This window comes from Barnesiella sp. B2-R-119 (genome assembly GCF_023656675.1).
Classification (GTDB): Bacteria; Bacteroidota; Bacteroidia; order Bacteroidales; family Barnesiellaceae; genus Barnesiella; species Barnesiella intestinihominis.
Genome location: NZ_JAMOKL010000002.1, coordinates 1 through 57671, shown reverse-complemented (window position 1 = coordinate 57671; position 57671 = coordinate 1). Strand labels below are relative to the sequence as shown.

The 57671-nt window shown below is 39.1% G+C and carries 45 protein-coding genes and 1 tRNA gene (1 of these 46 running past the window's edge); 10 read left to right on the top strand and 36 right to left on the bottom strand.

Translation table 11 applies throughout. The features are described from left to right. On the bottom strand, positions 1–741 hold the 5' portion of the coding sequence (locus tag NBH06_RS03415) for a pyridoxal phosphate-dependent aminotransferase (RefSeq protein WP_008862042.1). The gene continues 465 nt to the left of window position 1, outside the view; only the first 741 of its 1206 coding nucleotides appear in the window; the start codon lies at positions 739–741; its stop codon lies beyond the left edge, outside the window. 770 nt (positions 742–1511) lie between these two features. On the opposite strand from NBH06_RS03415, the gene smpB reads away from it, so the two are divergent. Continuing rightward, positions 1512–1964, top strand: coding sequence for an SsrA-binding protein (smpB, locus tag NBH06_RS03410; RefSeq protein WP_250793363.1), 453 nt, complete (start codon positions 1512–1514; stop codon positions 1962–1964). Here smpB and NBH06_RS03405 read toward each other — a convergent pair. The 3 genes from NBH06_RS03405 to gyrA form a co-directional block, all read right to left on the bottom strand. Further along, positions 1954–3159: a THUMP-like domain-containing protein gene (locus NBH06_RS03405; protein WP_250792787.1), complete on the bottom strand. Its 1206-nt coding sequence runs from the start codon at positions 3157–3159 to the stop codon at positions 1954–1956. The genes smpB and NBH06_RS03405 overlap by 11 nt on opposite strands. Before the next feature lie 219 nt (positions 3160–3378). Next, positions 3379–4644 carry a tetratricopeptide repeat protein gene (locus NBH06_RS03400; RefSeq protein ID WP_008862046.1) on the bottom strand — a complete coding sequence of 422 codons (1266 nt, stop codon included), beginning with the start codon at positions 4642–4644 and terminating at the stop codon, positions 3379–3381. Between the two features lie 35 nt (positions 4645–4679). Beyond that, the gene (gene gyrA / locus NBH06_RS03395; RefSeq protein ID WP_195342959.1) at positions 4680–7178 is read right to left on the bottom strand and encodes a DNA gyrase subunit A; all 2499 of its coding nucleotides are present in this window, start codon (positions 7176–7178) and stop codon (positions 4680–4682) included. 216 nt (positions 7179–7394) lie between these two features. Between gyrA and NBH06_RS03390 the strand changes: the two genes are divergently transcribed. Further along, positions 7395–9926 (top strand): ATP-dependent Clp protease ATP-binding subunit, encoded by a 2532-nt coding sequence (locus NBH06_RS03390; RefSeq protein WP_250792785.1) that lies wholly within the window; start codon positions 7395–7397, stop codon positions 9924–9926. A gap of 99 nt (positions 9927–10025) precedes the next feature. After that, positions 10026–12080 (top strand): molecular chaperone HtpG, encoded by a 2055-nt coding sequence (gene htpG / locus NBH06_RS03385; protein ID WP_250792784.1) that lies wholly within the window; start codon positions 10026–10028, stop codon positions 12078–12080. Between the two features lie 135 nt (positions 12081–12215). On the opposite strand, the gene NBH06_RS03380 is transcribed toward htpG, so the two are convergent. The 6 genes from NBH06_RS03380 to NBH06_RS03355 all read right to left on the bottom strand — a co-directional run bounded on the left by NBH06_RS03380 (position 12216) and on the right by NBH06_RS03355 (position 20346). After that, positions 12216–13130 carry a dihydroorotate dehydrogenase gene (locus NBH06_RS03380; protein WP_021892591.1) on the bottom strand — a complete coding sequence of 305 codons (915 nt, stop codon included), beginning with the start codon at positions 13128–13130 and terminating at the stop codon, positions 12216–12218. After that, a complete protein-coding gene (locus NBH06_RS03375) occupies positions 13118–13897 on the bottom strand; it encodes a dihydroorotate dehydrogenase electron transfer subunit (RefSeq protein WP_250792782.1) in 780 nt (259 codons plus the stop codon). The genes NBH06_RS03380 and NBH06_RS03375 overlap by 13 nt, the downstream gene beginning before the upstream one ends. A 103-nt stretch (positions 13898–14000) precedes the next feature. Then, on the bottom strand, positions 14001–14537 hold the full coding sequence (locus NBH06_RS03370) for a helix-turn-helix domain-containing protein (protein WP_250792781.1): 537 nt from the start codon (positions 14535–14537) through the stop codon (positions 14001–14003). 715 nt (positions 14538–15252) lie between these two features. Then, positions 15253–18072 (bottom strand): excinuclease ABC subunit UvrA, encoded by a 2820-nt coding sequence (gene uvrA / locus NBH06_RS03365; protein WP_195331355.1) that lies wholly within the window; start codon positions 18070–18072, stop codon positions 15253–15255. Further along, positions 18069–19016, bottom strand: coding sequence for a lytic transglycosylase domain-containing protein (locus NBH06_RS03360; protein WP_250792780.1), 948 nt, complete (start codon positions 19014–19016; stop codon positions 18069–18071). Before NBH06_RS03360 ends, uvrA begins: the two co-directional genes overlap by 4 nt. 13 nt (positions 19017–19029) lie before the next feature. Then, positions 19030–20346, bottom strand: coding sequence for a T9SS type B sorting domain-containing protein (locus NBH06_RS03355; RefSeq protein ID WP_250792778.1), 1317 nt, complete (start codon positions 20344–20346; stop codon positions 19030–19032). Positions 20347–20559: 213 nt separating this feature from the next. Here NBH06_RS03355 and NBH06_RS03350 point away from each other — a divergent pair, with 213 nt between their 5' ends. Both NBH06_RS03350 and NBH06_RS03345 read left to right on the top strand, forming a co-directional pair. Continuing rightward, positions 20560–22605, top strand: coding sequence for a LysM peptidoglycan-binding domain-containing protein (locus NBH06_RS03350; protein WP_195331352.1), 2046 nt, complete (start codon positions 20560–20562; stop codon positions 22603–22605). A 3-nt stretch (positions 22606–22608) separates the two neighbouring features. Next, positions 22609–23286 (top strand): porin family protein, encoded by a 678-nt coding sequence (locus NBH06_RS03345; protein ID WP_155012465.1) that lies wholly within the window; start codon positions 22609–22611, stop codon positions 23284–23286. A 5-nt stretch (positions 23287–23291) separates the two neighbouring features. Here NBH06_RS03345 and holA read toward each other — a convergent pair whose 3' ends face one another. Both holA and NBH06_RS03335 read right to left on the bottom strand, forming a co-directional pair. Continuing rightward, complete coding sequence (holA, locus tag NBH06_RS03340) at positions 23292–24317, bottom strand: DNA polymerase III subunit delta (RefSeq protein WP_008862059.1); 1026 nt, start codon at positions 24315–24317, stop codon at positions 23292–23294. 2 nt (positions 24318–24319) lie between these two features. Then, entirely contained in the window at positions 24320–25099 is a 780-nt protein-coding gene (locus tag NBH06_RS03335) for an AMP nucleosidase (protein WP_008862060.1), read from the bottom strand. A 62-nt stretch (positions 25100–25161) separates the two neighbouring features. Here NBH06_RS03335 and NBH06_RS03330 point away from each other — a divergent pair, with 62 nt between their 5' ends. Both NBH06_RS03330 and NBH06_RS03325 read left to right on the top strand, forming a co-directional pair. Then, entirely contained in the window at positions 25162–25611 is a 450-nt protein-coding gene (locus tag NBH06_RS03330; RefSeq protein ID WP_008862061.1) for a type I restriction enzyme HsdR N-terminal domain-containing protein, read from the top strand. Positions 25612–25619: 8 nt separating this feature from the next. Next, positions 25620–25931 (top strand): MGMT family protein, encoded by a 312-nt coding sequence (locus tag NBH06_RS03325; RefSeq protein ID WP_008862062.1) that lies wholly within the window; start codon positions 25620–25622, stop codon positions 25929–25931. Positions 25932–25970: 39 nt separating this feature from the next. Here NBH06_RS03325 and NBH06_RS03320 read toward each other — a convergent pair. The 8 genes from NBH06_RS03320 to dapF all read right to left on the bottom strand — a co-directional run bounded on the left by NBH06_RS03320 (position 25971) and on the right by dapF (position 35825). Next, positions 25971–26041 (bottom strand) — tRNA-Cys (locus tag NBH06_RS03320). Positions 26042–26118: 77 nt separating this feature from the next. Continuing rightward, complete coding sequence (locus tag NBH06_RS13585) at positions 26119–26286, bottom strand: FeoB-associated Cys-rich membrane protein (protein WP_083855854.1); 168 nt, start codon at positions 26284–26286, stop codon at positions 26119–26121. 3 nt (positions 26287–26289) lie between these two features. Then, positions 26290–26751, bottom strand: coding sequence for a DUF3267 domain-containing protein (locus tag NBH06_RS03315; RefSeq protein ID WP_157260357.1), 462 nt, complete (start codon positions 26749–26751; stop codon positions 26290–26292). A 175-nt stretch (positions 26752–26926) separates the two neighbouring features. Then, entirely contained in the window at positions 26927–29335 is a 2409-nt protein-coding gene (gene feoB, locus NBH06_RS03310) for a ferrous iron transport protein B (RefSeq protein ID WP_008862064.1), read from the bottom strand. A gap of 181 nt (positions 29336–29516) precedes the next feature. Next, a complete protein-coding gene (locus NBH06_RS03305; RefSeq protein WP_008862065.1) occupies positions 29517–31409 on the bottom strand; it encodes an amidophosphoribosyltransferase in 1893 nt (630 codons plus the stop codon). Positions 31410–31515: 106 nt separating this feature from the next. After that, complete coding sequence (locus NBH06_RS03300; protein WP_046415462.1) at positions 31516–33705, bottom strand: glutamine synthetase III family protein; 2190 nt, start codon at positions 33703–33705, stop codon at positions 31516–31518. A 39-nt stretch (positions 33706–33744) separates the two neighbouring features. Beyond that, positions 33745–34980 (bottom strand): LL-diaminopimelate aminotransferase, encoded by a 1236-nt coding sequence (locus NBH06_RS03295; RefSeq protein WP_008862067.1) that lies wholly within the window; start codon positions 34978–34980, stop codon positions 33745–33747. 5 nt (positions 34981–34985) lie between these two features. Beyond that, the gene (gene dapF, locus NBH06_RS03290; RefSeq protein WP_250792777.1) at positions 34986–35825 is read right to left on the bottom strand and encodes a diaminopimelate epimerase; all 840 of its coding nucleotides are present in this window, start codon (positions 35823–35825) and stop codon (positions 34986–34988) included. A gap of 310 nt (positions 35826–36135) precedes the next feature. Here dapF and carA point away from each other — a divergent pair, with 310 nt between their 5' ends. Together carA and carB are read left to right on the top strand one after the other, a co-directional pair. Further along, positions 36136–37206, top strand: coding sequence for a glutamine-hydrolyzing carbamoyl-phosphate synthase small subunit (gene carA, locus NBH06_RS03285; protein ID WP_008862070.1), 1071 nt, complete (start codon positions 36136–36138; stop codon positions 37204–37206). 19 nt (positions 37207–37225) lie between these two features. Continuing rightward, positions 37226–40477 (top strand): carbamoyl-phosphate synthase (glutamine-hydrolyzing) large subunit, encoded by a 3252-nt coding sequence (gene carB, locus NBH06_RS03280; protein ID WP_195331344.1) that lies wholly within the window; start codon positions 37226–37228, stop codon positions 40475–40477. Between the two features lie 56 nt (positions 40478–40533). Here the strand turns inward: carB and NBH06_RS03275 are convergent, their stop codons facing one another. The 16 genes from NBH06_RS03275 to NBH06_RS03200 form a co-directional block, all read right to left on the bottom strand. Then, on the bottom strand, positions 40534–40896 hold the full coding sequence (locus NBH06_RS03275) for a YbaN family protein (RefSeq protein WP_118687179.1): 363 nt from the start codon (positions 40894–40896) through the stop codon (positions 40534–40536). Positions 40897–40999: 103 nt separating this feature from the next. Then, entirely contained in the window at positions 41000–42637 is a 1638-nt protein-coding gene (gene groL, locus NBH06_RS03270; RefSeq protein ID WP_008862073.1) for a chaperonin GroEL, read from the bottom strand. Positions 42638–42672: 35 nt separating this feature from the next. After that, on the bottom strand, positions 42673–42942 hold the full coding sequence (locus tag NBH06_RS03265; RefSeq protein WP_008862074.1) for a co-chaperone GroES: 270 nt from the start codon (positions 42940–42942) through the stop codon (positions 42673–42675). 209 nt (positions 42943–43151) lie between these two features. Further along, positions 43152–44261, bottom strand: coding sequence for a universal stress protein (locus tag NBH06_RS03260; RefSeq protein WP_046409829.1), 1110 nt, complete (start codon positions 44259–44261; stop codon positions 43152–43154). Positions 44262–44277: 16 nt separating this feature from the next. After that, positions 44278–44535, bottom strand: coding sequence for a hypothetical protein (locus NBH06_RS03255; RefSeq protein WP_008862076.1), 258 nt, complete (start codon positions 44533–44535; stop codon positions 44278–44280). 115 nt (positions 44536–44650) lie between these two features. Further along, entirely contained in the window at positions 44651–45283 is a 633-nt protein-coding gene (locus NBH06_RS03250) for a phosphatase PAP2 family protein (protein WP_229036983.1), read from the bottom strand. A 64-nt stretch (positions 45284–45347) separates the two neighbouring features. Continuing rightward, complete coding sequence (locus NBH06_RS03245; protein WP_008862078.1) at positions 45348–46097, bottom strand: tetratricopeptide repeat protein; 750 nt, start codon at positions 46095–46097, stop codon at positions 45348–45350. An 11-nt stretch (positions 46098–46108) separates the two neighbouring features. Further along, positions 46109–47908 carry a BatD family protein gene (locus NBH06_RS03240; RefSeq protein WP_008862079.1) on the bottom strand — a complete coding sequence of 600 codons (1800 nt, stop codon included), beginning with the start codon at positions 47906–47908 and terminating at the stop codon, positions 46109–46111. 29 nt (positions 47909–47937) lie between these two features. Further along, the gene (locus tag NBH06_RS03235) at positions 47938–48729 is read right to left on the bottom strand and encodes a tetratricopeptide repeat protein (protein WP_008862080.1); all 792 of its coding nucleotides are present in this window, start codon (positions 48727–48729) and stop codon (positions 47938–47940) included. Between the two features lie 12 nt (positions 48730–48741). Continuing rightward, positions 48742–49764: a vWA domain-containing protein gene (locus NBH06_RS03230; protein ID WP_008862081.1), complete on the bottom strand. Its 1023-nt coding sequence runs from the start codon at positions 49762–49764 to the stop codon at positions 48742–48744. A 13-nt stretch (positions 49765–49777) separates the two neighbouring features. Next, on the bottom strand, positions 49778–50761 hold the full coding sequence (locus tag NBH06_RS03225; RefSeq protein ID WP_195331342.1) for a vWA domain-containing protein: 984 nt from the start codon (positions 50759–50761) through the stop codon (positions 49778–49780). A 49-nt stretch (positions 50762–50810) separates the two neighbouring features. Further along, complete coding sequence (locus NBH06_RS03220; protein ID WP_195331341.1) at positions 50811–51788, bottom strand: cell wall anchor protein; 978 nt, start codon at positions 51786–51788, stop codon at positions 50811–50813. Positions 51789–51807: 19 nt separating this feature from the next. Then, entirely contained in the window at positions 51808–52677 is an 870-nt protein-coding gene (locus tag NBH06_RS03215) for a DUF58 domain-containing protein (RefSeq protein ID WP_008862084.1), read from the bottom strand. A 21-nt stretch (positions 52678–52698) separates the two neighbouring features. Continuing rightward, positions 52699–53694 (bottom strand): AAA family ATPase, encoded by a 996-nt coding sequence (locus NBH06_RS03210; RefSeq protein WP_008862085.1) that lies wholly within the window; start codon positions 53692–53694, stop codon positions 52699–52701. A 166-nt stretch (positions 53695–53860) separates the two neighbouring features. After that, positions 53861–55027: an HU family DNA-binding protein gene (locus NBH06_RS03205; protein ID WP_250792776.1), complete on the bottom strand. Its 1167-nt coding sequence runs from the start codon at positions 55025–55027 to the stop codon at positions 53861–53863. Further along, positions 55024–55311: an HU family DNA-binding protein gene (locus tag NBH06_RS03200; RefSeq protein WP_008862087.1), complete on the bottom strand. Its 288-nt coding sequence runs from the start codon at positions 55309–55311 to the stop codon at positions 55024–55026. Before NBH06_RS03200 ends, NBH06_RS03205 begins: the two co-directional genes overlap by 4 nt. A gap of 128 nt (positions 55312–55439) precedes the next feature. Between NBH06_RS03200 and ppk1 the strand changes: the two genes are divergently transcribed. Then, positions 55440–57530: a polyphosphate kinase 1 gene (gene ppk1, locus NBH06_RS03195; protein WP_195555153.1), complete on the top strand. Its 2091-nt coding sequence runs from the start codon at positions 55440–55442 to the stop codon at positions 57528–57530. The last annotated feature ends 141 nt before the right edge of the window (positions 57531–57671 follow it).

Sequence of the window (57671 nt, the reverse complement as noted above, 5' to 3'; positions counted from 1 at the left end):
GGCTCCTATTCGAATTCCGCATTCGCTGTATCTTTTTGAAACGGAATCTATTAACACTACCTGTTCTTCAATCCCTTCTAAGTGGAAAGCCGATATATAGGGCGCTCCTGTATAGCAAAATTCCCGATATACTTCGTCGGAGAATAGGAACAAATCATATTTCTTTACCAGATCCCGTATTTGGTTCATTTCTCTTTGGGTGTATAAGTACCCGGTGGGATTATTGGGATTACAGATTAGTATAGCCTTAGTTTTTGGCGTAATTAGAGATTCGAATTTTTCGATAGAAGGTAACGCGAAACCTTCTTCAATAGAAGAGGGTAAAGTTTTGATTACTGCTCCGGCCGAGATAGCGAATGCCATGTAGTTGGCGTATGCCGGTTCTGGAACAATAATTTCATCGCCGGGGTCCAGACAAGCCATGAATGAGAATAATACAGCCTCAGAGCCTCCTGTGGTGATGATTATATCATCGGCTGTCACATGAATATGGAATTTGTCATAATATTGGACTAACTTTTCCCGAAGGCTTTTTATGCCTTCACTGGGACTGTATTCCAGTATTCGGCGATGCATGTGCCGTAACGCATCCAACCCTATTTGAGGAGTCGGCAAATCGGGTTGCCCGATGTTTAGATGAAAAACTTTTATTCCTTTTTCTTTGGCTTTGTTGGCGAGAGGAACAAGTTTTCGTATAGGAGAGGCCGGCATGACTTCGCCTCTATGAGAGATTGTGGGCATACTTTTTAATTTAATATAGACTAACCTATGAAATATGCGATATCAAATGGGGGTGTCTATTTTTTATTTTTTTAGATGCAAAGATAAGAATTTTACTTTTTTCTTTCCTTATGGAGATAGTAGAATATGAAGAGAGAAGTCGTAAAATAGAATAAATAATGCTATATTTGCGTACAAATATAGAAATACAGCAGTTTTATGAACGATTTGAAGCATCTCTTTTTGCTTATTGTTTCTCCCGGGAAGACATGGCAAAAAATGGATAAAGTGCCGTATGCGACACAAATATTTTTGAATCAATTCCTATATCCGCTTATGGGAATAACTGCGATAGTATCCTTTTTAGGACATTTTTTTAACGATGCTTCTTTACCAAGAGCCTTGCAGTTGGCAATCGTGGAATTTGTGAAATTTTTTGCCGGCTTCTATGCTCTTGTATATGTAATGAAAATTTTTTCGACTTACATGTTGGAGATTTTGCAACCAGAGTCTCGTATAAAACGTTTTGTCGGATACACATTGGCATTGTATATGTTGTTTGATATTTCCATTTTTGTTATCCGATTGTTTATAGAACTTCCGTCTATAGTTGATTTTTTACCCCTTCTGTTAGCCTATGTGATTTGGAACAGTCAAAGGTATATGGAAATTCCAGATCAAAAAAATATTTTATACGTAGTGGCTACAACCATATTATTTCTTGTTATACCTTTGTCCATTCAGAAACTATTGTACTTTTTGATGCCCGGATTGATTTAATTAGTATAGAAATGAAGTTACCACAAATAAATATAAAAAATAAGAGGGCGAGTTTCGATTATGAATTGCTCGATACCTTTCATGCGGGAATTGTGCTGTCTGGAACTGAAATAAAGTCAATTCGGTTGGGTAAGGCCGGGCTGACGGACTCTTTTTGTTACATCAATAATGGAGAAATCTGGATAAAAAATATGTATATAGCCGAGTATTTCTATGGTTCTTATAACAATCACTCTTCTCGGCGAGACAGAAAGCTTTTATTAACTCATAAAGAAATTCAGAAAATAGAGAGGGCTGCCAAAGAATCGGGGTTTTCAATAATACCGACACGAGTTTTTATTAATGAGAAGGGATTGGCAAAAGTGGTTATTGCTATCGCTAAGGGTAAAAAAGAATACGATAAGCGAGATTCGATTAAGGAGAGAGAGGATAAACGGAAAATGGATCGAATGTTTAAGCGTTAGTCGCTCTCTTGCAGATAATTAATACTTTGTTGTCATTCGATAGGGTTGTGGCGAAAAGATATAAATCACCTCCGTCCTTGGTCTTTAACTTTTTCTGTAATACTGCTGTGGTTAGGGGAAAATTACGTGTCGATAGGTTTGTCTGAGGATATTTCGTTTTGATATCTTTTATATTTTTCGAATTGAATGTAACTGTTTCTATGATCTCAAATTTCCGTCCCGGAAAATTAGAGATGTAGTTGTCCGAAGTATATAAATGGCTATTGGTTTGTAACTTTTCTATGTCATATTCAATAGCGATAGATTTATAAGCTCCTGCTTTGAGTATAGATGTGTTGGGCTCATAGAGGTATTTCTTTATACTTTTACAAAAAGTCGAGTAGGGAAGGCCTTTTTCTTGTTTTATTCCAAACGTGAAATCCGATATATTGTCAAAAGAATTGATTTGTATACAATGAATAATCGTATCTCGATCACTCGATTTTTCCGACTCGGTATCGATGACTAATAATAATTCCTTACATTCGTTTTTTACGGATACAACATGTACCTCTGAAATATCTGGTAAGAGAGAAAGGGTAGCTGTTATATCGACCATAGGAGATACCTTTATTATGATACGTTTCCCGCATTGGAAAAGTACAGGCATAAGCTCTATTACATTAGGCTCACATTCGTCGATAGCGAATATCCGTTTATTGCAGGAGCCTCTTCTCGCAGGATCGATATATATATTTTGAAAATGTCGATCGTTATTTTGTAGAAAGTTTATGCAGTCGTCGTGCGTAACGGTTATGTTATCGGTACATAAGTTTTTAAAGTTTTGTTTTGCCGCTCGGCAATATTCGGCTAATTGCTCCACATAAACTACATGATCTGATTTTTGAGAAAAAAAGAAACTGTCTACACCTAAGCCTCCGGTCAAATCGACAGTATCTCCCGGAATTATCAAATTTTGCTTATAGCGTGCGGTCAGTTCCGAGGAACATTGTTCTGTCGATAGAATAGATGGAAAAACAATATTCATGTTTGAAGCCCATGTAGGTAGCTTGTCGCGTATCTTTTTACGGGCTTCGATTTGTTGAATGGCCCAAGCTACATCAAAATCAGCTTGGATATTTTTCAACCGTAACTTATTAGTATCAAAATCAGAATATTCTAAAATAAAATCCTGAATAGATTTTTGGTACATCATATTTACAAATATACAAATTATATATCGAATTAAAGAGCTTGTGGAGGTTATATTATTTATTTGAATTAAATTTGTCCTATAATTTGTATTATGTTAAATAAAATATTGGGAATATTAATTTAATAAAATGAAAGACAACGATTTATATATTTACAAAAAATCCGATTCACATTTCATGTGAACCGGATTTCCCTATAAATTATCTATGCAATGCGAAAATTATTGACCTTCAATAGCTTTTAATTTTTCTGCATCGTTCAAATTATAATAGATATTACGTAATGCATATTTATAGTCGGGTTCGTCCGGTTTTAATTCATATGCTTTTTCGTAATAAGGACGAGATTTCTCAAACAAAGGAAGAACTTCTTTTTCTCTTGCTTCTGTATATTTCGCATTGTCTGTTATCGTGCTGATTTCATTATTTTTTTGAACAGCCAGATTAAAATAAACACGTCCTATGCTGCCCAAAGCATCGGCATAAGATGGATTTATGGAGATTGCCTTCTCGAAACATTCTATGGATTGATCGTACTTTTTCTGGGATTCATACAGATTTCCTTTTACATTCCAATATTCTGCATTGTTAGGTTCGTCAGCCAATACAGATTCGAGTGTAGCTATGGCTTCATCGTATTTCCCGCTAAATATATAGAGATTGATCAACTTCAATGTGTAGGTATTCTCTTTCTGCATTTTTGTATTTCCGTTCTCGTCTTTCACTTCAACCATTTCGTTTTTGAATAGTTTTTCACCTTCTTGAAGTGTTTTAATCAGATTGGCCGTATCTTGTGTCATCTCATATTCATATACGAGATATTTATAGATATCGTTTTGATTGTATCCATTTCCTTTTGCTTCGTTCAACGCTTTTATGGCTAATGTCGTATCATTGGTTTGAAGTGCTGCCAATGCCCTGTTAAATTCTAAAATAGCCAGAGTTGAATCTGCCGGAAGGCCTTCTTTTTCGCCTTTCATGATAGACATCTTAGGAATGTTTAGATAGATACCCCACACATCGTATGCTTTTTTATACTCTTTTTGTGTGAAATAATAAACTCCTGCATTGGCATATCCATCGATGTTTTGTTTTAATGTTTTTCTTATGTCTTTGACATATCGGGGTTTGATTTTCCCTTTTTCGTTGGGCAAAGTGTCTAATGCGATAGCTTGCAAAAAATATTCATAACTTTTTACTAACGCATCATACATTGGTCCGTCACCGTCTTTCAATGTCATTCCCAATGTTTTCTGAACGTTGTCTTTTTCAAAATAAGAGTTTTCTACAAATCCCGCAACATACCAAGTTTTGGCATCGTCCTTAGTTTCTGGATTTGTTAGTGCTCCTTTAATATTATCACGGGCTTCCTGAAAGTTGGGTTTTTCCATTTTAGCTTCGCTAAATGCCCTATTTACAGCTTTCTTTTGACCAAATGCGCAAATGATAGAAAGCAGTAATACTACCGTTAATGTTGTTTTTTTCATTGCGTTTTTATTTTAAAAATTAATTATATCTAAATTTATTCGGCAACTTCGGTTACGTTATCATCTTGTAAGTTTTCATCGACACTTTCTGATAAAACTTTGCAAACCGATGCTATTTCATCGTTACGTTTTTCCAAGTTTATTAATCTTACACCCTGTGTTGCCCGTCCCATGACTCGTACGTCGGCTACTTTCATTCGTAGAGTAATGCCCGATTTGTTTATGATTACCAAATCATTTTCATCTGTTACGCATTTAATCGCTACCAAACAGCCTGTTTTATCGGTAATATTCAGCGTTTTTACGCCTTTCCCTCCTCGGTTTGTTATCCGATAATCTTCTATAAGAGAGCGTTTTCCATAGCCTTGCTCCGAGACAACCATGATGGTTTCTTTTTCGGGATCGTTTACACAAATCATTCCTACCACTTCGTCGTCATTATTGTCAAGGGTCATACCCTTTACACCTGTTGCATTACGACCCATTTCGCGTACTGCACTTTCATGGAATCGAATAGCGCGACCGTTTTTGTTGGCGATAATTATTTGACTGTCTCCCGTGGTGAGACGCACTTGTATAACTTGATCGTCTTCCCGAATCGTGATCGCATTTACTCCGTTCTGTCGAGGACGCGAATAGGCTTCAAGTTTTGTCTTTTTTATTACACCTTTACGCGTACAGAATAGTAAGTTATGAGACATATTGTATTCGGGGTCTTGTAATTTTTTTACCCGAATGAATGCGTTTACCTTGTCGTCGGACTCTATATTGAGCATATTTTGAATGGCTCGTCCCTTTGAGTTTTTAGCACCTTCGGGGATTTCATAGACTTTCAGCCAATAGCATTTACCCTTTTGGGTAAAGAACAACATATAATTGTGCATTGATGCCGGATAGATATACTCGATGAAATCTTCTTCACGAGTATTGCTTCCTTTTGCTCCGACTCCTCCTCGATTTTGAGCACGGAATTCGGACAGAGGGGTCCGTTTGATATATCCCATGTGCGATATGGTGATAATCATTTCGTCGTCGGCATAGAAATCCTCAGCATTGAACTCTTCCGAGGAATAAATGATTTCTGTTTTACGTTCGTCGCCATACTTCTCTTTTATTTCGAGAAGCTCGTCTTTTACCACTTTCATACAAACAGACTCATCGGCGAGAATTTCTTTGTAATAGGCAATCATTTTTTCCACCTCGGCGTATTCATTTCTCAGTTTGTCTTGATCCAAACCGGTCAACTGTCCAAGACGCATATCTACGATGGCCTGAGCTTGTTTTTCGCTTAACGAGAATCGCTCCATTAAACGTGTCTTGGCTTCTTCACGAGTCCGTGATGACCGAATCAGTTTAACGACTTCGTCTATGTGATCGGATGCAATGATAAGTCCTTCAAGAATATGCGCCCTTTCTTCGGCTTTCGCCAGATCGAAACGAGTGCGGCGAATAACGACTTCGTGGCGATGATCCACAAACGCCTCTAACAGTTGTTTTAGATTTAGTGTTTGAGGACGTCCGTTTACCAAAGCAATATTATTGACACTGAAAGAGGATTGCAAGTCGGTCATTTTGAATAATTTATTTAAAATAACGCTTGCATTGGCATCTCGTTTTATTTCGATAACGATTCTCATTCCGGCTCGGTCGGATTCATCGTTGATGTTGGAAATACCTTCTAACCGTTTTTCTTCCACCAAATCGGCGATTTTCTTAATCAATTCCGACTTATTGACGGCATATGGTATTTCAGATACGACGATGGTCTCCCGCCCTGTGGTGCTGTCTACTTCAATCTCGGCTTTTGCCCGAATTACAATTCGGCCCCGTCCTGTTTCGAAAGCATCTTTTACCCCTGCAAAACCATAAATAATACCTCCTGTGGGGAAGTCGGGAGCCTTGATATATTGCATCAGGTCTTCCACCGTCAATTCTCTGTCGTCGATTAGGGCGACAGAAGCATCTATACATTCCGACAGGTTATGAGGGGGCATATTCGTTGCCATACCCACAGCAATACCCGAAGCTCCATTGACTAGTAAGTTGGGGATTCGGGTCGGCAAAACAGTTGGCTCTTCTAATGTGTTATCGAAGTTTGGAGTAAAATCGACCGTATCTTTTTCAATATCTCGAAGCATCTCTTCTGCGATACGAGAAAGGCGAGCTTCGGTATAACGCATGGCAGCAGGGCTATCACCATCGACAGACCCGAAGTTACCTTGCCCATCGACCAAAGGATAACGTAAAGACCAGGGTTGCGCCATACGCACCAATGCAAAATATACCGACGAATCGCCATGCGGGTGATATTTACCCAGCACATCTCCCACGATTCTTGCTGATTTCTTATAAGGCTTATCCGATGTGTTACCCAATTTGTCCATACCGAACAGAACTCTGCGGTGTACCGGTTTAAAACCATCTCTTACATCGGGTAAGGCACGAGCTACAATCACCGACATAGAATAATCGATGTAGGCCGATTGCATCTCTTGTTTGATGTCTATTTTTAAAATTCTATCTTGATCAATCATTTATTTTGATGAAAATTGGTTATACAAATTATGCTGTTTAGCGTACAAAGATAACCATTTTTTGAAAAATCGAGATACCAAATTCAAGAAATAATCTTTTGTGAATAGGAATTTTCGGCATATTATTTGTTATATATAATAAACTAATAAATACCCGCCATTATTCGGCTTAAAGGTGGTATATTTGCTAAATCAATAAAAGGAGACAGATTGTTTATGGAAAGAAACTTCTCACAACATGTTAAGGAAATTCTCGGTTATAGCCGGGAAGAGGCTGAACGCCTCCAAAATTCCAACATTGTTCCCGAGCATTTATTGTTAGGAATTATACGTGACGGCGCAAATCGTGCTGTCGATGTATTGGTCGGGCTCGGAGCTTCCCTCCGAACACTGAAAAGTTCATTGGAAAATGAACTGTCCGCTTCCAATAATCACATGGAACAAACGAATGAGTTGACTATTAGTAAAAGCACAGATAGAGTTTTAAAGATGAGTATGCTTGAAGCTCGATTTATGAAAAGTTCGGAGACAGACACCGAACATTTATTGTTGGCTATATTGAAAGAGCCGGACTCTTCTGCTGCAAAAATTTTAAACACGAATGACATAACTTATGACGAAGTGGCAGCTTTTTTAAAAGGTAATGAGAAGCCGGATTTCCCTTCGCCGAGCATGGGCGCCGGATTTACGGACGATGATGACGACGAATTGGAGGAAGACCGAAATTATCGGAGGGAACAGCAAAGCGGAAATAGTACGACTGCTCAGCGTAGTAATAATGAAACTCCCGTATTGGACAACTTTGGGACCGATATGACAAAGGCTGCCGAAGAAGGTCGGCTCGACCCTGTTGTCGGACGTGAAAATGAAATTGAACGATTGGCACAAGTATTGAGCCGAAGAAAAAAGAATAATCCGGTTCTTATAGGGGAACCCGGCGTAGGAAAATCTGCAATAGTAGAGGGTCTTGCTTTGAGAATCGTGCAACGTAAAGTGTCGAGGGTGCTATTCGATAAGAGACTTGTCTCTCTCGACATGGCCTCGATTGTAGCAGGAACAAAATATAGAGGACAATTCGAGGAACGTATAAAAGCGATTCTAAATGAGTTGTCGAAGAATCCGAATATTATTTTATTTATCGACGAGATTCATACTATTGTCGGTGCAGGTGGAGCCACAGGGTCTCTTGATGCCGCCAATATGTTAAAACCGGCTCTTTCGCGGGGAGAGATTCAGTGTATCGGAGCTACAACACTCGATGAATATAGGAAAAACATAGAAAAAGATGGAGCTTTGGAACGTCGTTTCCAAAAGATTATGGTCGAGCCTACAACTCCCGAGGAGACTCTGCAAATCCTCAATAATGTAAAAGGTAGATACGAGGATCACCATAATGTCACCTATACCGATGATGCATTGGAGGCGTGTGTCAAATTGACAGACCGTTACATAAGTGACCGTAATTTCCCGGACAAAGCCATTGATGCATTGGACGAAGCCGGGGCGCGAGTGCATGTTTCTAATATTATTGTCCCCAAAGAAATCGAAAGTTTGGAGGCTCAAATAGAGACTTGCCGGGAAGATAAAATAAATGCTGTTAAATCCCAAAACTATGAGCTTGCGGCGAGTTTTAGAGACAAGGAAAAAGAATTGCAACTTTCCCTTGAATCGGCGAAAGCAAACTGGGAAAGGCAGATGCAACAACATAGAGAGATTGTCAATGAGGAAAAGGTTGCCGAAGTTGTCGCTATGATGACTGGTGTCCCGGTGCAGCGTATCGCACAAGCTGAGGGAAATAAACTTTTAGCTATGTCGGGAGAGTTGAAGCGCGAAATTATTGGGCAAGATGATGCTGTCGATAAAATTGTAAAAGCGATACAGCGAAATCGTGTAGGATTAAAGGATCCGGGGAAACCTATCGGCACTTTCATGTTTTTGGGCCCTACGGGTGTGGGTAAAACACATTTAGCAAAAAAATTGGCCGAATACTTATTTGACTCGAAAGATGCTCTTATCCGAATAGACATGAGTGAATATATGGAGAAATTTACTGTGTCCAGACTTGTCGGAGCCCCTCCGGGATATGTGGGATATGAGGAAGGAGGACAGTTAACGGAAAAAGTGAGACGTAAACCCTATTCGGTTGTGCTGCTCGATGAAATAGAAAAGGCTCACCCCGATGTCTTTAATCTATTGTTGCAAGTCTTGGACGAAGGGCGCCTAACCGATAGCTTGGGGCGCAGAATCGATTTTAAGAATACGATTCTGATTATGACATCTAATATCGGTACGCGTCAATTAAAGGATTTTGGACAAGGAGTAGGATTCTCGACTAATACTGTTTCGGAAAAGGATTATTCGAGGGGCGTTATACAAAAGGCGTTGAATAGAGCTTTCTCTCCCGAATTTTTAAATCGTATCGACGATATTGTAATGTTCGACCAATTGGATAAAGAATCTATTTTCAAAATTATCGATTTGGAACTAAGCGGATTTTACAAACGGGTGGAAACACTGGGTTATCATCTGACTATTACCGACGATGCCAAAAACTTTATTGCCGAAAAGGGGTATGATATTCAGTTTGGAGCCCGACCTCTAAAACGGGCCATACAGAAATACCTCGAAGATGAACTTGCCGAAATGATTATTCGGGCGACGGTTCAAGAAGGTGATACTATTGTCGTTGATTTCGATAAGGAGAATCAGAAGATCGAGTCTTCGATTCATAATTCCCAAACGAAATGACAAATAATAGTCGAATAAGTCAAAATGTCAGACTCAAAGAGTCTGGCATTTTTTTTGAAAAATCATAGTCAGAAATTTAAATGATAAAAATATACAATTATGCAAAAAGGTACAATTGGGGTTACAACCGACAATATCTTCCCCGTCATTAAAAAATTTTTGTATAGCGACCATGAAATATTTTTAAGGGAGCTCGTTTCTAATGCTGTGGATGCCACTCAGAAATTGAAGACATTATCTTCTTTTGGCGATTTCAAAGGTGAGTTAGGCACGATGAATGTCACAGTGTCGATTGATAAAAATAAAGGGACGTTGACTATATCGGATCGCGGTATAGGAATGACTACCGAAGAGATAGACAAATATATCAATCAAATTGCTTTTTCGGGGGCCGAAGAGTTCTTGGAAAAATATAAAAATGATGCGAATGCCATTATCGGGCATTTCGGGCTGGGATTTTATTCTTCTTTCATGGTTTCCAAAAAAGTAGAAATACGTACATTATCCTATAAAGAAGGAGCCCAAGCAGTCATGTGGAGCTGCGATGGTTCTCCGGCTTACGAGATGACCGATATCGAAAAGAGCGAGCGGGGAACAGATATTATTTTATATGTCGATGATGACAATAAGGAATTTCTTGAAGAACAACGTATCGAGACCCTGTTGAAAAAATATTGTCGTTTCTTGCCTGTTCCCGTTGTGTTTGGAAAAGAACAAGAATGGAAAGACGGGAAATATGTCGATACAGACAAGGATAGGGTCATTAATGATATGGAGCCTGCATGGACTCGGAAGCCGACAGATTTGACCGATGAAGATTACAGGAAATTCTATGCCGATCTTTATCCGGGAATAGATGAACCTCTGTTTTGGATTCATTTGAATATCGACTATCCGTTTAAGTTGACAGGGATTCTTTATTTCCCGAAAATCAAAAATAATATCGATATCAATCGATACAAGATACAATTATATTGCAACCAAGTATTCGTTACCGATTCGGTAGAGGGTATCGTTCCCGATTTCTTAATGCTTTTACAGGGTGTGATTGATTCACCCGATATTCCGTTGAATGTTTCGCGTTCATATCTGCAAAGCGATTCTAATGTAAAGAAAATATCGGGGTATATCACTAAAAAGGTTTCAGAGCGTCTGCAAGAGATATTCAACAGCGATCGCAAACAGTTCGAGGAGAAATGGGACGATTTGAAAATCTTCATCGAATATGGTATGCTGTCTGATGAGAAATTCTACGAGCGTGCTCAGAAATTCGTATTATTGAAAGATACGGAGGATAAATATTATACGCTCGATGAATATAAAAAACTGATAGAGGGCAACCAAACCGATAAAGACGGACAACTCGTTTATCTGTATGCCACTGATAAGGAAGCACAATACAGTTATATCGATACGGCTATATCAAGAGGTTACGATGTGCTATTGATGAACGGACAGCTGGATCCTCATTTCATCGGTATGTTGGAGCAGAAATTGGAGAAAAGCCGTTTCGTGCGCGTGGATAGCGATCTGATTGATAAACTAATCAAGAAATCGGATACAACTTCAAATACAGCTCTCGATGAGCAACAGCGCGATATAATGACTTCTGTTTTCAAATCGCAGATCCCTGCTATGGAGAAAAGTGATTTCTTGGTTATGTTCGAGCCTGTAGGTGCGACTGCTCAACCTATCGTTATTACGCAGAATGAATTTATGCGTCGTATGAAAGATATGGCTGCTATACAATCAGGAATGGCTTTCTATGGGGAGCTTCCCGATAGCTATAACCTCATAGTGAACACAGATCACCCTCTTTCGCAAAAGGTTATTGCTGATACCGAAAGTGCTTGTAAGAGTGAATTAACTCCTATATTGGACGAGCTGAAAACTGTCAATGAAGAAATCGAACGGTTACAAGAGGCAAAAAAAGATAAAAAGGACGATGAAATTCCCGTAGCAGATAAGGAGGCTTTGAAGCATGCTGAGGAAAAGGCAAAAGAATTGAGAGCAAAGGAATCGGATATATTGAAGACTTATGCCGACCGGACACCTTTGGTTCGTCAGTTGGTCGACTTGGCTCTGCTTTCCAATAATATGTTGAAGGGAGAGGCTCTGAGTAAATTTATCAAACGGTCGGTTGAAATGCTCTAACAAGCTATACAGATATAAAGTAACGCTTTAATATCTGTTCGCAAATATAATATTAAACTGATACTTTAATAGCGAATGTGGATTGTGCCATCTAATACAATCCACATTCGCTATTTTTATACTATTGATAATAAATTAATTACAAATCAAACCTCCGATAAGCTCTTTTACGGATGCAATGTTGTTCCTATCGAGATATTCGTCTATTCCGTCCGCTATTTTTTCAGTTATTTGAGGATCTATGAAGTTAGCTGTTCCGACCTCTATGGCAGATGCACCGGCCAATATAAATTCAACGGCATCGGTGGCGTTCATGATTCCTCCCAATCCTACAATAGGGATTTTTACGGCATGGTAAGTTTGCCAAACCATACGCAATGCGATGGGCTTAACACATGCACCGGATAATCCCCCTGTAATTGTAGAGAGTACCGGTCTGCGACGATTTGAATCAATAGCCATACCCAACAGAGTATTGATCAGGGATACGGCATCGGCGCCTTCGGCCTCGACTGCTCGGGCTATCTCGGTAATATCGGTAACGTTTGGCGAAAGTTTGACAATCAAAGTTTTAGGATAAACTGCACGCACAGCTTTTACCACAGCGGCAGCACTTTGGCAGCTTGTCCCGAAAGCCATTCCACCCTCTTTCACATTCGGGCAAGAGATGTTTAACTCAATTCCCGGAATCTTGTCCAATGCAGCGATTTTCTCTGCCGTAACGGCGTAGTCTTCTATTGAGGATCCCGATACATTTACCAAGAAATGGGTATCGATATCTTTTATGCGAGGATATATATTTTCGATGAAGTAATTGACACCTTTGTTTTGTAATCCTACTGCGTTGAGCATTCCCGAAGGCGTTTCGGCCATGCGAGGATACGGGTTGCCTTCTCTATGATGCAGCGTCGTTCCTTTTACAATGACTCCTCCCAGCCGAGATAAATCGACGAAATCGGCAAATTCTTCGCCGTAGCCGAATGTTCCCGATGCCGTCATTACGGGATTCTTCAAAAGCAATCCACCTATATTTACTTTTAAATCTGCCATTTTAGTTTTTCTATATTAAAGATAGGACCTTCCTTACATACACAAGTATTGCCTTCGATCGTATCTTCTACGCAACAGAGACATGCGCCTACGCCACAGGCCATCATATTTTCGAGAGATACTTCACAGGATATGTTTCGTTCATGAGCAAATCGGGCGACGGCTACCATCATGGGTTTCGGGCCGCAAACATACAGCTTATCGAGTTTACTATTTAACAAGGAGTGCTGAGTCACGAATCCTTTTTCGCCCAAAGAGCCGTCTTCTGTGGAAATATATACATCTCCAAACTGCCGAAACATTTCATATTGCAGTATATCCTTGTCTGAACGGAATCCTAACAAAAATTTGGGGGTATAATTCCGTTCTTTTAAGTATTTGCCCCAATACAGCATCGGGGCTATTCCAACGCCTCCTCCGATAAGCAATATATTCGAATCTGTTTCATCGGGTAAACTGAATGTATTACCCAATGGTAAAACCAAATTAATACTATCTCCTTGTTTCAAATCGCATAAAGTCCGAGTTCCTTCACCGGCTTTTCTTATCAATAGCCATAGTTCATTGAGAGAGGAATCGACAAAATTGATAGAAATCGGACGCCTTAAAAATGTACCAGGAGATCGGTCTACACGAACCTCGACAAACTGCCCGGGTAACATATCGGGCAACGGTTCATTATTATCGGGTTTCAATTTCAAAAGAGCATAATTATCGTGCAGTTTTGTGTTTTCAACAACCCGAAAGTCAAGAATATATTTTTTCATAAAATTATTTTAGCTGAACAAAGATAGTATAAACCCAAAAGCGAAGCAAAAGTTTATCGGATTATGCAATCGTTTTATTTCTCCTTTAAAAGATAAAGACGAGTTATTCATTGTCCGGGGAAAATGTCTCAAACGTATTATCGGAGTAGAAAATCATGATTTTAGTTACTTTTTTATTTTTTACGACCTGTTCCGATGGCTCGAAAAATGGTGCTTTTAAGTTTGTTACTTCTTCATTTTCAAGTTTATGGTCCTGTTTTTGATGAATATTAGAGCCATTTTCCCTCGAATATTTTGAAGGAGCTGTATATTCGTCCGGTTTTATTTCATTCTCCTCGGGAAATAAAGATGTTGAAAATTCTTTGGAGGGTGAGGTAATGTTTTCGGCCGAAGGTATTGTCGCCGTCAAAATCATAGGGCCTGTTCCATATAACAGCCAATAGATAGATAAGTCGGGATAGGCAGAATGTATCTTCCCAATGGTATTGATACTGATCTTCTGATTTCGTCCACCCAAAATTTGAGACATTGAAGATCTCTGTATCTTAGTTGCATCAGCAAATTGCGTAACAGATATACCCTTATACTCTATAAAACTTTTCATTCTTTCGGCAACAATTAGAGCTTCATTTTCTTCCATTTTTAGGGGTGTAAATAGATTCGTAATAATAAAATTATAGTTTACAAATGTAACAAGAATAAATAAAAAACACAAGTTTGTTTTGTAAATTATTTGATTTACAAATGCAAACAAAACAACGTGCTGTATACTTCATAAATAGCCTATCTTGTTTACCAACAAGATTATTTATTAAAAGTATTATTTTATATTTATGCCTATAATTATTTAGAAATCAATATTTTATTATTTTATATATATAATACTATTTGCACATGTCGTTCAGAATTCGAAATTATACCTCGAATATACTTTATATTAAATGTATAAAACATTGGTTTTTAACTGTTTGTGTTGTATATATTGTAGATATAATAATTGTTTATAAACCTCCGCGCTTGGTGGATATGCAAATGTAACACTCCTACCCTTTATGAGTTACAGATTTTTATTTTGTGTAATTGCGTTTTGTGCGTCACATTTGTAAATAGCGGTTGTAAATTACAAATGTAAACAACAAACTGGTTTATAACTCAACTTCACGAGATTTTATTTTCCAAGTACAGATGTAAACTTGTTCAAAAATATGAGAATTATACGCCCCTTAAATCCTATTCAAAATAGATTTATACTATTGATTCAAAACATATTACAACTGTAAATAGCGTAAAAATGGATTCAAATTTTATACTTTGAACCCTTTTCTATCTTTCAAAATCGTAATATGTCGTTTTTCTTATCCCTTTAATTCCGCCTTTAAATAACGAGCCGTAAAAGTATTCTGTACACAAACTTCTTCCGGAGTACCCGTTGTTAAAACATATCCTCCATTTTTACCGCCTTCCGGTCCCATATCGATAATGTGGTCGGCACATTTGATTATATCTAGATTGTGCTCAATGACTATCACGGTATTTCCTTTATCTACCAATCGGTTCAACACAGAGAGCAATACTCGAATATCTTCGAAATGTAATCCTGTGGTAGGTTCGTCCAGTATATAGAGAGTTTTACCTGTATCTCTTTTTGAAAGTTCCGCAGCCAGTTTTACCCGTTGACTCTCTCCTCCTGATAATGTCGTAGACGGCTGCCCCAGTTTAATGTATCCGAGACCAACGTCCTGTAAAACTTTAATTTTAGAAATAATAGAGGGTATATTTTCAAAAAATTCCACGGCTTGATTGATGGTCATATCCAAAACATCGGCAATAGATTTTCCTTTAAATCTTACTTCAAGGGTTTCTCTATTGTATCGTTTCCCATGACAGGCTTCACAAGGTACGAGTACATCGGGCAGGAAATTCATTTCGATAGTCTTATATCCATTTCCTCCGCATACCTCGCAACGTCCTCCCGGAATATTGAACGAGAATCTACCCGGTTTATAACCTCGGATTTTGGCTTCTGGCAATTCGACGAACACGTTGCGTATATCGGCAAAAACACCGGTATAAGTGGCCGGATTCGACCGAGGCGTTCGACCCAGCGGCGATTGGTCGACCGTTACGATTTTATCGATGTTTTCCAATCCTTCTATTTTCTCATAGGGTAACGGATTTTGCAAAGAACGATAAAATTTTTGACTAATAATAGGTTGCAAAGTCCCGTTAATCAAACTTGATTTACCACTCCCCGAAACTCCTGTGATACAAATGAATTTTCCCAGAGGAAATTCGACGGTCACATTTTTTAGATTATTTCCGGTAGCTCCTGATAATATTATCTTTTTTCCGTTTCCAGTTCTCCTTTGGGGGGCAAATTCGATTTCTTCTTTACCGGTAAGGTATCGAGCCGTAAGAGTGTCGGTTTTCAACATTTCTTTCGGAGTTCCGGCGAAAACGATATTTCCTCCCAGCCGTCCAGCCCGAGGTCCCAAGTCTACAATATAATCGGCTTCGAGCATCATTTCCTTATCGTGCTCCACTACAATAATCGAATTCCCCATATCCCTTAATTCTTTTAAAGACTGAATCAACCGAGTGTTATCCCGTTGATGAAGTCCTATACTGGGTTCATCGAGAATATAAAGGACATTAACCAATTGAGACCCTATTTGAGTCGCTAATCTTATCCGTTGGCTTTCTCCACCCGACAATGTGGCAGAAGCTCTGTTCAGGGATAAGTAATCCAAGCCCACATCGACGAGGAAATGCAGTCTGTTACGTATTTCTTTGAGAATCTCGGCCGCAATTTTACGTTGCTGAGGAGATAAATATTCCTCTACATGATTTACCCACTCGTATAATTCCGAAATATCCATATCGGCTAGATCGGCAATATTTTTTCCTGCGATTCTGTAATGTAAAGCCTCCTTGTTCAAGCGATGCCCTTCGCATAGCGGGCATGTAGCTGTCGTGACGAATTGTCCGGCCCATTTTTGAGCTTGCGATGAAGCGTCGCTTTGCTGTTGAATTTCTATATATTTTATCAGACCATCGAACGATAAAAAATAGTTCGAAGTTCCCAGCGATTCATTTTTAATTTGCAAACGCTCGTCTGTTCCGTTCAGTATATCGTCTAACGCTTCTTCCGGAAGATTTTTGATAGGGGTTTTCAAACTACTGTCGTATTTTTCACAAATCGCGGCGATTTGCCAAAATATCAATGAATTTTTATATTTGCCAAGCGGAACGATTCCTCCTTCATAGATGGATTTTTCGTCATTCGGGATAATTTTGTTTTTGTCAATTATATTGACATATCCCAGCCCCTTACATTTCGGGCAAGCACCTTGTGGGGAATTGAATGAAAAGCTATGAGGAGCCGGTTCACTATAAGACAACCCGGTTTGCGGGTCCATCAATGTCCGGCTGTAATGTCTTATTTCTTGTGTCTCTGCATCGAGAACCATCAGTTGGCCATCTCCTTGTTTCATCGCAGTCTTGACACTTTCCTGCAAACGCCGTTCATCGTCTTTATCCACGATTAGTTTATCGATTACCAGTTCGATGCTGTGGTTTTTATAACGGTCGAGTTTCATTCCATGCGTTATTTCCCGTAGCTCTCCGTCGATTCTGACCGTCAAATAACCTTTTCTCCGAACTTGCTCGAACAAATCTTTATAATGTCCCTTACGGTTACGAACCAATGGAGCGAGGATATAAGTTTTCTTATTCTGGTATAGGTCCATTATCAGAGAAATGATTTTCTCCTCGGTATAACGAACCATTTTTTCCCCCGATAAATAAGAGTATGCTTCCCCTGCCCTTGCAAACAGCAACCGAAAGAAATCGAATATCTCTGTTGTTGTTCCTACGGTCGAACGAGGGTTTTTATTCGTCGTTTTTTGTTCTATGGAAATGACAGGACTCAATCCGGTTATTTTATCTACATCTGGGCGCTCCATACCTCCGAGCATATTCCGTGCGTATGCTGTAAAGGTCTCAATGTAACGCCTTTGCCCTTCGGCAAAAATAGTATCGAATGCCAATGACGATTTGCCGCTGCCGCTTAATCCTGTAATAACGGTGAGACTGTTCCGCGGAATATTGACATCTATATTTTTAAGATTATGGACACGAGCCCCATATACTTCAATTTGTTCTTCTGCTTTCATTTTTTGTCGATCACCCACTCTTTTTTATAAGTAGTAAATTTACGTTTCGTATAATACAAATCGTCTTTCATCGGTATTTTTATATAGTAAACTTTTCTGGACTTATCTGGTAAGAAACGGGAGCGAAGCCACGGGTTGGCTTCTTTTAATTGGGCATAAGAAACGCCCTTAGATTGAGCGAATACGGCTAGGTTATTAATCGTGGTATCTACTTTTATTTCCGAATATCTGATTGGTTGATAGAGTTGTTTGGTTTTTAATTTGTATCCATATTTTGCCGGAGAAGAAAATATTTCTTTCATGGCTAAAATGCGAAATACATAACGAGATGTTTCTTCGTTTAACCATAAATCGAACGATCGATCGGCCAGCTGTTTTTCCAATTCGGTCGATATACGTCCCATACCGGCATTATAAGATGCTGCGACAGTCGTCCAACTACCGTATTTTTCATAAGCATCTTTCAAATATTTGCAGGCTGCGCGAGTGGACTTTTCTATATGATAGCGTTCGTCTATATCGTTATTTACTTCTAGTCCATATTCTCTTCCCGTACGAGGCATAATTTGCCAGATACCAACGGCTTTTGCCGGTGAAACGGCTCTTGGATTCAAGGTACTTTCAATAACGGCTAAATATAAAAAATCGGTCGGGACTTTCTCTTCTTTCAATATAGGTTCCAATATGGGAAAATATCGATTGGCTCGTTTTATGGCTAATGATGTAGACGAGTGCATATAACATAGCGTGGTGAGTTCCCTGTCGAATCGTTCATACATATCCAGACGGTCCAGATCTACAAGCTCATTTGCGAATTTCACTTGTAGTGGAAATTCGGGAACGATTACATCGGAAAATTCGTTTGTTGTATTTGCATATCCTTTAATGAACAGCGGTATATACAAAAATAACAGTACAATAAAAAAATACCTCTTTGGCGTCATTTACTTATATCCATTAATTTTTAGGACGTAATATATTGATGTGTCCCTTTAATTTCATCTTTTTATTATTTGCCCCCTTTGCTTCTATTACATAATAGTATACTCCCGGGTCTACATATTTGCCACGATACTTTCCGTCCCAACCTTGATCGGGGCTATCGAAGTAAAACATTTGAACTCCCCATTTATTGAATATCCAACATTTAAAACTAACGATCGATTTATAAGCTACTTTCCATTCGTCGTTAACTCCGGGGCTTGTTCCCGGTGAAAAAACGTTTGGTGCTTCCAAACGAGGTTCTCCGATATTTATGGTGAATGTCTCGCTGTATGCCTGACATGTAGCGGTACTATTGCTGGCTACTAAGCGAACATAAGTGACACCCTCGTCTCTGAAAGTGTACCATAAAGTTTCATCGTTATACCGGGCAATTGTATTTGAAAAGTCCTCCTTGTCCGAGAATTCCCATTCGATATGAGTAACAGCATCCGTTACATAAGCTTTGAATTCGATCTCGGCCGGTGCAGACCCACCCAAATAATCGGTGGGATGTCTATCGTCTTCATTCGTGGCCTCTTCCCGATATGTCTGTTCTGCCGTCGCTGTCGCCCCTATTGCCGATGTTATATATTCCTCGGTCGACGCCGTCTGAGACAGCCCCCAATAATTCAATATTTGATCTCCTGTTACTGTAAAATCGGTATTACAGAGAGGTGACGGTACTTGGATAGAAGAAGAAAAGTCATACACCGTTTCTGTCTGGAATGTTTGGGTATATGCCAGAGACTCTTTATCCCATGTCAAACTCATATAACTAACCGTTAGCTCACGGCGTAGCGATTTAGGGGCTCCATTGATCGAGTAGTAATTGAGCTTTTCCCCTTCCCCATCTAGCATTAATGTGGTCATATCGCACTGACCTTCTTCATTTGATGTAGAAACAGCTTTAAGAATCAAAGGAGATTGGGAATAATCAATTATCCATAAATAATAACTCTCTCCATTTTGTTCAATTATATATCCACAATCGGCTTCCGAAATATTCAATGTAGAAGTGTTCCCGTTTTGTATAGCTCCACTTATCGGGGTAGACGATGCTGCACCGTTTTCCCTGAATAGGCGACAAGAAATGGGAGAATCGTCTTCCCCCGAAAATTCGATCGTTGCGTTATTTAGCGAATATATCACAAAAACACCACCTGTTAAACCGGTACTAATCTCTGGTGTATGGTTATAGGCAGGTCTTCCCCCTCCCGATACGGTAATTTGTTGAGCATATAACTCACCGATTGTAATGATGCACGCGAAAAATAGCAGGTATCTACGCATATTTATCCAAATAATAATGAATGACAAAGTTACAATTTTTCAAGTAATCGTGTTTGTATCTTGAATTTAAAATTTCCCAATAATCTCGTTTCCGAGAGAGAAATGGTAATATGATTTCCATAATCTCGATTGGGTTTGCAACTAACGATATTTTTATATACTTTTGTTTCTTGTATATCAAGTTTGTATATATAAAGATAACGATTTGAAAATATGAAATATACTCGAATAACCATAGCTTTATTATTTTGTTTTGCCTTCACTTTTTTGTTGTCTGCTCAGACAGAGAATTTACAAACAAAGATTATAGACGGGAAAGAATTTTATATTTATAAGGTTAAACCGTCGGAGGGATTTTATATATTATCTCATAAATTCGGTATTTCTCAGGAGGAAATTATTCGCTATAATCCTGCCGCTAAAAATGGCTTAAAAAAAGGACAGCTGCTCATGATTCCGACAAATAAGGGCGTGAATAAGCAAGATTCTGAACCGGAAATCGAAAGCACATTTGAACATACAATCGTACGGGGAGAATCCCTGTATTCTATTTCAAAGACTTATAAAGTCCCTATTCGAAGCATTATTGCACTTAATCCGGGTTCTGAACGTGGAATAAAAGCCGGTGCGACTTTAAAGATTCCACAACGTTATCAAAAGCCTGAGAAACAATCTATTCCTCTTGTACAAAAGGACACTCAAACAGCAATGAATACCGCCGATAGTGAAGTTTTAGAGGATTCTTCGAACGGGACATCGAATGAATATGTCTATCATACGATTGCCGACGGTGAAACCTTATTTTCTATATCAAAAAGATATGATGTTGACATAGAGACTATTTTGAAACTTAATCCCGGTATTTCCCCTACTCATATGAAGAAGGGTTCCGTGATACGCATAACTCCCGATACGAAAGAATTAAATGTTACGATAGAGCCCAAACAGTTATATACGGAATATAAAGTAAGGAAAAAGGAGACTTTATATAGTATCTCAAAAAAGTTTGGAACGACTGTTGAAGAGATAAAGAAATGCAATCCGAACATAAAACAAATAAAGCAAGACGATATAATAAATATTCCCGCAGGAATAGAGTACAATACAGTTACTGCGGAAAATCCTATCACGAGTGCAGAAATCAATAATATATACAATAAGTTATATAAAAGCGACAAGAAGGGGGTAATCAATGTCGCGGTTATACTTCCGTTTATGTTGCGACAGTCGTCTCCCGATACGAAAGCCAGTTTATATACCGAGTATTATCAGGGATTTTTAATGGCGGTAGACAGCCTTAAACGTCAAGGGGCCTCTATCAATGTATATGCGTATGATTCCGAAGAGTCCGAATCAACCGTTCGTCGTATTCTTTCAGATCCGATATTAAAAGAAATGGACTTGATTATCGCTCCTGAAAATGATAATCATATAAAATTAATCGCTGATTTCGGACTGGCCAATGATATAAATGTCGTTAATACTTTTTCGCTTAAAAACGAGGAGGTTTCGCACAATGCAAAAGTATTCCAAACCAATATTCCCCATTCCTATTTATATGCAGAAGCTGCGGACAGATTTATCCGTTATTTGGGGAATCGGAAAGTCGTATTTTTATCTCATACACCGGAAGAACCCGACAAAAGAGATTTTATCGGCGGTCTGAAAGAAGAATTGGATCGAGCTCATATCGCTTATCACGAAATAAAGTTCGGTAATGAGTTGAACCTATTAGATCAGGATTCTATATTAGCAGATGCAAGCGGGATTGTATTTGTACCTACCTCGGCCAAAAAGAAGGTTCTTTCTTTAATTGTAGCTCCTATTGAATCATTGAAAGAAAAAAGAGCAGATTTGGATATTGCACTTTTCGGATATCCGGAATGGCTGACACAGGTTCCCGAATATCTGAACGAATTTTATAAACTAAATACTTATTTATATTCCCGGTTCTATGCCAATCCGTTCGAGGAAGATACGAAGACGTTTCACAAACGATTCCTTTATTGGTATAATAAGGATATGATAAATGCCAGCCCTCAATATGCTTTATTAGGATTCGATACAGGAATATATTTCCTTTCGGCTATACGGGAACATGGGAAGAATTTTGCGTCGCAGGATATTCGGCCTTCGATCGATCGCATACAAACCGATTTTTCATTTCAGCGTGTAAACAATTGGAGTGGCTTTATCAATAAATCTTTTTATTTCATCAATTTTACACCTAATTTCACAATCAGGAAAATTAGAGAATAAACGATGAAACTTTTGCGATACATACTATTTGTTATAGCAGTTGTGTCTCTGCAATCAGGATTGGCACAGAGAAGTGATTATCAACCTGAATTTACAGTGGGAGTAAAGGGTGGAACGACCCTTTCGAGAGTTTCGTTTACTCCTACTGTAACACAATCGCTACTTTTGGGTTACACCGGCGGGGTATCGGTTCGTTATATCGAAGAAAAATTTTTCGGGTTAATTGCTGAAATCAATTTTACTCAGTGCGGTTGGAACGAAACTTTTGAAGAAGATCCCTATACCTATACTCATACGTTGAATTATGTGACAATTCCATTTCTGACTCATTTTTTCTTTGGCAATCGTGTCGTGCGTGGATTTGTCAATGCGGGGCCTCAAATCGGACTTTTATTGGGGGATAGTTATAAAAGCAATTTTGACATTTATAATTTGCCTGAGTTCAGCCAAAAAAGTAAGGTAAAAGAAATATATACGATGGATATAGCCCATCGATTTGATTATGGTATTACCGCAGGAGCAGGTATTGAGTTTCGTATAAAGAAAACACATGGTATCGTATTGGAAGGCCGATACTATTATGGATTGGGAGATATATTCAAAAACAGGAAGAAAGATGTATTCGCGGCTTCCCACAGCCAAATAATAACGGTATCACTGGGATATTTATATCACTTTTAATCAAATCAGTGCATTATTTTAAAAACCAATTCTTTAAGCAGGTCTCCGTCGTTACTCGAAGCTCCTGAGCCTATACCCTTAGAGCGAGCATCATACTGGCGTATCAATGCGATAATGTCGATACATTTAAATGCGTTGTAAGCTCGCATGGCTGTCAAATAATCTCTGGATTGGAAAGAAGACCTTAGATTCAGTTCGTTCATAATTCCATTCTCCGACTTGTCTGTCGAAAAATAGCATAGCATAAGATTTGAAAAAAAATTGAATAATACACTTATCGTAACAACCAGCGGATTGTTCTTGGGATTTTGTTCGAAATATTGTATGATTTGAGTCGCTTTTAATATATTCCGGGTGATGATTGCATTTAGCAATTCATAATTATTGAAATCTTTACTGATGCCAACATTACGTTCTACGATTTCGGGGGTAATGCGAAGACTCCCTTCCGGAAGTGAAATCGATAATTTGTCAAGTTCGCTACTAAGTCGGCTTAGGTCATTCCCGACAAAATCGGCCATCATAGAAGCTGCTTTGGGGTCGATCGACAGTTTCTTCGCTACTACGTAGTTGTTTATGAATGCCGGTAACTGATTGTCATATAATTTTTTCGATTCATATACTACTCCTATTTTTTCAATGCCGGCAACAACCTTCTTGTTTTTAAGCGAGCCATTTTTATGACAAATGACTAAGATCGTGCTCATCAACGGTTTTTGTAAATAATATAGAAGATTATCTACCCCTTTGATATTCTGGGCTTCCTTAACAACAATCAATTGTCGTTCAGCCATCATGGGAAACCGCTTTGCTGCATTGACCACTATGGCGAAATCGTCGATATCGGCCCCGTATAGAATGGTTTGGTTAAAATCCCTTTCCGAGTCTTTCAAGGCATTTTCGATGATTGTCTCACAGATTAAGTCGATATAATACGATTCTTCGCCCATGAGTAAATAAACGGGCTTAAATACTTTGTTGCGAATGTCTTGCAAAATGGCAAGATGCTGATTGGTATCTTTTTTAGCCATAATTACTCCTCGTCGAATCTCAAATGTTTCACCGTCGTCCGTTTATCTATGATCAATTTTAGAGCCTCCACTCCTATCAATACATGTTCTTCTACGAAATCTCGCGTGATTTTTTTGTCACTTTCTTCTGTTTTAACTCCCGTTGAAATCATCGGCTGGTCTGAAACCAACAACAATGCTCCTACCGGAATCTGATTTGCGAATCCAACTGAAAACAATGTGGCTGTTTCCATATCGACGGCCATACAACGTATGCGACGTAAATAGTCTTTGAAATTATCGTCAAACTCCCATACCCGACGGTTAGTCGTGTAAACCGTTCCGGTCCAGTAGTCTCGATGGTGATTCCTGACGGCTGTGGAAACTGCCCGTTGCAACATGAAAGCCGGCAATGCCGGGACTTCTGGTGGAAAGTAGTCGTTCGATGTCCCTTCCCCACGAATGGCAGCTATCGGTAAAATATAATCGCCTAATTTGTTTACCTTTTTTATACCGCCGCATTTACCTAAAAACAATACGGCTTCTGGTTTTACGGCACTTAACAAGTCCATAACCGTAGCTGCATTGGCACTACCCATTCCAAAATTAATAATCGTCACCCCATCGGCCGATGCACTAGGCATATTACTGTCCTCTCCTAAAATAGGAACATGAAAGTGGGTTGCGAATATTTCGACATATTTAGAGAAGTTTGTCAATAATATATACTTCGTAAAATCTTTAACGGGTCTTTGGGTATATCGGGGTAGCCAATTCTCGACAATTTCTTGCTTTGTCTTCATAAATATGTAATTTTGGAGTAAATTTACAGAAATAATTAGAAAGAACAAATATCAAATATGAGATGATCGAGTTAAATCTACCGCCGTATCCCTATAAAGTAAAACAAGAAAAAGATAAGATTCTTATTTTCGATGAATTGAGAAGGCGATATGTAACCTTGACTCCCGAAGAATGGGTCAGGCAACATTTTGTTGCCTACCTTGTTAATCAAAAAAAATTTCCTCGCGGATTAATCGGGAATGAAATCTCTTTGACTCTCAACAAATGTAATCGCCGATGTGATACGATTGTTTATGATCGAAACGGGAATCCATTGTGTATAGCGGAATATAAAGCGCCTCATGTCGAGATTACACAAAAAACTTTCGATCAGATCGTTCGATATAATCTTGTATTGCAAGTGAGCTATTTGTTTGTTTCTAATGGTATGAAACATTATTGTTGCCATATAAATTATACCACCAATAGTTATACATTTTTACCCGATATTCCTTTGTATAAGGATTTATAACCACGCTTATGTCTTGTGTTCCCGACGATTTTTACGAACAAGTATATAACATAGTTAGTCAAGTTCCATCAGGAACAGTGATAACATTTAAAAGTATCGCTGTTTTAATGGGGTATCCCCAGCATGCCCGTTTGGTAGGACGAGCATTAAAACTTGTTCCTAAAAACCTGAATATCCCTTGTCATCGGGTCGTTAATTGTCAAGGACGACTTGTCCCCGACTGGATTGAGCAGAAAGAACTATTATCCCGAGAAGGAATATCGTTTACACCAAAGGGATATGTAGATATGAAACGATTCGCTTGGCGTTTTTGGGATTGATTAAAAAATAAAAAAGCTCACTTGCAGTGAGCTTTTTAGAGGTTCCTGGCAGAATCGAACTGCCGTAAACGGTTTTGCAGACCGGTGCCTAACCACTCGGCCAAGGAACCCTTATTCTTTTGAGTGATTGCGAGTGCAAAGGTATATTATATTTTTCTATTTTCCAATATTCGAGCTTATTTTTTTTCTATCTTTTCTTATCTATTTTTTCGACCTTGCAAGGCTTGTTACACCCGCAACAAGCAGATGTTGGCGACTTACGATTTCGTACCATCTTGAATATCTTATGTATAACATAAAATACAACTATTAAGAGGATAACACCTACTATTAAAGATTGAATCGTTGAATTCATAATTTATTTTTCCATAAAATAAGTAAAACGGTTATCGATATCATCGACGGTAATAACATTACGGCGTTTGTATCGCTTCATATAAGATAACATAGATAAATCTCCAGAACAAGAAACGATGTGAAACAATAATATTGCGGCGATCGAGATTTTTCCCCATAAAGGTACTGGTGACAAAAGTAATAGTATCAATAATACCGATAGGATATAAAAGGGTGCGAGAGCTATTCGTCGAAAAGTTTTATAATCGGTCGCAAAATTATGTGCGGCTGCATAAAACACAAATGACTTCCAGATGGCTCCAAAACGTACATCATTAGCTCCCTCTTTTTTGTATGCAATCCAATGAATAAATTCATGTACCGGAATTATCAGAGCACAACCCAGAATAGAAAATACGACACATTTCAATATCTGTATCCCGAATTGTGAGAAAGATAACGAATCGGACCATAGTTTTCCCATAGCGAATCCTATAAAAAACAGTATGAAGAACCCGCTTATGAAAACGATCCAAATTATATGATTTTTACGAGGTTTGTTTCTCTCTAAAAATGTTTTTATATCGTCATATATAAATGAATCAATGACCTGATATCCGTCTTTTTCATAAGACGACAAAAATGTTTGTTTATCCATACTAAATAATTAGTAGTCCTATTTGATAGACTAAGAATGAAACGATCCAAGCTACTCCTGTATTGTATAACACCGTAAATGCCCCCCATTTCCAACTTCCCGCTTCTTTGGCTACCGCAATGACAGAGGCGATACACGGGAAGTACAGTAATACAAATACCATAAAGGAAAGCGCTACTAACGGTGTGAAATCGGGAACTCCCGTAACAGGATTCGGCTGTGATATTTTTTGAGACAAAGATATGGTTTCGTCGGCATCGCTTTCGGAATATAATACACCGAGTGTGCTTACCACCAATTCTTTGGCTGCTGTCCCAGAAAGTAAAGAAGTCGTTACTTTCCAATTAAAGCCCAGTGGTTCCACAAGGGGGGTAACAGCTTGGCCTATTTTCCCTAAATAAGAATTGCTTTGTTGTTCCATTTGCTCATGAGGAGTAAGTTCTCTTTCATAAGAGGCTTTGGGACGTGGATAGTAACTTAAAAACCACACGATGACAGAGGCAACTAATATAACCCCACCCATTTTGCGTAGATATTGTTCGGCTTTATTCCACATGTGGCGAAAAGTAGCTTTCGCTGTCGGCATACGATATGGTGGTAATTCCATGACGAAGGGTGTTTCATCTACTTTAAAGAAGAAACGGCGCATCAATTTGGCCGTAATAACCGCAACAATAATTCCGAATAAATACAGTCCTATAAATACCAGACTAGCGTATTGAGGGAAAAAAGTACCTACCAACAAAATGTAAATAGGTATTCTGGCACTACACGAGATAAATGGGTTTATAAGAATGGTTATCAATCGACTGCTACGACTCTCGATAGTCCGGGTCGCCATAATGGCTGGCACATTACACCCGAATCCCATAACAAGAGGAATAAAAGATTTTCCGTGCAACCCTATTTTGTGCATGATTTTATCCATGATAAAAGCGGCCCGAGCCATATATCCTGAGTCTTCCATGAACGAAATAAACAGATAGAGTATTAAAATGTTAGGTAGAAAAACTATTACCCCTCCTACTCCTCCGAGAATACCATCGATCAATAGATCTTTTAATGGTCCAGAAGGCATATAATTACCTATAATTTCGGATAACCATGCGACTCCATTTTCGATCCACTCCATAGGATATGCCCCGATGGAAAAGGTCGCCTCGAACATCAGCCACATCAAGAAAATAAATATAGGAAATCCGAATAGTTTATTTGTGACGAAAGAGTCTATAATACGAGTCGTTTTCGCTTCCTCTTTATCTCCCGGTCTATATGTTTCCGCCAAAGCTCCCGATATGAATCCATACTTTTCATTGGCAATAGCCGACTCTATGTCTTCATTAAGCGTTGTTTCTATTTTCTCGACTTCTGCATTGCGGATATTCATCAATTCGGGATAGGACTCGGAACCTTCCAGCATTCGCTTGACTTCCGTATCTCCTTCGAGTATCTTAATCGCTAAATATCGAGGTGAGAACTCCCGGTTACAAGTAGGGTCTTTTTTTAATAAGTCTTTTAGAGGGGTAATACTGTTTTCGATTACTTTCCCTAAACCGACATGAACATGACGAACCGACTCATCACGGCCTTCATATACCTCGATAATGGTATCGAATAGTTGATTTACACCTTTTCCAGAACGTGATACGGTGGGCACAATAGGAACTCCAATCATATTTCCCAAATGCTTATAGTCGATTTTTCCACCGCTTTGCTCCAATTCATCAAACATATTCAGAGCAATCACCATGCGGTAATCCATATCTATTAATTCTGTGGTCAAATATAGATTCCTTTCCAAATTGGAAGCTACGACTACATTGACAATAACATCGGGAATTTCATTTTTTAAATAACGGCGAACATATAGCTCTTCCGGAGAATAGGCCGAAAGAGAGTATGTACCCGGTAAATCGCATATGTTGAAGTGATAACCTTTATATTCGAAAAATCCCTTTTTGGCATCGACCGTAACGCCGCTATAATTGCCCACATGCTCATGTGCACCGGAGGCAACGTTGAATAAAGATGTTTTTCCACAGTTGGGATTTCCGACCAAAGCTATATTTATTGTTTTACTACTTTGGGTAAGCGCTCTCTCTATACAGTCGTCTTCCTCGGTTTTCCAACTTTCTACATTTAGTTTGTTTTTTTCTCCCTGTCGATTTTCGAGTTGATTCGCTTCTTCGGGAGTAATAACTTCGACTAATGAAGCCTCACTGCGTCTTAGAGAGATTTCATAGTCCATTATTTTATATTTAATAGGATCTTTCAATGGAGCATTCAATTCGACAAGCACCGTTTGTCCCCGAACGAACCCCATCTCGATAATTCGTTTTCGAAATGCTCCATAGCCTAATACCTTAACAACAACAGCTTTATCTCCTGTTTGCAAATCGGACAATCGCATACTAAAAATTTTATCGTGTTAATTTCGATTGCAAATTTCGTAATTTGTTCCGATTTCTATTCTATTTTCTGTGTATATTATTTATAATCCGTATAAATAATAACATATTTTTGCACACTGTGGAATAAAGCAGGATAATTTTCTATTTTATCCTGCTTTATTTCCGTTTGTCTGAATCTATTTATAACTGTCGTTTGTTGTCTATTCCCTCAACGAAATTTATAAAAGCATTATTGACTAATCTGTTTCCTCCGGGAGTAGGATAGTTTCCTGAAAAATACCAGTCACCCGGGTGGTTAGGAATAGCTTGATGCAACCCTTCTAATGTTTGATAGATGATTTCCACTTGTGAAGTAATATCTTCCGAAGTTAACATTCGTGCTATTTTCTTCGATATTTCCTTTTGGGTAAAAGGTGCATAAATTTCTTTTACATAGTTGGTTATCTGTTCTTTGGGGAAATTTTGCTGTGCTTTGGATTTGTTGTATACATCTTCAATGATATGCTGCATTCCCCTGTCGTTCAGTAATTCTATTGCCGCTTTGAAAGCGATAAATTCTCCCATTCGGGACATATCGATGCCGTAACAATCTGGAAATCTAACTTGGGGAGAAGACGACACGATGATTATCTTTTTGGGATGCAATCGGTCCAATATTTTTATAATACTTTGTTTTAATGTCGTGCCGCGAACAATACTGTCATCTATAATAACCAAATTATCGATGTCCGCTTGTACTGTTCCATAAGTAATATCGTATACATGTGCAGCCAAATCGTCTCTTGTATCTCCCTCGGCGATGAAAGTCCGTAGTTTTATATCCTTGATGGCGACTTTCTCAGAACGCACTTTGAGTGAAAGTATATGTTTTAACTCACTGTCGTTTAATGGAGCAGTAGCATTGCGCAACATATAGAATTTTTGCTCGCTCAAATAATTATTCAGTCCTTCGAGCATACCATAAAAAGCGACCTCGGCCGTATTCGGAATAAATGAGAATACAGTATGCTCCAAGTCATAATCAATGCTTTCCAATATTTGAGAAGTCAAATATCGACCTAATTCTTTCCGTTCTTTATAAATATCGATATCGCTCCCTCTTGAAAAATAGATACGTTCGAATGAGCAGGCGCTGTAATTTCGAGGTGGCAGGATTTGTTCTGTGTGTATGTTTCCCCTACGGTTTACCACCAAACATTCTCCCGGCTGTAACTCTTTGACTTGCTCCACGGATAGATTCATTGTAGTTTGTATCACCGGACGTTCAGATGCGACGACGACAATCTCGTCATCGGCATAATAAAACGCCGGTCGTATGCCATGCGGGTCGCGGAATGAAAACATATCGCCACTGCCCGTCATTCCACAAATCACGTATCCCCCATCCCAAATTCGAGCCGGCTTTTTGAGAATATCGGCAATATTAAGATTTTCCTCGATCGATTTTGTTATTGCGATGTCGTCCAATCCTTCTTTCTTATATCGGTCATAGAGCTTTTGATTCTCCATGTCGAGAGCATGTCCGACTTGTTCCAGCAAGACAAAAGTATCGGCGTAGCTACGCGGGTGTTGCCCCTGTGCGACAATACTATTAAAAATCTCATCTACATTAGTCATATTAAAGTTACCGCACAGTAACAAATTTCTCGATCGCCAATTTCCTCTTCTCAAAAAAGGGTGTACGTAAGATAAGCCTGAACGTCCTGTCGTACTATAACGTAAGTGCCCCATATAAACCTCACCGGCAAACGGTAAATGTAGGGCTGCCCAGTCGGCATCTGCCGTATCGTGAGGAGTGTTCTTGATTTGGTCCTTTATGTTTGCGAAAATTTCTTGAATTGCACTTGTTCCGATGGCACGTTCACGGTAAATAAACTCCTCGGCTGGGCGAGCATGTAACTTTACGCACGCTAAACCGGCTCCTTCCTGTCCCCGATTATGCTGTTTTTCCATCAAAAGATACAACTTGTTCAACCCATATAAATATGAACCGTACTTTTTTTGATAATAAGAGAGCGGTTTTAACAATCGCACCATTGCTATACCGCACTCATGCTTAATAATTTCTGTCATATAATGTTCTATCAATAATCAAGAAACAAAAATGAGCCATAACCCGATATTTTTATTTTTCTGTTATAGCTCATTTTATAATATTCAAATTTTACTGTCCCGAAAATCAACGAATGAAAAGTAGTTCTCTATACTTCGGTAACGGCCACATTTCATTGTCGACCATCAATTCGAGTTTATCTATATGATAACGAATGTCATCGAGTTGCGGGGCAACCGTATCGTGATAGGCAATGGCTTTCTCTCGTTCGTTTTCAATTTTATTCGCAACCTTACGAGCCTCGACCATCGCATGTACTTTTTCCTTTATAGTCAGCAAATGGAATGCTATTTTCTCGATGACCTCCATATCCTGAGTGGCTATCAATTCGCTTTTTTCAGCCGGGAAGAGACTCTTTATTTTGAATACATTATCCAGTAAAAGAGATTGGTAACGAGTTGCCACCGGAACAATATGATTGATAGCCAAATCGCCTAATACACGGGCTTCTATCTGTATTTTCTTTGTATATATTTCCCATTTTACTTCATTGCGTGCTTGTAGCTCGACTTGCGTAAAGACATGTGTTTGTTCAAACATTTTCACCACATCGTCTTTTAAATAGCTGTCGAAAATTAAAGGGACACTGGTCTCGCAATCCAAACCTCGGCGCTTGGCTTCCTCCTTCCACTCTTCGCTATATCCGTTTCCATCGAAACAAATATCTTTACTTTCTGTTATTAAATCTTTTACAACCGAAAGTATGGCTTGGGTTTTCTCTTTACCGTTGGCAATAAGAGCATCAACTTTTTTCTTAAAGTCTTGCAATTGATAGGCTACCGCCGCATTTAATGCGATCATTGCCGAAGCGCAATTCGCCGAAGAGCCGACGGCTCGGAATTCAAAACGATTGCCTGTGAAAGCAAAGGGCGAAGTTCTGTTACGGTCGGTGTTATCCATTAGAATTTCAGGTATTTGAGCGACATCTAATTTTAATCCCGACTTACCGCTCATGTTCAAAACGTCATCTGATGTACTTTCTGCCAACTTTTCTAAAACCTCGCTGATCTGTTTTCCCATGAAAATGGAAATAATAGCCGGTGGCGCTTCATTGGCCCCTAAACGATGTCCATTAGTCGCAGACGATATACTTGCTTTCAATAATCCGTTATATTTATAAACGGCGGCCATCACATTAACTATAAATGTGATAAATTGTAAATTCTCTTTCTGGGTTTTCCCCGGAGCAAAAAGTAATACGCCGGTATCTGTCCCCAACGACCAGTTATTATGTTTCCCCGATCCGTTAACTCCTTTGAATGGTTTTTCGTGGAGAAGGACTCTGAAATTGTGCCGACGGGCAACTTCTCTCATTACCGACATCAACAACAAATTGTGATCGTTGGCCAAATTGGTCTCTTCAAAAATAGGGGCAACTTCAAATTGATTGGGCGCAACTTCATTATGACAAGTTTTAACCGGGATACCCAACATGTGACACTCGATTTCGAGGTCTTGCATGAAAGCTTCTACTCGTGAAGGTATAGCCCCGAAATAGTGATCTTCCAATTGTTGATTTTTGGCACTTTCGTGTCCCATGAGAGTTCGACCGGTAAGTACCAAATCGGGACGAGCCGCATACAAACTTTCATCGACCAAAAAATATTCCTGTTCCCAACCCAAATAGGAATAGACGTGCTTTACATTTTTATCGAAATATCCACATACGGCCGTTGCCGCTTTGTTTACGCTATTCAATGCTTTTAATAGCGGTGTTTTATAATCGAGAGATTCCCCCGTATAGGATATAAATATGGTAGGAATACACAATGTTTTATCGAGAATGAATGCAGGAGAAGATATATCCCATGCCGAATATCCCCGAGCTTCGAAAGTATTGCGAATACCGCCATTCGGAAAACTCGAAGCATCGGGTTCTTGTTGAATTAACAATTTTCCCGAGAACTCCTCGACTACTCCGCCTTTCCCGTCATGCTCGATAAAGGAGTCGTGCTTTTCAGCCGTACCGTCTGTAAGCGGGTGAAACCAATGTGTATAGTGGGTAGCCCCCATTTCAAGGGCCCATTTCCTCATACCGGCAGCGACACTATCTGCCACCTCTCTACTCAATGGGGTACTGTTGTCTATCGCTTCTATAACTGCTTCGTACGTCTTTTTAGGTAAGTATTTAAACATCTTTTCCCGGTTGAAGACATATTTCCCGAAATATTCAGAAGGCCGTTCTTTGGGTTCATTAACGGGAACTGCTTTCCGGCTGAATGCTTCCTTTGCTACCTTAAATCTTAGCATTGACATAATTGAACTTATTAGATTGGTTTGATATTTTTCTTTTCGTTACAACTTCCAATTTTGAATTCGTGAAATCGATTCTATCGTATCTTCATATCTGCCAAAAGCCGTTAATCGGAAATATCCCTCCCCCGACGGGCCGAATCCCACTCCGGGAGTGCCTACTATATGACATTCATAAAGCAATCGATCGAAAAATTTCCACGAAGATAATTCATTAGGAGTCTTTACCCAAATATATGGGGCATTATCTCCACCATAAATCTGTAATCCGGCCTTTTGAAGACAATCTTTCAAAAGGCCGGCATTACGCATATAATAGTCGATAGATTCTTGTATTTGTATTTTACCGACCGGACTGTAAGTCGCTTCGGCAGCCCGCTGTACGATATACGATGTCCCATTGAATTTCGTAGTTTGGCGTCTATTCCATAAACGGTTGATATTTACTTTCTTTTTAGAAGTGTCGTACAATTTTAATTCTTTCGGGACAACTGTATATCCACATCGTAGGCCTGTGAATCCGGCCGTTTTTGAGAAACTTCGAAATTCTATGGCCACTCGTTTGGCATCTTTTACTTCATAGATGCTGTGCGGTATGCCCTCGTCATGAATATAAGCTTCATAAGCAGAGTCAAATAATATGAGTGTTTCATTTTCAAGAGCATAGTTTACCCATTTTTCCAATTCGTTTTTTGACAGCGTGGTTCCTGTTGGATTATTGGGATAACACAGATATATAATGTCGGGACGTACCGAAGGAGGTTCAGGAATAAAATTGTTCTCAGATGTGCAAGGTATATAAATGATATTATCCCAGTGCTGTCCGTCTTTCGCTATATTTCCGGCTCGACCTCCCATCACGTTGGTATCTATATATACCGGATAAACGGGATCGGTTACGGCCACCCTATTTTGCATACTCAGAATGTCCCCGATGTTTCCGATATCGCTTTTGGCTCCGTCGCTAATAAAAATTTCGTCGGGGGCTAAGTCGACTCCCCGATGTATATAATCGTTTTCAATAATTTTTTTCTGTAAGAAGTCGTACCCTTGTTCCGGTCCGTACCCCCTGAATGTTTTCGAATCGCCCATTTCATCAACGGCAGCATGCAGGGCTTCTATTACAACCGGTGCAATCGGGCGCGTTACATCGCCTATGCCCAAACTGATAATATTAGCGTCGGGGTGAAGATGCTTGAATGCTTCGACCTTCTTTTTTATATCGGAGAAGAGATAGCTTTCGGGCAACTTTAAGAAATTTTCATTGATTAATGCCATTTTTCCTATATATTATTGTTCCATTCTCCTTCAAAAACCGTAACGGCCTCTCCTGTCATATAAACTCTATCATTCTTTTCATTCCACTCAATATCCAGATTTCCACCTAACAAGTGTAATACAGCTTTTCTATTAGCCTTTCCATTTAGGACAGCAGCGACTAACGAAGCACAAGCTCCGGTTCCACAAGCGAGGGTTTCGCCCGTTCCACGCTCCCAAACTCTCATTTTTAAATGGTCGGGAGATAAAATTTCTACAAACTCGACATTGGTTCTTTTAGGAAACAGTTCATGGTGTTCTATGAGCGTTCCTATATGATGTAAGTCGTATCGCTCCATCTCATTGAGAAAAATGACGGTGTGAGGGTTTCCCATCGAAACACAAGTTATATTGAATGTATTATTCTCTATCTCTAACGGATAAGATATAATTTCACTCAAAGATGTATTTACAGGAATTTTCGGGGCAGATAGGATAGGATTTCCCATATCGACAGAAACCCTATTTACGGTTCCATTTTTTACATCTAAAATCAGGTGCTTAATTCCAGCCAGCGTTTCAAGAGTCAATAGGGTTTTGGAAGTCAGTCCTTTGTCATAGACATATTTTCCTATACACCGAGAGGCGTTTCCACACATTTCTGCTTCTGTACCATCTGCATTGAACATTCTCATTCGAAAATCACAATGATCTGAGGGCATAATAACGACTATCCCATCGGCTCCAATGCCGAAGTGCCTGTCACTCATTCGTCGAGATAATGCACTTAAATCTGCCGGTAATTTCTCGAAACCATTCAGATAAATATAATCATTACCTGCACCCTGCATTTTTGTGAATCTCATAAGAGTATTCTTTTTGATACTACAATTTAGCTTTTAAGAACTAATTGTAGTTATTTTGAGACAAAAATAGTCGTTTTGATAAATATGATAATAAAATATAAATATAAATATTGTATAAATATATTTCGATAATATAAACAACTATCTGTATATTATTGCAGAATAATAGCATAACAAAAATTTATTTTTACAATATGTTTATAAAATCGGAAGAATAGGGATTTTTTCATTACCTTTGCATGGTTTTCACGATAGAAATCCACAATATTTATTCGAGCTAATTACTAATACAAAATATAATTCTATCGTAATGCAAACAAAAAGAAAGGCTTCTCTAATCCTTGATGATGGAACCGTATTCGAGGGGAAATCATTTGGCTACGAAAAACCTGTTGCTGGCGAGGTTGTCTTTAATACGGCTATGATGGGTTATCCCGAAAGTTTGACAGACCCCTCCTACTCCGGTCAAATTTTAGTTACTACTTATCCGCTCATCGGGAATTATGGCGTACCTCGTCGTGAAGAGGAAAATGGATTGTCTCGATTTTATGAATCGGAAAAAATCCATGTCGAAGCGTTGGTCGTATCGGACTATTCGTTTGAATACAGTCATTGGAATGCTGATAAAAGCCTTGCCGATTGGTTGAAAGAAGAAAAAATCGTAGGAATTTACGATATCGATACTCGAGAGTTAACCAAACTATTGAGAGAGCATGGTTCCATGAAAGGGAAAATTGTTTTCGAAGATGGTGAAGATATTGATTTCGTCGATCCTAATTTAACTAATTTGGTCGCCAAAGTCAGTTGTAAGGAAGTAATTCGATATGGTAACGGTAATAAAAAAGTAGTATTGGTAGATTGCGGCGTAAAACACAATATTATTCGCTGCCTACTCAAAAGAGATGTTACAGTCATTCGAGTGCCGTGGAACTATGATTTCAATACGATTGAATATGATGGGCTGTTTATCTCTAATGGCCCAGGGGATCCTGATATGTGCGATGTTACGGTAGAACATATTCGTAAAGCCATGAATGGGACCAAACCAATATTTGGAATATGCATGGGGAATCAGCTTTTATCGAAAGCCGGAGGTGCTCGCACCTATAAACTTAAATACGGTCATCGAAGTCACAATCAACCCGTGCGGCAAGTCGGGACGAACAGGTGTTTTATCACCTCTCAGAATCATGGTTTTGCAGTCGATAATTCGACACTTGGATCCGATTGGGAACCGTTGTTTATCAATATGAACGATGGCACGAATGAAGGAATACGGCACAAATCGAAGCCTTATTTCTCGGCGCAATTCCACCCGGAAGCGGCTAGCGGGCCAACCGACACGGAGTTTTTATTTGATGAGTTTGTAAATATGTTGTAATCCGGAAATAAAAAGCCTTATGAATCAAGCTGAAATAAAGAAAATCAAAAAAGTATTATTGTTGGGCTCCGGAGCCTTGAAAATAGGTGAAGCGGGTGAATTTGACTATTCTGGGTCACAGGCATTGAAAGCGCTCAAAGAAGAGGGTATCACGACTATTCTTATTAATCCCAATATTGCGACGGTACAAACTTCGGAAGGAGTGGCAGATAAAATTTATTTTCTGCCGGTTACCCCCTATTTTGTAGAACGTGTCATTCAAAAAGAAAAACCCGAAGGAATACTTCTAGCTTTCGGGGGACAAACAGCTCTCAACTGCGGTGTTCAACTCTATCAATCTGGAATATTAGAAAAGTATAACGTACAAGTTTTGGGAACTCCGGTTCAAGCGATTATGGATACCGAAGACCGGGAACTTTTCGTTAAAAAGTTAGATGAGATTGATGTTAAAACCATTAAAAGCGAGGCTGTCAATTCAATAGAAGATGCAGCGAAGGCAGCTTCCGAGCTAGGTTATCCTATTATTATCAGAGCGGCCTATGCATTAGGAGGATTGGGCAGCGGTTTCTGCGATAACGAGGAAGAATTGCGTGTAAAAGCAGAAAAAGCGCTTTCCTTTTCCCCACAAATACTGGTGGAGAAATCGCTGAAAGGGTGGAAAGAAATAGAATATGAAGTCGTTCGAGATCGTTACGACAACTGTATTACAGTATGTAATATGGAAAATTTCGACCCGTTGGGGATTCATACGGGCGAAAGTATCGTTGTAGCGCCTTCTCAGACATTAACTAATAGCGAATATCATAAATTGCGCGAATTAGCCATACGGATTATACGCCATATCGGTATTGTCGGAGAATGTAACGTACAATATGCGTTCGATCCTAAATCGGAAGACTATCGGGTCATCGAAGTGAATGCACGGCTAAGTCGTTCGTCTGCTTTGGCTTCTAAGGCTACCGGATATCCTTTGGCTTTCGTTGCAGCAAAATTGGGATTGGGATACGGGTTGTTCGATTTGAAAAACTCGGTCACCAAAGAGACCAGTGCTTTCTTTGAACCAGCTCTTGATTATATCGTATGTAAAATTCCTCGTTGGGACTTGGGAAAATTTCAAGGTGTAGACAGGGAGCTCGGATCAAGTATGAAATCGGTCGGAGAAGTGATGGCTATCGGCAGAACATTCGAGGAAGCCATTCAAAAAGGACTCCGTATGATTGGTCAAGGAATGCATGGATTCGTTGAAAATAAAGATTTGGTTATTCCTGATATCGACAAGGCATTGCATGAACCGACGGATAAGCGGATATTCGTGATCAGCAAAGCCATGCGTGCAGGGTATTCCGTCGATCAAATACATGAATTAACGAAAATAGATCGCTGGTTCCTGCAAAAATTAATGAACATTGTTCGTACAGCTCAGGAGTTGGAGACTCTCGATGAATCGGTCACACAAATCAAAAGTGATAAAAAGGCCGGGGCGGAATTGATACGTCGGGCGAAGATACAAGGGTTCTCCGATTTCCAAATAGCACGAGCCATTTGGAAAGATAAAATGGAAGATTGCCATATGCAATGGGTGCGTGAATATCGTAAATCATTGGGGATTGTTCCTGTTGTAAAACAGATCGACACGTTGGCAGCCGAGTATCCGGCTCAAACCAATTACCTTTATTTGACTTATAGCGGTATTGCCAACGATGTGAAATATCTCGGAGACAAAAAATCTATTGTCGTATTGGGATCTGGCGCTTACCGTATAGGTTCCTCGGTGGAATTCGATTGGTGTGGAGTCCAAGCGTTGAACACAATACGAAAAGAGGGCTATCGGAGTGTAATGATAAACTACAATCCCGAGACTGTTTCGACAGATTACGATATGTGTGACCGACTCTATTTCGATGAATTGACCTTTGAACGGGTAATGGATATTCTCGAATTGGAAAATCCTCATGGGGTTATTCTTTCGACCGGAGGTCAAATACCGAACAATTTGGCTACCCGCCTTGACGAGCAGCATGTTAATATATTGGGGACGACAGCCAAAAGTATTGATAATGCAGAAGACCGTCACAAGTTCTCTTCTATGCTCGACTCGTTAGGTATAGACCAACCCCGTTGGAGAGAACTGACCTCGTTGTCAGATATTTACGATTTCGTGAAAGAAGTCGGTTATCCGGTGTTGGTTCGCCCCTCTTATGTGCTTTCCGGTGCGGCAATGAATGTTTGTTCGAACAATACGGAGTTGGAGCAGTTCCTACAACTGGCAGCTAATGTTTCTAAAAAACACCCTGTCGTTGTGAGTGAATTTATTCAGAATGCCAAAGAAATAGAAATGGACGCTGTTGCCCGTAATGGTGAAGTCCTGATTTATGCCATATCCGAGCATATTGAGTTTGCCGGTGTTCACTCTGGTGATGCGACCATACAATTTCCACCTCAAAAATTGTATGTCGAGACTATGCGGCGTATCAAGAAGGTTGCCGGACAGATTGCTCAGGCGCTTAACATATCGGGGCCTTTCAATATTCAATTTTTAGCCAAGAACAACGATATCAAGGTCATCGAGTGTAACCTGAGAGCTTCTCGGAGTTTCCCTTTTGTATCGAAAGTATTGAAAATTAATTTTATCGAGTTAGCTACCAAAGTAATGATGGGGCTTCCTGTGGAAAAACCGAATAAAAACGAATTTGATTTAGACTATGTCGGGATTAAAGCATCTCAATTCTCGTTCTCCCGGTTACAGAAGGCCGACCCTGTATTGGGTGTGGATATGGCTTCGACCGGCGAAGTCGGTTGTATAGGGCTTGATACGAGTGAAGCAGTATTAAAGGCTATGCTTTCGGTCGGATATCAAATACCCCAAAAGAATATTTTACTCTCAACGGGAACAACAAAGCAGAAAGCCGATATGCTTGAAGCTGCGCAATTATTGCATCAAAAGGGATATAATTTATTTGCAACAGGAGGGACTCATCAATTCCTTACCGATAACGGTATTCCTGCGGTGAAAGTATACTGGCCCAGTGAAAGTGACCGTGAGCCCCAGGCATTAGAAATGTTGCACAATAAACAAATCGATTTGGTAGTCAATATTCCCAAGAATCTAACTCAAAAAGAGTTGGATAACGGATATAAGATACGCCGAGCCGCCATTGACTTTAATATCCCGCTTATTACAAATGCTCGATTGGCATCGGCATTTATTCAGGCATTTTGCAGTTTGAGTATCGATGATATACAAATCAAAAGTTGGGACGAATATAAATAGCAATAAAAGAGTGATGATCGATAAAAAGAGGGTGTCCGTAAAGGATACCCTCTTTTTTATTTACTCAATGTTTTATAAGAAAGAATATGCCAAGTTATACCTATCGCTAAAACTATAAAAAGAGATGCTAACCATATATTTCCAGACATGAAAAATGAACAATACAGCAAAGTCAGCCAAACTAATGAAACGGAGATAACCTTTACTCGTAGAGGGATAGCTTTGTTTTCCATGAAATTTCGAATGTATGGCCCTAACCGTTTATGATTCAATAGCCACTTATATAGTCTCGGGGAACCACGGAACCATAAAATACTAGATAACAAAAGAAATGGTGTTGTAGGTAATAAAGGTAGAAAAATCCCCATAACTCCTAAACACAGAGAGATACTTCCTAAAACGATATATATGACTTTCACATCACAAAAATACAATAAATATCGAATATGCTTTATAAATAATAAGAAAGGGAATATCTGAAAAGATACTCCCTTTCTTATTATTTGTCAGAAAATCGAGGAATTACATCATTCCACCCATGCCGCCCATTCCGGGAGCCGGCATAGCGGGTGCAGGATTTTCCTCTTTCTTATCGGCAATCACACATTCTGTTGTCAAGAACATGCCTGCGATAGAGGCTGCATTTTCCAGAGCTACACGAGTTACCTTAGCCGGGTCAATAACGCCTGCTGCAAAGAAATTTTCATAGGTATCTGTACGGGCGTTGTATCCAAAGTCTCCTTCTCCGTCTTTAACCTTTTGAACGACAACAGCACCTTCCACTCCGGCGTTAGCGGTAATTTGGCGAAGAGGTTCTTCTATGGCTCTTTTTACAATTTCAATACCTGTCGTTTCATCTTCATTTGCTCCCTTTAAACCATCTAATGCGGGGATACAACGAATGTATGCAACACCTCCACCCGGAACGATGCCTTCGGCAATAGCTGCTCTTGTAGCGCTTAATGCATCGTCTACACGGTCTTTTTTCTCTTTCATTTCGACTTCGGAAGCGGCTCCAATATAGAGAACTGCGACTCCACCAGCTAATTTGGCTAAACGTTCTTGCAGTTTCTCACGATCATAATCGGAGGTTGTCGTTTCTATTTGGGCTTTGATTTGGGCAACTCGTGCAGCGATGGAATCTTTGCTTCCCATACCGTTGACAATCGTGGTATTCTCTTTGTTTACCGTAATCTTTTCAGCACGACCTAACATTTCGATTGTCGTCGATTCCAATTTCAATCCTTTTTCTTCAGAAATAACTACACCACCTGTCAAAACAGCTATGTCTTCGAGCATTTCTTTACGACGATCCCCGAATCCGGGAGCTTTTACAGCACAGATTTTGAGAGACCCGCGCAAACGGTTTACAACCAAAGTCGCCAAAGCCTCACTATCGACATCTTCTGCTATAATCAGTAAAGGACGACCAGTTTGTGCCGTAGCTTCAAGAACGGGAAGCATATCTTTCAAGGCAGAAATCTTTTTGTCGTAGATCAAAATATACGGAGTATCCATTTCGCACTCCATTTTCTCGGTATTCGTAACGAAGTAAGGAGAAATATATCCTCGGTCGAACTGCATACCTTCTACAATATCGACAGTCGTATCGGTACCTTTGGCCTCTTCTACCGTGATAACACCTTCTTTCTTCACTTTCTTCATAGCCTCGGCAATGAGTTGGCCAATCTCGCTATCGTTATTGGCCGAGATACGAGCAACCGATTCGATTTTCTCAAAATCGTCGCCCACTTCCTGAGCCTGAGCCTTGATACCTTCTACCACTTTGGCTACGGCTTTGTCGATGCCTCGCTTCAAATCCATGGGGTTGGCTCCGGCAGCTACGTTTTTAAGGCCTACGTTTACGATGGCTTGTGCCAATACTGTTGCTGTCGTTGTTCCGTCACCGGCATCATCGCCTGTTTTAGAGGCAACTTCTTTTACCAATTGAGCACCCATGTTTTGAAATGGGTCTTCCAATTCTATTTCTTTGGCAACTGTCACACCATCTTTTGTAATATGAGGAGCACCAAACTTTTTCTCAATAATTACATTACGACCCTTAGGACCGAGAGTGACTTTAACGGCATCTGCCAATTCATCGACTCCTTTTTTCAATTCTTCACGAGCTTGAATATTGAATTTAATTTCTTTTGCCATAGTTCTTTACCTAATAAAGTTAAACATTAAACACATTAAAGAATAGCTAAAATATCGGATTGTTTCATGATCAGATATTTCTCACCATCTAACTCGATTTCGGTACCTGCATATTTGCCATATAAAACAGTATCGTCGGGTTTTACCACCATTTCTTCGTCCTTCGTACCATTACCAATGGCGATCACTTTACCTTTGAGGGGTTTTTCCTTTGCCGAATCGGGGATAATAATACCACCGATTGTTTTTTCTTCTGCGGGAGCTGGAAGTACCAATACTCTGTCTGCTAATGGTTTAATCTTCATCGTTTTTTATTTTAGTTAATGTTTCGTTTTATATATAATGTTCTCGCTTTCGTGAGAACATTATATATATATCCAAATCTATGCCAAAAGATTTATTTGCTTAAAATCTGACAAAACGTCACCTGAGAATTGTGGCGTCGAAATAATTACTGACAAAGATTCCTCCTCTTTTCACTTAGAAAGAACAGGTGTCATTGTCGAAAATTTATTCAAGAAGGAATGGCTATTAATGGAGTGTCGGTGTGAAATAACATTTTGTGAGCGATACTCGGATTGAAAAGACGTGCAAATATATTTCGTTTACGATTGGGAACAACCATAACATCTATGGCCGATTCATGAAAAAGTTTTTCTACGTTATCTAAAAAATTTTCCTCACCGATAATCTTATAATCTATTTCTCTTCCCGGATAATGAGATTGACAGTAGTCTCGAATACCAGCTAATTTAATTTCTGTCCATGCATCGCTTTTTTCCGTTAAGTGTAAAAACATTATACCAAACGAATAGTTTTCGAATAAACGCATGAACGTGTCCAGAGAGATTAAATCCTGTTGATCGAAATTAGTAAAAAAAGCAATGTTTTTTATTTCGTTCATACAAGTATGAGTAAATCCTTCTGGGACAGCGAACACCGGGAAATTACCGGAATCTACTACTTCTGCCGTGACACTCCCTATTAGATCGATCTCTTTACGAGTTTTTCCCCTTGAACCCATGACTATGAGCGATGGATTCAACTCCTTAGCCATTAAGATTATCGTATCTTCAGGGACACCTTCACACACCCTATAAATGAATGGTGCAGAAGGAAAATCTCCATCTGTCATCAATCGCTGCAATTTTTCGCAAAAGTTTGCCATCTCCCGATTGGCCTTTGCGAATAATAGTTTATGTTCTTCACTCTCTTTTAATTCATAGGAGATTGTCTCTGTCAAGGAGAGTGACCCTGTGGAGAAAGGAGATAAAAAAGTATGTAGTAATACAACTTCTGCTTGATGGGTAGCCGCAAAATCAAAACCTAATCGACATGCCTGTAAAGAATAATCAGAGAAATCGATAGGTATAAGAATCCTATTTTTCTGTGGTTTGTCAGAAATTTCTGATTTTCCAAACACTGGATCGGTTTCTAAAATCTCGAGGGCGTGAGGCAAATCTTTCTCATGAATTCGCACTCGCACCCCCGGAGATATAACTGGTTTTAATAAATTGACATTCTGAATTACGACAGCTATTCCTTGACTTTCCAAAACGCCCTTTAAAATAAGAGCCTTTGGATAAGTATGAATCGCCAACGTTATCAACCTGTCTTTTTTCATTGTCAATTTATCCCTTTTATTTTTTATTTTCTTCTTCAAGAATACGAATTGCCATATCGTATATTTGCGTATTATCAAGGACTACGATTCCCCCGTCGGGCCCCGGTTCTATGTGAAGGCCGCAATTTTTCCCAAATGAATAATTACTGCCTCCGAAATAGTTACGTACGGTCTGTGTGGTAACATTCAACTCATCTGCTATTCTATGCATTGAACCATCTGGCAAACTGTCTTTGATGCGACGAAGTTCGTTAAATGTGATTGTCTTAGTCATAAGGGTAATGTTTTTATGGTTAATTATTTGGTTAATTGTACTCAATTGAATACGCAATAAATTTATGCTCTATTTTCTTTATATCCAAATTTTGTGAGTAAAATTTTATGAAGCATCAAGAATATGTTGCAATCAAGGCATAAACAGCTATGCAGAGTACACTTAAATAGATTACTCCCGTCGTTATTCGTATATCGGGATCTTTTATGTATGGCGATTCCCTATTGTTCAAGAATTTTTTATTTAACAAAAAACTTCGGAATCCATTTAATACAATACAAATTATGACAGCAATAATTGTTCCCGAAATTATCCCCGCTAAGATATCACCCGGATAATGAACGCCTAAATATATGCGTGAATAGCAATTTACGATAGCCCAAAGGAGCGATGTGAATGCAAAAAATTTATTCCGAAAAATCATGGATAACAGAACCACTGCTCCGAAACTATTCGCAGCATGGCTGGATATGAATCCATAACGTCCGCCTCTATAACCATTTACTATTTGCACAAATTCGGATAATTCAGGATCACGGGCTGGTCTCAATCTGGCGAAGTAAGGTTTACACAAAGTAGAGGCGAACTGGTCGCAGCATGTAATGGTTATTGCGAGAGCTACACAGACCAATAGAGCTTCTTTCCAATTTTTTCTGAATAGGACAAATAGAAGAGATAATATCAAAGGTATCCATGTGTATTTTCCTGTATATACCCACATGAATTTATCTCCAAACGGGGTATGCATACTATTTAAAAATAGTAATAATTCTTTATCCCATTCTATTAATTGTTGGAGTATCGACATAGAATTAGATAATTTCTATTGACGAAGAGGGTAACCACCCGCGATTTCCGTCACTTATCTTGACCTCGGACCAGTCTCCCAATTTACTTAATATAGAGACCTTAGTCCCTTCATGTAAAATAAAGAGGTCTGTTCCACTTTCTGCCGGAGAACTTTTTACCGGAACAGTCGCAGCAAATACGATGGCTTCACTGCGGGCTTTTAACTTACTATTCAATCCCCATGCAAACCAATTGGCAAGAACAGCAATCAAGAAAAGTATAATTCCTCCAAAAAAACCGAATTTCTTTGCTTTGACAGATTTGGAGAACAGATATAAATACAAACCTCCGATAAACAATAGAAATGAAACTATTCCTATGACAGCCCATGTATTCGATGACAAAAAATTGCGTAATGAATCTATCCATACGGAAAGAAAGAACTTACCTACCGGATCGATTTTATCAACGATGTGGGTATTGGCCATCTCTAAGTTAAAACGGGCATCTTCATTACCGGGATTCAGTAATAGAGCTCGTTCGTAATTTAGTATTGCTTTCGCAAACTCATTGTGTTTATAGTAAGCATTGCCTAAATTATAATATAAATCGGACGATACGCCTTGTTCTCTTAATGTCTGCTCATATAATTCTATTGCCTTAATGTAATCTTCCTGCCCATAAGCTTCATTGGCTTGTGTCAAAGTTGTCTGGCTATATATAGGCGATATTCCTATAACTACAAAAAGTAAATAAATATATATCTTTTTCATTTTTCCCTATTTTACTTTTTTACTGTATTTTCCATTCTGCTTATAGCATCGAGAGTTTGTGAATATAACTCCTCCATAGTTTCATTTGACTGTGCCGGTGCATATTGAGCGAACTCACATCGACTCAGGATATCATTAAACGTAGATATTAGATCTTCTCCTGCCCCATATTTTTCCAGCTCAGTTGCAACATTGTCCTTAGTAAGTTCAGAAAGCGGCAGGCTGAGTTTATCGCTCAAATATCCCCATATGGCTTTGAGTACTTCGTCGTAAAAATGTTCTTTGTCATGATTTTTCAGATATTTCCCTGCAACTTTCAATCGCTTCAATGCGACCTTATTGGCCTTTTTGTTTTTCATCAGAGCGACATTGGCATTCGCTTTTGCTTGTTTGCGATTTATAAGTACAAAAATACAAAAAGCTAATGACGGTAAAATATACCATAACCAATATTTCCAATTATCTACATATATCGAAGGAGTCTGCACCAAGTTCATCTTGTTTAATTTAATGTAGTGAATGTCTCGGTTCAGTAATTTTAAATCTTCTTTGTTGGAAAAATTAGAAACGGTTTTTCCACCTTCACCAGAAGCACCTTTTTCGACTGTAATCTCGTACTCTTCTGTATGTAAAGTTTTATATTGTTTGGATTTTGTATCGAAATAGGAGAACTCTACTGCCGGTATTTTGAATTTACCCGCAAAACGAGGAATCGTAGTATATTCTACCGTCCGAGTACCACTAACTCCTCCTGTCGTAGCTTTTACCGAAACATCTACTTTGGGGTCGTAAGTATCGAAATCGTTGGGTAATTTCAAATCGGGATTTTTCATATATTTCAAATTTCCCGAACCCTTGAATATCAATTTTAAAGTTATTGCTTCATTTGCTTTCACATGTGTAGAACTAATCGAGCTACTCAATGTAAAATTACCTACTCCTCCCATAAATGAGACCGGTTTACCCGCCGGTAGAGGCATTACTTCGACAGAAGCAGCATTCGAACTAACAGATCGACTTACCCCTTGTGGGACTCTCATCGGGCCGAACGGTCCATTAACGAGTTGGTATGTTTCTACTTGAAATTCGAATTTTCCCGGATTTATAGTTATTTTCCCGGTACGTTGAGGGAACAAAAGGCATTGTTTCAAAATCGCCATTTTATAGTTCACCCCATTGTAATTTTCCAATTCGAACGACGTGTTTTGAGGTAAGTCTATATCCTGTACCACAAATCCTTCGAATGAAGGGAAGCTATAATTCTCTGCTTGTACACCCGATGCCCGAGTGTATAATTTTATCGTTGCCAGCAATGCTTCTTGTTCATATACTTTTGTCTTCGAAAGTACGGTTCGAATAAATAATTCCGTATTTCCAGCATCTTCTCCCATTGACTGTCTCGAAGCACCGCCTGCCGAGGACGATGTTTTATCGGGAGGAAGTATCGTTAACTTCCATGTATTGGTAGAAAAAGTACGCCCATCGGCCGAGATTGTAGCCGGTGCAAAAGTGTAGCTACCTTCTTTTTCCGCTCTCAAAGTAATTACATGTGTTTCAGTTGTTTGTCTATCGACATTACCGTTTACAACAGATACACTCGTGCCTGAGCTCGTTCCTTGATATAATACTTTACAGCCAGAAAATTCAGGTAACCTCAAATCTTTACCTGATGCATTATACAAAGTATATTCCAATTGGAATTGTTGCCCTTGTATCACTTGTCTGGGGCCATCTACTGCAAACCGCACATTATCGGCCCACAGAGTTGCCATACAGACCAAAGCCCCAAACATTATTAAATATCTTCTCATAACTATTTATATAACTATGTTATATGATTCTACCATTCTTTATCGGTCTTTCTACGTTTTTGTTGCTGCATCAGCGCTTTTTGGACTTTTTCTTGTGTATCTCGTTCGTCCTGTTGAATCGCATCGAGAATTTGTTGTGCATTCTCTTTCGACATTTGAGATTGTTGTGGTTGTTGCTGCTGTGGTTTATTTTGTTCTTGTTGATCTTTATTTTTATCTTGGTTATTTTGATTGTTGTTTTGCTCTTGTTGATCTTGCTTTTGGTCTTTTTGTTGATCTTTGTTCTTATCTTGCTGGTCTTTGTCGTCGTTTTTATCTTGATTTTGTTGCTCTTGTTGTTGTTTCTTTAACAGCAATTGTGCCAGTCTGAGGTTGTAACGCGTCTCGTCGTCCTTCGGATTTCGTCGGAGAGCATTTTTATATTCTTCTATACTTTGAGCATAATTTTTTTCTTGGAACGATATGTTTCCAAGATTATGCCAAGCGTGTGCTGCTCGTAAAGAATCGGACGATGCTTGTACGATTTTTCTATATTCGTTGCGAGAATCATTCCATTTCTGCTGTTTGTAAAGCGCCGCACCTAAATTGTATGTTGCAATTTCCGACGAAGGGTTAGCTTCCAGAGCTTTACGGTATTCGATCTCAGCTTCGGTATATTTTTTATCGTTAAATAATCCGTTCCCTTTTCTAATCGTATTGCGTTCTACTTTTTCATCTATTTTATTTTCACCTTGCGCAACAGCCTGTGCATTCTCTTGTGCGAGCAAACTCATTGTCATGCTCATCAACACAAAATACATTATATATCTGATAGATTTCATATCTCAACATATTTATGAAAAGAAGGTTATCTTTTTTAACCAACTGTTCTTTCTGTCTACAATAAACACATCTACTATTAATAACAACAATGCTATCCACGCCAGCCCCTGAAATTGTTCATCATATTGCGAATAGACTTTACTCTCAATATCGGCTTTTTTCATTTTCTTTACTTCTGAGGTCAAGGCTCTCAATGCACTATTGGTATTATCGGCTCGAACATAAATACCAGTTCCTGCCTTTGCTATTTCTTGGCCGAGAGACTCGTTCAATTTCGAAATAACAACATTACCGTCTCTGTCTTTAATAAAGTTATTTTCACTGTTCCCGGTCGGGATAGGAACACCTTCCAACGACCCGATACCGATTACATCTACTTTAATATTTTTTTCGGCCGCAGCTTTTGCCATTTGAACAGCATCGTCTTCATGATTTTCTGCATCGGTTATGACAATGATTGCTTTATCTACCCCTTCATTGGGTGTAAATGAATTCATCGCAGTAGAAATAGCCCGACCAATAGCTGTACCTTGTGTCGGAACCATATTGGGATTAATGGTATTCAAAAACATTTTAGCCGACACAAAATCTGATGTAATCGGTAACTGAGTATAAGCATCTCCTGCAAAAACAATAAGACCTATCTTGTCGTTGTCCAATTCATCTACGAGTTTTGACAACATCATCTTTGCTTTTTCCAATCGATTAGGCGCTATATCCTTCGCCATCATCGAATTGGAGACGTCTAGCGCTATCATAATTTCGACTCCTTGTTTCTTTACGGTTTCGAGTTTAGAACCGAACTGGGGCCGCGCCAACATAAATACAATGACAATAAACGCCAATTGTTGAATAATAAATTTAATCCACGGTTTATATTTTGAGACATCGGTCATCAAAGGAGCCAGCACCGACGGATTACCGTACTTGGCCAAATTACGTCGGGACCGATAACGCCCATAGATAAACAGTCCCCACAATATAGGAACAATGATCAATAAATATAGGTATTCAGGTTGTGCAAATCGAAACATAATCAACTTCTGTTTAAGGAATATTTTTCAATAACGTATGACGAAGAACAATTTCCAAACCTAAGCATAAGAGAGCCATTAATGCCCAAATAGTGTATTCTTCCTCTTTTACACTGAATTCTTTAACTGTTAGCTTCGTTTTTTCCAATTTATCTATTTCCTCAAAAATACCTTTGAGGACGTTTTTGTTCGTTGCCCTGAAATATTTTCCATCTGCTGTCTCTGCAATTTGCTTCAAGGCCTCTTCGTCCATTTCGACCGGCATATTCTGATATGTAATGCCATACGGTGTCTGAACCGGTGTAGGTGCTAATCCTTTTGTTCCCACCCCTATCGTATAAACGTGGATTCCAAACGACTTTGCTATTTGTGCCGCAGTCGCCGGCGCAATGTCACCGGCATTGTTCGTACCATCGGTCAGCAGTATGATTGTCTTCGATTTGGCTGGTCCGTCTTTTATTCTGTTAATAGCGGTTGCCAAACCATCACCGATTGCGGTTCCATCGTCGACCATACCGCAATGGACATCTTTCATTAAATTAAGAAGGACGGCATGATCTGTTGTCATCGGACACATGGTAAAACTTTCCCCGGCGAAGATCACCAAGCCTATATTGTCGTGCTCTCTACCGGAAACAAACTGTGCAGCTACATCTTTTGCCGCCTCTACTCTATCCGGTTTGAAATCGCGGGCTAACATACTTCCAGAAATGTCAAGGGCAAGCACTATATCCACTCCTTCGGTAGAGGAATTTTGCCAACTATCGGTAGATTGGGGACGAGCTAATGCAATAATCAAAAGAACCACTGCCAAAACGCGTAAAACAAAATTGAAATGCCGCAGGTAAATTTTGTATGTACGCGGCATTTTATCGAATGGCTGTGTCGTAGAGACTTGTAGTGCAGCCTGCATATGCTTCTGTTTAAGAACATACCATGCTATTATCGGTATAATCAATAACAACAGAAGTAAATATAAGGGATTCGCAAATACCATTTTCAAATTATTTTAAAGGCTGTTATCAACCTTCGTTCAACATCTCTTTTCATTCCGTTTTTTCGGAAGTCTGATTCTCGGATTCAGGATCCTTTTCTTCCGGTTTAGTCTCTTCAACAAAAGTCTCGGCATAACGCATTACCTGCTCATTGTCGTCCGGCAGAGGTCTCATTTTTGCGAACTTCACGAAATCGGCCATTTCAAGAATATCTCGTAATTGCCGATTGACAGCTTTTGTCTCTTCGTTACGATGCAATGTTTCAATAATTTGAGAAGAAGTCATTTCCATTGCATTGATATGAAATCGTTCGTCGATATACTCTCTAAGAATCTCCGTTAAAGTCGTATAATAGGCCTTTTCCTGACCTTGCTGCCAAAGTTTAGAGTCCTTTAATTCGTGTAAAGCTTGTATTGCCCGGTCATAAGGCGGAACCAACATTTTTTCATCGATAGTTTCTTCGCCTTTTTTCCGCCGGCCCCAACGCCAATATGCATATATTCCTGCCGCTATGACGATTAAAGCGACCAATAAATATATTACCCACGACGGAATGTAATCCATCAATACGAAAGGTGGTGCATCTACTCCTTTTATATCGAACTCTGCATGAGTTGTATCAACCGGAACCGGTACTACTTTGAGACTCAACGCCTGAGTCTCGAAAGTATCGTCTTCTATGACATATTTGAACGGAGGTAGATAATAAAGTCCCGAATCGAACGAGGTGACAAGAACTTCATTATTTATTTGTATCCGATTGTTTTTCAAATCAATCGTATCGGGTTTGGACACCTTCAACACTTCTACGCCTGTAACAAGCGTATCTTGAATAATGGGTAACCTCACAAATTTATCTTTATCCTGAGAAACCTCTAATCGCACCGTAGTTTGATCTCCCATCATAATAGCAGCAGAATCCATTTGGGCTCGCACGACTATATTATTCTGGGCAGATACAGTTGCCATAAATACCGGCAATACAGAACAAAGACCTAACAACTGTAATATTATATACCTTCTTTTCATATATACATAGATTTTTAATCTACCCTCTTCGCTTGAAGAGAGTCATAAGGGCTACGACAAAATCATCGTTTGTTGCGATAGTCGCTAAATCGACTCTACTTTTACGTAAAGTCGAAAGCATTCTTTCTTGTCTCGAATTCCACCAAGCGGCATATCGGTTTCGCACGTTTGCCGAAGACGAATCTACCCACTGCTCACACCCTCGCTCGGAATCTTGGAGTTTAATCAATCCTACATCGGGTAATTGAGTTTCACGTCGGTCATATACTTGTATTGCCACCAAATCGTGACGACGGTTAGCTATCGATAAAGCATTTTTATAATCGTTCCCGTCTACGAAATCAGAAATCAAAAATGTCGTGCATCGTTTCTTGATCGCGTTTGTCATATATTCCAGAGCCAAACTTATATTGGTTCCTGTACTCTCGGGTTGGAAGTCTATAAGTTCTCGTATGATATACAAAATATGCTTGCGGCCCTTTTTGGGGGGTATGAATTTTTCTATCTTATCGGAAAAAAATATCATACCTATCTTATCGTTGTTTTGTATAGCCGAGAATGCAATAGTTGCAGCGACTTCGGCCATCATCTCACGTTTGGCCTCTCCTACCGCTCCAAAATTTCTACTGGCAGAGACATCGACCAAAAGCATGACTGTCAATTCCCTTTCTTCTTCAAATACTTTCACGTAAGGTTTATTGTAACGTGCCGTCACGTTCCAGTCTATATCTCTTACGTCATCGCCATACTGATATTCTCGGACCTCGGAGAACGCCATACCCCGACCTTTAAAAGCCGAATGGTATTGTCCCGCAAATATATTACGGGAAAGCCCTCTCGTCTTTATCTCGATATGACGAACTTTTTTCAACAGCTCACTGGTTTCCATAAATTATATCCCGAACATCGTTTAGGGAACTTCTACCTTGTTGAGTATTTCACTAATAATTTCTTCTGCGGTCATATTGTTGGCCTCGGCTTCGTAGCTCAACCCGATACGATGACGCAATACATCGTGACAAACGGCTCGCACATCTTCGGGAATAACATAGCCCCGTTGTTTTAAAAATGCATAAGCCCGGGCTGCTAAGGCCAGACTAATAGATGCACGAGGAGAGGCTCCGAATGATATCATTTCTTTCAGCTCTCCCAAACCATAATCTTGGGGGAAACGTGTTGCAAATACGATATCAACAATATACCGTTCTATTTTTTCATCTATATAAACTTTTTGGACAATCTCTCTCGCTTCAATAATCTCAGACGGTTGCAGAACGGGTTTAATATCTATTTTTCGTCCGCTTATATTCTGACGTATAATGAGTTTCTCTTCTTCTTTTTTAGGATATCCGATGATTACTTTAAGCATAAAACGGTCCACCTGTGCCTCTGGTAACGGATATGTACCTTCTTGCTCTATCGGGTTCTGAGTAGCCATAACCAAAAACGGATCGTCTAATTTAAACGTCTGCTCACCAATGGTAACCTGACGTTCCTGCATGGCCTCTAATAGCGCACTTTGTACTTTTGCCGGAGCCCGGTTAATTTCATCTGCCAAAACAAAATTGGCGAAAATAGGACCTTTCTTGATTTGAAATTGTTCTTTTGCCTGACTATATATCATCGTACCCATAACATCGGCAGGCAGTAAATCGGGCGTGAATTGTATGCGGCTATATTTTGCATCAATGAGAGAAGCCAATGTTTTTATAGCCAAAGTTTTTGCTAACCCCGGTACACCTTCAAGCAAGATATGTCCGTTGGATAACAATCCTATCATCAGTGAATCCACCAAATGTTTTTGACCGACAATAACTTGATCCATGCCTTGTGTTATCATATTCACAAACGAACTTTTACTGGCGATCAGATCGTTCAACTCCCGAATATCTACTGTTTCACTCATACGTTTTATCTTTTTGTATTTTTAATTTATACGTTTTTTGACTTTCTCTGTCGCAAAATTAGCCATACACTGGTTCTATATATACCCAATCGCGTTAAAAATGGCTAACTATTCACTTAAAAAAGACTAAGTCGCTAACTTATTCAGCTAACGACTCTGTTGATATTTATTCATAACGACTCTGTATTTTCGCGGCTAATGCCTTAGCTTTCTCGACAGAAGTCCTATTGTTTGCATCAATATCATATTTCGATGCACTTGGAATGGTTAAACGAGTCCCAATCGGAACTTGATTAGGATTTTTAATCACGTCCTTGTTTTCTTCATAAATATACACCCAAAATGCCTTATGCCCAAAATATTTTCGAGCCAATGTCGTCAGAAATACTCCTGATCGAATAGTTTCTATAACCGGCTTGACCTCAGGCGCTGCGAGGGGAGAAGCCGAGATTACCGAGTCTTTAAGGACAGAATCCTTTTCCATTTCTGAAAGTGTATCTTTATTTTCCGGTAGAACAACCGATTCGGGATTGTTGTTCATGGGTCGCGAATCGATCGACTGCTTTCCTAAAGACAGAGTATATTCTCCGATTTTCACAACATAAGGGCTATCATTTCCCATAAAAAATATACCTCCGGCCAAGCATATTATAATAATGCCGAATGCGGACAGTACACCCCACCAGAATGATTTTCGAGAAGCCGATTTCCGCAAATAATCTTCATAACAATCTTCCTCTTTTTCTTCTACTTTCGTCTCTGATTCGGGTTGAATAATTTCCTCTTGAAATTTCTCTATTTCCTGTGATGATACAGTAGATTCAGAAGATTCTTCATCGGCTGATTTATCTTCCTGAATATATTCATGAGCCGGTTCTATGGGTTCATCTTCCTCTTCTTTTTCTCGAATTTCTTTTGAATCTTGTAGTTCTACATTTTCGGTATTACAAATGTCGTTATTTTCATCTATATCTTGACTTGGAACGGCCGTCATATCCTCAATCGGCACATGATCATTGAGGACTTCGACAGAAAAGCTGGAAAATGGGGCATTAACAGCTTCACGCAGTACTTTATCAGGAATAAAAGACAGTTTATAGTGCCCCGGTATCTCCACAGGTTCTCCGGTTTGAATATTGATACTTCCTCGAGCTTCTACCCATATAGGTTTAAATAAACCTAACCCGTTTATTCTCAACTCTTCACCGGAAGTTATGACTTCTGTTGAAACAGTAAAAAATTCTTTCAAAAAAGTTTCAGCTTCTTTCTTCGTGATATTCATCTTTGAAGAAAGCAATCCAACCAAATCGGGAAAAGATATTTTTTCGTTCATTTGGAAGACAACATTTTAAGTTTAGTTTTAATAGCACTCCCCGGTTTAAATGACAGAATCATCTTGGGAGGGACAAGCATACGCTTACCGGTTGACGGATTCACGACTACTCGTTCCAATTTCTTTTTGGGCTCGAATAACCCGAATCCTTGTATTGCCACTGTGTCCATCTGAGAACAACGTTCCTTCAAAATTTGAAGAAATGCAGACATATAGCTGTCGATTTCTCCTTTATCTTTGCCCAATCGGGATTGTAATTGTATTAAAAAAGATTTATGATCCATTCTCCATTATTTTTTTATTGAGAGAAGTTTGTTTGTACCATTAATAGCCTATGTGCAAATTTAGAAAAAAATTTGTACAAACGTACATTATTTGTATATTTACCGTTACTTAATCAACATAAACCACTATGGAAAATGTTCGAAAATATTTTAAACGCGATATAAGTTGGCTTTCTTTTAATTACAGAGTATTAATGGAAGCTATGGATCATACGGTTCCGTTATTTGACCGAATAAAATTTTTGTCTATCTATCAGTCCAACCAAGAAGAATTTTATAGAGTGAGAGTATCGGAATATCACCAAATACTATCTGATCCACTGCAAAGCATCGAGGATAAACGACAGGCCGAAAATACACTGAGTGCAATCAATCAAGAAGTAAATCGACAAGTAGATATTTTCAATAAGTTTTTTTTCAACGAGATTATACCTGAACTTGAAAAAGAAGGAATGGTATTGTATCATAACGAACAAATAGAAAATTGTCATCGAGAAGAGATCCGTAATTTCTTTAAAGAAGAGGTATTCCCCTTTCTACAACCGGTCTTGATACTAAAAAATGATATTGTCTCTTTTTTACGAGATAATCGACTTTATTTGGCCATAAAAATGTACAAGAAAGGAGATCCCGATAGACAACCGTTTTATGCCCAAATAAAGATACCATTTAGTAAAGTACCTCGTTTCATAAATCTCACACCTCACGATGGCAAAAATTATCTGATGTTTATCGACGATATGATCGCCTTAAATTTAGACGTCGTATTTCCCGGATTTATTATCGATTCTCACTATGCGATAAGAGTCTCTCGCGATGCAGATTTTTCCATAGAAGCCAAAGAGGTAGCGAACATCGTCGATGCGGTACGCAAGCGCGTAAAAAAGAGAAAAATAGGGAATGCCAATCGACTGGTTTACGATGGCTGCATGCCCTTAGATATGCTGCAATACATTTGCGATGCCTATGATATTCCTCACGGACAATGTATTCGATCAGGGAGATACCTTAATTTGGAAGATTTATCGAAGTTACCGAATCTAACCGGAAAAGAATTAAGCGAAGTACTCCCCTCGCCTATGCAGATACCGGCATTCGATAGAGCACCAACCATGTTCGAAGTTATTCGGCAACGGGATTTTCTAATTCATTTTCCATATCAGTCGTTTAGTTATTTAACCCGTTTTCTTACCGAAGCTGCCGATAATCCTAACGTTACCGACATAAAACTCACCCAATACCGTGTCGCTGAAAATTCCGAAATCATAGATCGTTTACTTTATGCAGCACAGAAGGGAAAACAAGTAACTGTATATGTAGAGATAAAGGCACGGTTCGACGAGGAAAACAATATCATAACTTCCGAACTGATGCGAAAATCTGGGATTCGCGTGGTGTATAGTACTCCCGGATTAAAAGTGCATGCAAAAGCATTATTAATCAAATGTTCTACACTTCACAAAAATCAGCCACAAGCTTATGCTTTTTTAAGTACAGGGAATTTTAATGAAAATACGGCTCGAATTTATTCGGATATGGGTCTGTTCACTATAAATAGGGAAATTACCAGCGAATTAGATAAATTATTTTCCATTTTAGACGGCTCGTCAAACGACCGATATTTCCAAACTTTATTGGTCGCTCAATTCAACATGGTCGATGTGTTGAAACAGAAGATAAATTTTGAGATCGAAGAGGCTCGTCAAGGTCGGAAAGCCCATATTATATTAAAAATGAATGGGCTGCATGATACGAATATGATAAATGCTCTTTATGATGCCAGCGAAGCGGGTGTACATATAGATTTGATCGTAAGAGGTATTAATTGCTTAGTTCCTAACCAACCTTACAGTCGCAATATCCGTATGATTCGCATAATAGATTCTTATTTGGAACATGCGCGTATTTGGTATTTTTACGCTGGTGGACATGAGGATATGTACCTTTCTTCGGCAGATTGGATGCGACGGAACTTGAACAGACGCATTGAGACTGCTGTTCCCATATTCGACCAAAGCATAAAAAATGAAATATTATCAATTATATCCCTTCAACTGCAAGATAATGTCAAGGCTTGTTATATAGACGAAAATTTAGAAAATCACTATGTTCAAAGTCGGGAAGCAAAGCTCCGTTCTCAACGACACTGCTTTCATCTGTTAGAAAAATATTCTATTCCCGACACTCAGTCTGTGATACCCGAAATTTTTATCAGTTGATTGGGATTTACTAATTTAACTCGTTGGTTGAATTAGATTTATAAATAATCACAAATGAAAAAGTTGCACAAATCGCAGATAATTAGTAAATTAGTGGCAGCTACACCGTTAACTACTATCAGTCTGCTTATGCGCAACTTC

What these genes read in the sequence shown, in the direction of transcription:
- smpB (WP_250793363.1), top strand. Translation starts at nt 1,512, where the DNA reads ATGAAGTTACCACAAATAAATATAAAAAATAAGAGGGCGAGTTTCGAT.
- NBH06_RS03405 (WP_250792787.1), bottom strand. Translation starts at nt 3,159, where the DNA reads ATGATGTACCAAAAATCTATTCAGGATTTTATTTTAGAATATTCTGAT.
- NBH06_RS03400 (WP_008862046.1), bottom strand. Translation starts at nt 4,644, where the DNA reads ATGAAAAAAACAACATTAACGGTAGTATTACTGCTTTCTATCATTTGC.
- gyrA (WP_195342959.1), bottom strand. Translation starts at nt 7,178, where the DNA reads ATGATTGATCAAGATAGAATTTTAAAAATAGACATCAAACAAGAGATG.
- NBH06_RS03390 (WP_250792785.1), top strand. Translation starts at nt 7,395, where the DNA reads ATGGAAAGAAACTTCTCACAACATGTTAAGGAAATTCTCGGTTATAGC.
- htpG (WP_250792784.1), top strand. Translation starts at nt 10,026, where the DNA reads ATGCAAAAAGGTACAATTGGGGTTACAACCGACAATATCTTCCCCGTC.
- NBH06_RS03380 (WP_021892591.1), bottom strand. Translation starts at nt 13,130, where the DNA reads ATGGCAGATTTAAAAGTAAATATAGGTGGATTGCTTTTGAAGAATCCC.
- NBH06_RS03375 (WP_250792782.1), bottom strand. Translation starts at nt 13,897, where the DNA reads ATGAAAAAATATATTCTTGACTTTCGGGTTGTTGAAAACACAAAACTG.
- NBH06_RS03370 (WP_250792781.1), bottom strand. Translation starts at nt 14,537, where the DNA reads ATGGAAGAAAATGAAGCTCTAATTGTTGCCGAAAGAATGAAAAGTTTT.
- uvrA (WP_195331355.1), bottom strand. Translation starts at nt 18,072, where the DNA reads ATGAAAGCAGAAGAACAAATTGAAGTATATGGGGCTCGTGTCCATAAT.
- NBH06_RS03360 (WP_250792780.1), bottom strand. Translation starts at nt 19,016, where the DNA reads ATGACGCCAAAGAGGTATTTTTTTATTGTACTGTTATTTTTGTATATA.
- NBH06_RS03355 (WP_250792778.1), bottom strand. Translation starts at nt 20,346, where the DNA reads ATGCGTAGATACCTGCTATTTTTCGCGTGCATCATTACAATCGGTGAG.
- NBH06_RS03350 (WP_195331352.1), top strand. Translation starts at nt 20,560, where the DNA reads ATGAAATATACTCGAATAACCATAGCTTTATTATTTTGTTTTGCCTTC.
- NBH06_RS03345 (WP_155012465.1), top strand. Translation starts at nt 22,609, where the DNA reads ATGAAACTTTTGCGATACATACTATTTGTTATAGCAGTTGTGTCTCTG.
- holA (WP_008862059.1), bottom strand. Translation starts at nt 24,317, where the DNA reads ATGGCTAAAAAAGATACCAATCAGCATCTTGCCATTTTGCAAGACATT.
- NBH06_RS03335 (WP_008862060.1), bottom strand. Translation starts at nt 25,099, where the DNA reads ATGAAGACAAAGCAAGAAATTGTCGAGAATTGGCTACCCCGATATACC.
- NBH06_RS03330 (WP_008862061.1), top strand. Translation starts at nt 25,162, where the DNA reads ATGATCGAGTTAAATCTACCGCCGTATCCCTATAAAGTAAAACAAGAA.
- NBH06_RS03325 (WP_008862062.1), top strand. Translation starts at nt 25,620, where the DNA reads ATGTCTTGTGTTCCCGACGATTTTTACGAACAAGTATATAACATAGTT.
- NBH06_RS13585 (WP_083855854.1), bottom strand. Translation starts at nt 26,286, where the DNA reads ATGAATTCAACGATTCAATCTTTAATAGTAGGTGTTATCCTCTTAATA.
- NBH06_RS03315 (WP_157260357.1), bottom strand. Translation starts at nt 26,751, where the DNA reads ATGGGAAAACTATGGTCCGATTCGTTATCTTTCTCACAATTCGGGATA.
- feoB (WP_008862064.1), bottom strand. Translation starts at nt 29,335, where the DNA reads ATGCGATTGTCCGATTTGCAAACAGGAGATAAAGCTGTTGTTGTTAAG.
- NBH06_RS03305 (WP_008862065.1), bottom strand. Translation starts at nt 31,409, where the DNA reads ATGACAGAAATTATTAAGCATGAGTGCGGTATAGCAATGGTGCGATTG.
- NBH06_RS03300 (WP_046415462.1), bottom strand. Translation starts at nt 33,705, where the DNA reads ATGTCAATGCTAAGATTTAAGGTAGCAAAGGAAGCATTCAGCCGGAAA.
- NBH06_RS03295 (WP_008862067.1), bottom strand. Translation starts at nt 34,980, where the DNA reads ATGGCATTAATCAATGAAAATTTCTTAAAGTTGCCCGAAAGCTATCTC.
- dapF (WP_250792777.1), bottom strand. Translation starts at nt 35,825, where the DNA reads ATGAGATTCACAAAAATGCAGGGTGCAGGTAATGATTATATTTATCTG.
- carA (WP_008862070.1), top strand. Translation starts at nt 36,136, where the DNA reads ATGCAAACAAAAAGAAAGGCTTCTCTAATCCTTGATGATGGAACCGTA.
- carB (WP_195331344.1), top strand. Translation starts at nt 37,226, where the DNA reads ATGAATCAAGCTGAAATAAAGAAAATCAAAAAAGTATTATTGTTGGGC.
- groL (WP_008862073.1), bottom strand. Translation starts at nt 42,637, where the DNA reads ATGGCAAAAGAAATTAAATTCAATATTCAAGCTCGTGAAGAATTGAAA.
- NBH06_RS03265 (WP_008862074.1), bottom strand. Translation starts at nt 42,942, where the DNA reads ATGAAGATTAAACCATTAGCAGACAGAGTATTGGTACTTCCAGCTCCC.
- NBH06_RS03260 (WP_046409829.1), bottom strand. Translation starts at nt 44,261, where the DNA reads ATGAAAAAAGACAGGTTGATAACGTTGGCGATTCATACTTATCCAAAG.
- NBH06_RS03255 (WP_008862076.1), bottom strand. Translation starts at nt 44,535, where the DNA reads ATGACTAAGACAATCACATTTAACGAACTTCGTCGCATCAAAGACAGT.
- NBH06_RS03250 (WP_229036983.1), bottom strand. Translation starts at nt 45,283, where the DNA reads ATGCATACCCCGTTTGGAGATAAATTCATGTGGGTATATACAGGAAAA.
- NBH06_RS03245 (WP_008862078.1), bottom strand. Translation starts at nt 46,097, where the DNA reads ATGAAAAAGATATATATTTATTTACTTTTTGTAGTTATAGGAATATCG.
- NBH06_RS03240 (WP_008862079.1), bottom strand. Translation starts at nt 47,908, where the DNA reads ATGAGAAGATATTTAATAATGTTTGGGGCTTTGGTCTGTATGGCAACT.
- NBH06_RS03235 (WP_008862080.1), bottom strand. Translation starts at nt 48,729, where the DNA reads ATGAAATCTATCAGATATATAATGTATTTTGTGTTGATGAGCATGACA.
- NBH06_RS03230 (WP_008862081.1), bottom strand. Translation starts at nt 49,764, where the DNA reads ATGTTTCGATTTGCACAACCTGAATACCTATATTTATTGATCATTGTT.
- NBH06_RS03225 (WP_195331342.1), bottom strand. Translation starts at nt 50,761, where the DNA reads ATGGTATTTGCGAATCCCTTATATTTACTTCTGTTGTTATTGATTATA.
- NBH06_RS03220 (WP_195331341.1), bottom strand. Translation starts at nt 51,788, where the DNA reads ATGAAAAGAAGGTATATAATATTACAGTTGTTAGGTCTTTGTTCTGTA.
- NBH06_RS03215 (WP_008862084.1), bottom strand. Translation starts at nt 52,677, where the DNA reads ATGGAAACCAGTGAGCTGTTGAAAAAAGTTCGTCATATCGAGATAAAG.
- NBH06_RS03210 (WP_008862085.1), bottom strand. Translation starts at nt 53,694, where the DNA reads ATGAGTGAAACAGTAGATATTCGGGAGTTGAACGATCTGATCGCCAGT.
- NBH06_RS03205 (WP_250792776.1), bottom strand. Translation starts at nt 55,027, where the DNA reads ATGAACGAAAAAATATCTTTTCCCGATTTGGTTGGATTGCTTTCTTCA.
- NBH06_RS03200 (WP_008862087.1), bottom strand. Translation starts at nt 55,311, where the DNA reads ATGGATCATAAATCTTTTTTAATACAATTACAATCCCGATTGGGCAAA.
- ppk1 (WP_195555153.1), top strand. Translation starts at nt 55,440, where the DNA reads ATGGAAAATGTTCGAAAATATTTTAAACGCGATATAAGTTGGCTTTCT.